The organism is Pseudomonas sp. GXM4, from assembly GCF_008923895.1.
GTDB lineage: Bacteria > Pseudomonadota > Gammaproteobacteria > Pseudomonadales > Pseudomonadaceae > Aquipseudomonas > Aquipseudomonas atacamensis.
Genome location: NZ_WBRZ01000019.1, coordinates 1 through 40,504, shown reverse-complemented (window position 1 = coordinate 40,504; position 40,504 = coordinate 1). Strand labels below are relative to the sequence as shown.

Genomic DNA, 40,504 nt, shown 5'->3' with positions numbered 1-40,504 from the left:
CAGCGCGAAACGGCGGGTGCGAGATCTTTGATCCCGTTCATGACACAAACCACCCGTACCAGCGCACTGAAATTCTTCACCCCGCCGTAACGCAGATGCACCTCGCGATCAACGTGGGATAACAGTGTGCTGACCGAACAATGATTGTCCTCGGCCATGCCGCCGAGAATATTCCAGTAGACCTGCTCCAGGCGCAGGCAGGTCGCAAAACCGTTGAGGCGAATCGATCGCGACAACGGCCGGATCAGATTCATGTCGAACTCGCTGACAAACGGGTCGACTTTAATTACGTGCCGCGAAGCCGACATCCTGTCGCTTCGCCTGTCTCCTTCTACCATAGCGTTGACACTCCTTTGCCATGACTGCTGATTTATAAGGCAACATCCTGCGCCTTCATAAAAACCCAGTGACAAAGTTAGCGCCATACGACTTGTTGACCAGCCTCGTAGGATAAGCCAACGACAACGGTAAGAGTCTGGAGAGCATGCGGACGACCTCACGCCGTCCGCAGCGGCCGGGTCATTCCTCGAGCAGCGCGCGCAGCATCCACGCAGTTTTCTCGTGCACTTGCATGCGCTGGGTCAGCAGATCGGCGGTCGGCTCGTCGCTGACCTTGTCCAGCAGCGGGAAAATGCCGCGCGCGGTACGCGTCACCGCTTCCTGGCCTTCGACCAATTGCTTGATCATGTCTTCGGCGCTCGGCACACCGACTTCTTCTTTAATAGAAGAAAGACGCGCGTAGGTCGCGTAGGCACCCGGCGCCGGGAAGCCCAACGCACGGATACGCTCGGCGATCGAATCGACGGCCAGCGCCAGCTCGTTGTACTGCTCTTCGAACATCAGGTGCAGCGTGCGGAACATCGGGCCGGTGACGTTCCAGTGAAAGTTATGGGTTTTCAGATACAGCACATAGGTGTCCGACAGCAGTCGCGACAGCCCTTCGACGATGGATTTGCGGTCTTCTTCACTGATACCGATATCAATTGCCATGCTTACCCCCTAACAGTGATTGAATTCATCCAGCAGGTTCAGCCCCACTTTAGCAAGGCACGCGCCCGCTCGCAGCTATCAATCCGTGATCTGACTGCGACAAATCGACCGTTTCTCTGCCGCTGGCCGGGCTGATTTGAGTAGCCGCAGGCTTTGCTGTTAAATAGGCAGTGTGTCGCCATGCCCTATTTTCCGGGGCGTTGCGCATAGGCTGATGCCGTGTACGTGTCCACCGCCTCTTATTTTGTCCTGAAGCGAACCGTGCGCCTTCAGCTCTTCCTTGTGAGCCGTCATAACGTGAGCCAATCAAAATGTTGAAAATCGTCCACCTGCTAATGGGCGCAGCAGCCTTGCTGCTGTCGTTCATACCCAGCCTGAAAGCCGAAGCCGTTCCTTACCTGCAACAGCCCGATGCACTTTACCTGGCCTTTTTCGGCCTGCTGAACCTGGTCATCGCTCCAGTGATTCCCTACTGGAACAAAGGCCCGCGCCAGCATCTGCAAAATCTGGTCAGCGCCCTTCTGGTACTGACTGTCGTCCTGCAAACTTTGACCCTGATCGCGCCGATGCCGGTCATCGCTGGCCAGCCGGCGGTGTTGTTCAGCCTGGTGATCGCCCTGGTTGCCGTGCTGCTGCATTTGGCTGTCAGCTTCTACAAATCGTCACCGGCCGCTGCGCCGACTACCTATGACATGAGCAATCGCGATACCGGCACCGTGAAGTGGTTCAACACTTCCAAGGGTTTCGGGTTTATCTCCCGGGATTCCGGCGATGATATTTTCGTGCACTTTCGCGCCATTCGTGGTGAAGGCCACCGTGTTCTGGTCGAAGGCCAGCGCGTCGAGTTCTCGGTGATGAACCGCGACAAGGGCCTGCAAGCCGAGGACGTGATCGCCGCTCTGCCGCGTCGCTGATCCATAGCAAAAAAAAACCGCGAACAGCCTGGCTGTCCGCGGTTTTTTTATGCCTGGCGAATGGCTCAATAATGCGGCGGCGGTGCGTCTTCTTCGAAAGCACCGAACTGCCCGACCATTTCTTCGTGACGCTTGATCAGCGCCTCCATCTGCAATTGCAGGCGCTCGATGACTCTCTGCTGGGCCACCAGCACATCGTTCAAAGCCTGAATGGTGTCATCCTGAAAGGCCAGACGACTTTCCAGATCGGTTACGCGCTCTTCAAGGCTCATGACTCAGCCCTCCACAAAGGTGAATTCTTCGGTCAGCACCAGACGCAAGCGCTCGCGAATGGCTGCTACCTGTTCCGCGCTGTACGGCTTGGCCGGGTGCCTGCCCCAGACCGGCGCCGGCCAAGCGGCGTCGTCGCGTTTACGCACAATGACATGCATGTGCAACTGACTGACAACGTTACCCAGGGTTGCCACGTTCAGCTTGTCAGCATCGAAGGAATCCTTGAGCAATTCGGCAAGGGTGGTGGTTTCCCGCCATAGCTGTTGCTGATCGGCGACATCCAACTGAAACAACTCGCTGATATCCTCGCGACGAGGTACCAGGATGAACCAAGGGTAATTGCTGTCGTTGGACAGCAACAGCCGGCACAACGGAAAGTCGCCGATGACCAGGGCGTCCTGTTGAAGTCGTGAATCCAAAGCAAACACTGTGAGCACTCCCGCTGATCCTATGACTCAGCTTAGCGGCGGCGCCGTAAAAGCAGCGCGCCAAGCGACAGAACGGCAGCATACCTGCGAATGCAGCGGGCTTCACGCTTCCCTCCGACAGTAATTCAGTAAGCGCGCCGACATAAGACATTTATCTCGCCGACGCACCAATACAGCCCCGGACATGAGCCTTGACGTGAAGATCCGCATGAAAACCCCTGATCTGTCGACCCTCGAATCGGACGGCGCCAGTTTTACTCGGGCCCGATTGTGATTTTTTTGCACCAAAACTGCACAACACGTCTACGCTCAGTGGGTCGGGCATCCGCCAAATACTCAATGCGGGGTGAACCGGTAACGTTTTTGGTTGTCCTGCGCGGCTTTGGTGCGTTGCAACACCATTGGGGGATCGTCGTCAAGCCCGTAACAAAACAGCCCCGAGACCCCGTTTTCACAAGGTTTTCACATCTGAGAGCTGCACACAGAAAAATAACCGCAGCGTTTTTGCGGTTTGTGCACGCTTGTTGCATTCGTAAAGGTATGGACTATAAGCGCACCACGGGAAGTGGTCGCCTGAAGCCAATAAAAACAGTGGCAGGGTTGCCCGATGGAGATTCAAGTGTTTTGCCAGGGACTCTTTTTTAGCGATGCAAAAAGGCCCGGAAACAGCGATAAAGTTGTCAGCCCGGTTGCATCGGTACTGTGGATTTGCGACATCCAGCGCTCCTTCTGCGACAACGCCGTAAAGAAGCTGAAAGGTTGATTTCGCAAGTATCGCCAACAATGTCGGCGTGATATAAGTTTGCGCCGACACAAAAAGAAAGAGCCGCCCAGATAATAAAACAGGTGGGACGGCAGTACTCTTCTAAAAACCAAAGGAGCAAATCACGATGCGCGTGATGAAGTGGAGCATGATCGCCCTGGCTGTTGCAGCAGGCACCTCGCAGTTCGCAATGGCGTCTTCTCAGGATGAATCGAAAGGTTTTGTTGAAGACAGCAGCTTCAGCGTCAAGACTCGCATGCTGTATATGAACCGTGATTTCAAGAACGAAAACCTGAAAAGCAGCCCGTCGGGTGAGCGCCAGGGCTATCGTGAAGAAACCGGTATTGGCATGCATGCCATTTACGAGTCCGGCTTCACCCAAGGCACCATCGGTGTAGGTGTAGATGCTTTCGGTCTTGGCTCCATCAAGCTGGACACTGGACGCGGCCGCACTGGCAACGGTCTGTTCGCTCCCGATAGCGACGGCAGAGCTGAAGACACTCAGTCGAAAAGCGGTGGAGCAGTCAAGTTCCGTCTTTCCGACACTGTCCTGAAATACGGTAACCAGTTTGTCGCCAGCCCGGTTTTTTCCACCGACGACAGCCGCTTGCTGCCTGAGACCGCTACCGGCACCATGCTGGTATCCAAAGAGATCCCGGGCCTGGAACTGAGCGCAGGTCGCTTTACCGCGCTGAGCGCGCAAAGCCAGATGGGTCGTGACTCCATCGTTGAAGGTGGCCTGAAATCCGCTGACATCGCCGGTGCTACCTATCAGTTCACCGACAGTTTTGTCGCCGGTGTTGCAGCATCCGACGTGGAAGACCACTTCAAGAAGCAATACGTCAATCTGAACTACACCCTGCCGATCAACGACGAACAGTCGCTGAACTTCGATTTCAACGGGTACAAGAGCAAGAGCCAGGGTCAAGACCTGTCCGGCGACATCGACAACCGCATCTGGTCCCTTAGCGCTGCTTACAGCATCGGCGCGCACAAATTCACCCTCGCCCACCAGCGCTCCAGCGGTGACACCGGTTACGTGTACGGCGTGGACGGCGGCGGCACGATCTTCCTCGCCAACTCCGTGCAGTACTCTGACTTCAACGGTGCAGACGAGCGTTCATGGCAGGGCCGTTATGACCTGAACATGGCTACCTTCGGCGTACCTGGTCTGAGCTTCATGACCCGTTACATCAAAGGTGACAACATCAGCACCGGCGCTGAAGAGGGCAAAGAGCACGAACTGGACTTCGAATCCAAATACGTTATGCAAAACGGTCCAGCGAAAGACTTGTCTTTCCGCCTGCGTAGCGCCTGGTATCGCTCCAACACTTCTTACAACGGTGGTGATAACAACGACCTGCGTTTGATCGTTGAATATCCACTGAGCATCCTGTAATAAGGTTGCGAAGCTGACGTACTGTAGAGCTCTGCTCTAACAAAACCGCCCGCCTGAATCAGGTGGGCGGTTTTTTTATGGATGAATAACTAACCAAAAAGACAAACATTAGCTAGCTACTTATTAGCCAGCATAGTTTCATCGCGCCGATAAAAAACCCGAGAGTGCACACACTGCTCGGGTTTTATATTAGTTGCTGACTGCCAAGCCAACTTCCAAGACGATTACTGCGTGGCAGATTCCTGCACTACGCGTATAACCCGCTGCGGAAACGGAATATCAATCCCGGCAGCCTTCAAACGATCTCGCGCCTGTTCATTGAACATGAACATCACATCCCAATAGTCCGCAGTTTTAACCCATACGCGCAGGGAAACAGTGATCGAGCTGTCACCCAATGTCGAAATCACTGCCTGTGGCTCCGGATCCTGCATGACGCGGGGATCCTTGGCCAGATCCAGCAATACCTGACGGGCCTTCTGCAGATCCGCTTCGTAATCCACGCCCACATCGAACACGACTTTGCGGGTTGGCTGACGGTTGGTGTTGGTGATGATGCCGTTCGACAGGTTGCCGTTGGGCAGGATGATGGTCTTGTTGTCGCCGGTACGCAGCACGGTGTGGAAAATCTGGATGCTGTCGACAGTACCCGCTACACCTTGGGCTTCGATCCAGTCACCGATGCGGAACGGGCGGAACAGCAGAATCAGCACGCCGCCAGCGAAGTTCGCCAGGCTGCCCTGCAAGGCCAAGCCAATCGCCAGACCCGCAGCACCGATGGCCGCGACGAACGAGGTGGTTTCGACGCCGATCATCGACGCGACGCTGACAATCAGCAACACCTTGAGAATGATGTTGGCCAGGCTGCTGATAAAGCCTTGCAGCGCCAGATCGGCATTGCGCAGAGCGAGCAGACCGCCGAGTTTTTGCGTGACCTTGTTGATCAGCCACCAGCCGATCGCCAGGGTAATCACTGCCAGCAGTACGCGGCTGCCGTATTCCATGATCATCGGGATCCACGCCTGGGACGCCTTGACCAGGTGGTCCACTTCCGCATTCAAATCCATGTTCTATCTCCTGATTTCCGGCTTCCCGGGGTGTATTCAAAACAACTGTGGGAGCGAGCCTGCTCGCGAATGCGGCGTGTCAGTCAACTTTTCGCTGAATGAAACACCGCATTCGCGAGCAGGGTCGCTCCCACATAGCCTTCAGACCAAGCTTAGTCGCGGAAGTTGTTGAACTGCAGCGGCATGCCGAATTCCTTGGCACGCAGCGCCGCGATGGCTTCCTGCAGGTCGTCGCGCTTCTTGCCAGTGACACGCACTTGCTCGCCCTGAATGGCGGCCTGGACCTTGAGCTTGGCTTCCTTGATGTGGCCGACGATCTTCTTCGCCAGCTCTTTGTCGATGCCTTCCTTGAGGATGGCGTCCTGCTTCATCAGTTTGCCCGAAGCGTAGGCGTCCTTGACCTCGAGGCACTGCACGTCGATCTTGCGCTTGGTTAGCGCCAGCTTGAGGATTTCGATCATCGCTTCGAGCTGGAAAGCGGCTTCGGCGGTGAGGCTGACGGTCAGGTCTTTTTCCTTGAACTCGAAGCTGCCTTTGCCTTTCAGGTCATAACGACGATCGAGTTCCTTCACGGCGTTCTCGACCGCGTTGGTGAGTTCGTGTTTGTCCAGTTCGGATACCACGTCGAACGACGGCATGTAATCTCTCCAATAAAAAGGCGCGCTCGATGTGCATGGAGCGCGCTTGGCTTGCGGTTAAAATCGGGCTCATTATAACGGGTCTTTTCCTACCGATACGGCGAGCCGCACATGCCTGCAAGCAATCGAGCAAAAAACTGATGTCGACCACCTGGCACGTACTTGGCGCCGGCAGCCTCGGCACACTCTGGGCGACACGTCTGGCTCGCGCCGGCTTGCCAGTGCAACTGATCCTGCGCGATGCCGCGCGCTTGCAAAGCTACGAGGCAGTGGGCGGATTGACTCTGGTAGAAAACGGACAAGCTCATACCTATGCAGTTCCCGGCGAAACCCCGGACAGCCCCGAGCCGATTCGCCGATTGCTGGTTGCGTGCAAGGCCTATGACGCCGAAGAGGCCGTCGCCCGCCTCGCTTCCCGCCTCGCGCCGGACGCCGAACTGATCCTGCTGCAGAACGGCCTAGGCAGTCAGGACGCCGTCGCTGCGCGGGCGCCGCAGGCGCGCTGCATCAGCGCCTCCAGCACCGAGGGTGCGTTCCGTGACGGCGATTGGCGCGTAGTGTTCGCCGGTCACGGGTTCAACTGGCTGGGCGATGGCGCAAATCCGCTGGCGCCGGTCTGGCTGGACGATCTGCAAGCGGCGAACATTCCCCATGAATGGAGCGCCGACATCCTTACTCGCCTGTGGCGCAAACTGGCGCTGAACTGCGCGATCAACCCGCTGACCGTATTGCACAACTGCCGTAACGGCGGGCTGAGCGAGCATCACTGCGAAGTTGCCACACTCTGCGCCGAATTGACCGAACTGCTCGAACGCTGCGGCCAACCTGCTGCGGCGGACAATCTGCAAGCGGAAGTCGAACGAGTGATCCACGCCACCGCCGCCAATTACTCTTCGATGTATCAGGACGTCGCCAACCAGCGCCGCACCGAGATCAGCTATCTGTTGGGCTACGCCTGCAAAATCGCCGAGCGCCATCAGTTGCATCTGCCGCATCTGCACCAGTTGCAGCAACGTTTGGTGGCGCATCTGCGCAAGCGTGGATTGCCCAGTGACTGAGCAGCCGCTAGGCTGACGACTTGTTCCCCTGCTGCGATAAACCTGATGCCATTGCGCCAGCGCCTTGAAAACCTGCCGGTCGGCCAGAAACTGCTGGCCGCCCTGCTGGTGTTGTTGACCACGGTTCTGCTGGTCGCCAACCTGACCTTTATCAGCGCCGCCTACTACATTTCTCAGGAAAGCATGGCGCCTCAGGCCCTGCAGACCATCGGCCGGCTGATCGCCAATCCGAGTCTGGTCAGCGATGCGCTGGAGTCGCCGCGCAGCGCCGAGCGCCTGCTCAAGGAGCTCGACAGTTATTCACCGCTGCGCGCCGCCGCCCTGTACGACGGCAAGGGCGAACGCCTGGCGCAAGTGCAGCGCGGCGAAAAACTCAGTCTCCCCGAGCGCTACCGCCACGTCGAAGCCTGGCAACTCACCGAGTTTCGCAGCAACCAACTGATCACCCTGCCACGCCCCGGTGCCGCGCCGGGGCATCTGTTGCTGGTGGCCAGCAGCGAACTGCCGATGGCGTTCTACACCGGCACTCTGACCGCCAGCCTCGGCATTTTGATCTTCAGCGTACTGCTGTGGCTGGTGATTGCCCGGCAGATCAAACGTCTGATTACCCGGCCGATTCACCAGTTGGAGGAATTGTCCCGGCAGGTCACCCGCGAAGAGAACTACGCCCTGCGCGCCGCGCGCGGCAACCACGACGAAATCGGCAGTCTGGCCGAGGCGTTCAACACCATGCTTTCGCGCATCGAAGCCCGCGAGCAGCAGCTCAAACGCGCACGCGACGACTCACAGGCCGCCTACGATCAGGCGCAGGGGCTGGCCGAGGAAACCCGCCACACCAACCGCAAACTGGAGCTGGAAGTCCAAGTGCGCAGCAAGATCGAGAAGAAACTCACCGGCTTCCAGAATTACCTCAACAGCATCATCGACTCGATGCCCTCGGCGCTGATCGCCCTCGACGAGCAGCTCTACGTCACCCAGTGGAACCAAGAGGCCAGCGCGCTCTCCGGCACGCGCCTGGACGAGGCGCTGAATCAGCCGATCTTCCTCGCCTTCGAACCGCTCAAGCCGTTTTTGCCGCAGCTCAAGGCCACCGTCGAACAGCACACCGTGGCCAAAGTCGATCGGGTCACCTGGTTCAAGGACGATGAACCCAAGCATTATGCGCTGACGTTTTATCCGCTGATGGGCGGTGCCGGGCGTGGCGTGGTGATCCGTATCGACGACATCACCCAGCGTCTGTCGCTGGAAGAAATGATGGTGCAGTCGGAGAAAATGCTCTCCGTCGGTGGACTTGCGGCCGGCATGGCCCATGAAATCAACAACCCGCTCGGCGCGATCCTGCACAATGTGCAGAACATTCGTCGGCGTCTGTCGGCGGATCTGCCGAAGAACATCGAGACCGCCGAACAACTGGGTATCGAACTGGACACGGTGAACCGCTACCTGCAAGGCCGCGAAGTCCCGCAATTGCTCGACGGCATTCAACAGGCCGGCGCCCGCGCGGCGAAAATCGTCACGCACATGCTCAGCTTCAGCCGCCGCAGCACACGGCAAATGGCGCCGTGCGATCTGCCGGCGCTGATCGATCAAGCCGTAGAAATCGCCGGCAACGACTTCGACCTGGCCATCGGCTTCGACTTCAAGGGCCAGGCGATCATCCGCCAGTTCGACCCGGCACTGGGTCCAGTGCCGGGCACCGCCAACGAGCTGGAACAGGTGCTGCTCAATCTGCTGAAAAACGCCGCGCAGGCCATTCATCAGCGCGAAGACGACAGCGAGCCGGGCCGGATCATTCTGCGCACCAGGCTCAATCCGCCGTGGGCCGAGATCCAGGTCGAAGACAACGGCATCGGCATGAGCGAGAACGTGCGCAAGCGTACCTTCGAGCCGTTTTTCACCACCAAGGAAATCGGCCAGGGCACGGGGCTTGGCCTGTCGGTGTCGTACTTCATCATCACCAACAATCACAAAGGCCAGATGGAAGTGCAGTCGGCGCCCGGCCAGGGCACTTGCTTCACTCTACGTCTGCCGCTGGTGCAGCCTGCGCCGTTGACCACCGAAACCAATTCACTACCGAGGTAACCCATGGGCTTTCGCTTGTCGAAGATCTACACCCGCACCGGCGACAAAGGCGAAACCGGCCTCGGTGACGGCCGTCGCGTCCCCAAGGATCACCCGCGCATCGAGGCGATCGGCGAGGTCGATACGCTGAACAGTCAGGTCGGCGTGTTGCTCGCCGGTTTGCTCGCCGAGCGCGAAGTGCATCCGGGACTGAATGAAATCATCGACGTATTGGCGCCGTGTCAGCACCGCCTGTTCGACCTCGGTGGCGAACTGGCGATGCCGGAATATCAGGCGTTGAACGAGGCCGAAATAGAGCGGCTGGAAGCGGCCATCGATGTGTGGAATGAAGAGCTGGGGCCGCTGGAGAATTTCATCTTGCCGGGTGGTTCGATGCTGATTGCGCAGGCACATGTCTGCCGCAGTCTGGCGCGCAGTGCCGAGCGCCGCTGTCAGCATTTGAACTCGGTTGAGCCATTGGCCGGGGTTGGGCTGGCGTATATCAATCGGTTGTCGGATTTGCTGTTTGTTGTGGCGCGGTTGATTGCGCGGCGGCAAGGGGTGGCGGAGATTTTGTGGCAGCCGGCGGCGAAACCTGAAGGAAAGTAGCGCCTGTCAGGGCGCCTTCGCGAGCAGGCTCGCTCCCACAGTGACCGTATTTCTTCAGTTGAAACGCGGTCATTGTAGGAGTGAGCCTGCTCGCGATAGGGCCAGTAGCTGCTACAGAGAATCAGGCCAGAACGCCCGAATCCCCGCCACACCCTGAGCCCCAACACCCCAGGCTTTCTCGCGTTCCGCCGGCCCTACTCCACCGAGCAGGAACACCGGTTTACTGAAACCGTCAATCAACGCCCCCGCCTGCTCCCACCCCAACGGCTGTGCATCCGGGTGCGTCAGCGTCGGCTGCACCGGCGACAGGGTGACAAAGTCGACGCCCATCTGCTCGGCCAGCGCCAGTTCTTCGGCGTTATGGCACGACGCCGCGAGCCAGCGCTCGGCTGGCAACGGACGTCCTGCCGCTGCGTATTTACGCAGTTGGGCTGCGGTGATGTGCCAGCCGGCAGACGGGAAATCACCGAGCCATTCGAAAGGCCCTTTGATCATCAACTGCGCCTTGCCGGCGCACAGGCCCACCGCGTCGACCGCCAGATCACGGTATTTCGGGTCGTAGCCGTTGGGTGCGCGCAGCTGGATCAATTTGATGCCGCCGGCGATCGCCTTCTGGATGCCGCGCAACAAGGCCGGGCCTTCCAGATCTTCCGGAGTGATCAGGTATTCGGCAGGCAAGCGCGCCGCCGCGACGATCGGCTGATTGGCCGCCGGGAACTCATAGTCGATCAATTCCCTGGCAGTGACCCAAGCCAGTGGCTGACCTTCCGCGCCGTGAGGTTCACCACTGAACATTGAGACTTCCCAGACATCCAGCAACACCTGTTTGTCCGGGTAATCGTGGCGAACCTTGATCAGCGGCCGCGCAGCATCAACGATGATGCCCAGCTCTTCGTGCAGCTCGCGAGCCAGTGCCGATTCGACAGACTCGTCAGCCTCGACCTTGCCACCGGGAAATTCCCACAAGCCGCCCTGGTGTTGAGTGTCGGCACGGCGGGCGATCAGAATTTTGCCGGCGTCGTCACGAATGACGGCAGCGGCGACGTGGACGCGTTTCACGGGTTCAATTCCTCCAGTCCAGCCTTTTGCCACGCTTTGAAGGCGGGCCATTGGTAGACGGTTTCAACATAGGCTTCGTCGACCGCCGGCAGCTTCACCTGATAGGTGCGCAAGCGCACGGCGATCGGCGCGAAAAAGGCATCGGCAAGGCTGACACGACCGAACAGGTACGGCCCCTCTTCCGTCGCTGCCACGCGGCATTCGGCCCATAGCGCGAGCATGCGTTCGATATCGACCTTTACTTCCGGCGGCACCGGGTTCAGCGGTGCGTCCTGGCTGAGGTTGAACGGCATGTGGTTACGCATGGCGAAGAAGCCGCTGTGCATTTGTGCGCAGGCCGAGCGGGCCTGGGCGCGAGCGAAGGTATCGCTCGGCCAGAGTTGCTCGGACGGAAACTGTTCGGCGAGATATTCAGCGATGGCCAGCGAATCGGCGATGGTGCCACGGGTGGTTTGCAGCAGCGGCACCTTGCCGGTCGGCGAATGCTTGAGCAGGCGCTCGCGGGTGTCGGGCTTGCCGAGCTTGATCAGCTCTTCGCTGTAGGGTGCGCCGGTCAGGTCCAGCGCCAGTGCCGCACGCAGGGACCAGGAGGAAAGCAGTTTGTCGCCGATGATCAGGTGCAGGGACATGGTGTGGCGCCTTTTCGTCAGGGAAACAATCCAGAATGTCTGGCGTCTGGTCGTCCGTCATCGCGGGCAAGCCCGCTCCTACAGGTTTTGGTGGTGTACACGGCATTTGTGAACGACCGCAATCACTGTGGGAGCGGGCTTGCCCGCGTGGAGGCGGGCAGCCCACTCCCACACCTTGAATCAAGTACGGTATTCAGCGTTGATCTTCACGTACTCATGCGACAGGTCGGTGGTCCAGATGGTTTCGCTGCAATCGCCACGGCCCAGTTCGATGCGGATGGTGATTTCTTCCTGCTGCATCACTGCCGAGCCCTGGGCTTCAGTGTAGGTCGCGGCGCGAGCGCCACGGCTGGCGATGCACACGTCGCCGAGGAACACGTCGATCTTGCTCACGTCCAGATCCGGCACGCCGGCACGACCCACGGCAGCGAGGATACGGCCCCAGTTCGGGTCAGAGGCGAACAGCGCGGTCTTGATCAGCGGCGAGTGGGCCACGGTGTAACCGACGTCCAGGCATTCCTGGTGGTTGCCGCCGCCGTTCACTTCAACGGTGACGAACTTGGTCGCGCCTTCGCCGTCACGCACGATGGCCTGGGCGACGTCCATGCACACTTCGAATACCGCCTGTTTCAGCTTGGCGAACAGCTCGCCTTCAGCGCGGGTGATCTCGGGCAGCGCGGCCTTGCCAGTGGCGATCAGCATGCAGCAATCGTTGGTCGAGGTGTCGCCGTCGATGGTGATGCGGTTGAACGACTTGTTCGCGCCGTCGAGCATCAGGTTGTGCAGCACCTCGCGGGAGACTTTGGCATCGGTGGCGATGTAACCCAGCATGGTCGCCATGTTCGGGCGAATCATGCCGGCGCCTTTGCTGATGCCGGTGACAGTGATGGTCACGCCGTCATGCTCGAACTGGCGGCTGGCGCCCTTGGGCAGCGTGTCGGTGGTCATGATGCCGGTGGCGGCGGCTTCCCAGTTGTTCTCCGACAGGTCGTCCAGCGCGGCTTGCAGCGCGCCTTCGATCTTCTCGACCGGCAGCGGCTCGCCGATCACGCCAGTGGAGTACGGCAGAATCTGGCTGGCATCGACGCCGGTCAGCTCGGCCAACTTAGCGGTGGTGCGCTCGGCAGCCGCCAAGCCAGGCTCGCCGGTGCCGGCGTTGGCATTGCCGGTGTTGGTCAACAAGTAACGCACGGAGTTCTGTACGCGTTTTTTCGCCAGGATAACCGGCGCGGCGCAGAACGCGTTCAGGGTGAACACGCCAGCCACGGTCGAACCTTCAGCACAGCGCATCACCACTACATCCTTGCGCCCCGGGCGCTTGATGCCGGCCGAGGCGATACCGAGTTCAAAACCGGCAACCGGGTGCAACGTTGGCAAAGGACCAAGACCAACAGCCATGAATGCGCTCCTTACTCAATGATGTCAGCACCGCCACGGGAAAGGACGGTGGGATAAATGGCAAAACGCCGCGACGGCAGGAGCCGGTCGCGGCGCGGGGTGTTCAGCGATTGAAACGGGTTTTACTGGATCTGCCCGTGGCAATGCTTGTATTTCTTGCCCGAACCGCAGTAGCACAGCTCGTTGCGGCCCAGCTTCTGCTCGTTGCGCACAGGGGCAGCGGCGGTGGCCAGTGCCACATCGACCTCTTCACCCAACGCTTCCGGCTGATCCAGCCCAGGCGCTTCGGCGTGTTCGAACTGCATGCGCGCCGCCAGTGCTTCGGCTTCCTGACGCAGGCGTTGCTCTTCGGCTTCCGGATCTTCGCGACGCACCTGAACGTGCGACAGCACGCGGATCGAGTCGCGCTTGATCGAATCGAGCAGCTCGGAGAACAGCGTGAACGACTCGCGCTTGTATTCCTGCTTCGGGTTCTTCTGCGCATAGCCACGCAGGTGAATGCCGTGACGCAGGTGATCCATGGTCGACAGGTGGTCTTTCCACAGGTCGTCGAGTACGCGCAGGACGATCTGCTTCTCGAACGAGCGCAGCGCCTCGGCACCGGCCTGATCTTCTTTCTCGTTGTACGCCGCCATCAGCTCGGTCATGAGCTTCTCGCGCAGGGTTTCTTCGTACAGGTGATCGTCTTCGTCGAGCCATTGCTGGATCGGCAGTTTCACGCCGAAATCGCTTTCGATCGACGCTTCCAGACCGGCCACGTCCCACTGCTCTGGCAGCGATTGCGGCGGAATGTGCGCGCTGACGGTAGCGTTGAGCACGTCCTGACGGAAGTCGGCGATGGTTTCACCGATGTTGTCGGCGGCCAGCAACGTGTTACGCATGTGGTAAATCACTTTACGCTGTTCGTTGTTGACGTCGTCGAACTCGAGCAGTTGCTTACGGATGTCGAAGTTGCGGCCTTCAACCTTGCGCTGCGCCTTCTCGATCGCGTTGGTCACCATGCGGTGCTCGATCGCTTCGCCCGGCTGCATGCCCAGGGCTTTCATGAAGTTCTTCACCCGGTCAGAGGCGAAGATGCGCATCAGGCTGTCTTCCAGCGACAGGTAGAAGCGGCTCGAACCGGCATCGCCCTGACGGCCGGCACGGCCACGCAGCTGGTTGTCGATACGGCGCGATTCGTGACGCTCGGAAGCAATTACCTGCAAGCCGCCGGACTCCAGCACTTGCTGGTGACGCTTCTGCCAGTCGGCCTTGATCTGGGCGATCTGCTCGGGAGTCGGGTTTTCCAGCGAAGCGACTTCCACTTCCCAGTTGCCGCCCAACAGGATGTCGGTACCACGACCGGCCATGTTGGTGGCGATGGTCAGCGCACCCGGACGACCGGCCTGAGCAATGATTTCAGCTTCTTTTTCGTGGAACTTGGCGTTGAGAACCTTGTGTTCGATGCCTTCTTTGACGAGCAATTCGGACATGTGCTCGGAGGTCTCGATGGTCGCGGTACCCACCAGCACCGGGCGACCGGCAGCCATGCTTTCCTTGATGTCGGCCACGATCGCCGCGTATTTCTCTTCGGCGGTGAGGAACACCAGGTCGTTGTAGTCTTTACGCGCCAACGGTTTGTTCGGCGGAATGACCATGACTTCCAGACCATAGATCTGGTGGAATTCGAACGCTTCGGTGTCGGCGGTACCGGTCATGCCGGACAGCTTGGTGTACAGACGGAAGTAGTTCTGGAAGGTGGTCGAGGCCAGGGTCTGGCTCTCGGCCTGGATGTTCAGACCTTCCTTGGCTTCGATAGCCTGGTGCAAGCCTTCGGACAGACGACGACCCGGCATGGTCCGACCGGTGTGTTCGTCGACCAGTACGACCTGACCGTCCTGCACGATGTATTCGATGTTGCGGTTGAACAGCTTGTGCGCACGCAGACCGGCGTAGACATGAGTCAGCAGGCCAAGGTTGTGCGCCGAGTACAGGCTCTCGCCTTCGGCCAGCAGGCCGACGCGGGTGAGCATTTCTTCGATGAACTGGTGACCGGCTTCGTTGAGTTCGACCTGACGGGTCTTTTCGTCAACGGTGTAGTGACCGGCCTTGGTGACCTGGCCTTCAACTTCCTCGACGTGCAGTTCCAGCTGCGGGATCAGTTTGTTGATCTCCATGTACAGCTTGGAGCTGTCTTCGGCCTGACCGGAAATGATCAGCGGAGTACGCGCTTCGTCGATGAGGATGGAGTCGACTTCGTCGATCACGGCAAAGTTGAGTTCGCGCTGGAATTTTTCATCCATGCTGAACGCCATGTTGTCGCGCAGGTAGTCGAAACCGAATTCGTTGTTGGTGCCGTAGGTGATGTCGGCGGCGTAGGCGGCGCGCTTCTCTTCCGGCGGCTGGAACGGCGTCACGACGCCGACAGTCAGGCCGAGGAATTCATACAGCGGACGCATCCAGTTGGCGTCACGGCGGGCCAGGTAATCGTTCACGGTCACAACGTGCACGCCCTTGCCGGACAGTGCGTTGAGGTAAACACCCAGGGTGGCCACGAGGGTCTTGCCCTCACCGGTGCGCATTTCGGCAATCTTGCCTTCGTGCAGAGTCATGCCGCCGACGAGTTGTACGTCGAAGTGGCGCATGCCCATCACGCGCTTGCCAGCCTCGCGGGCGACGGCGAAGGCTTCCGGCAACAGCTTGTCGAGGGTTTCCCCTTTGGCGATACGGGCCTTGAACTCGGCGGTCTTGGCGCGCAATTGATCGTCCGAAAGGGCCACCATTTGCTCTTCGAAGGCATTGACGAGCTGCACCGTCTTGAGCATGCGTTTGACTTCACGCTCGTTCTTGCTTCCAAAAAGTTTCTTTAACAAAGGCGCAAACATATCGGCAGGATCTTCCACACTAAAGGGATGGAGGGCGGCCCCGTGAGTCGCCCGTGCAGCCCTCATGGCCGCATGCGAACGAGCATTCTACCCGGAAACGGTGGTGAGGAAAGTGGCGATGTTCCACGATGCTGGCACTGCGCTTTGACGGGGCTCACTTAAAATAGGGGCGATTTGCTCAACTTCAACCCGTCGGGGGAAAGAAGTCAGGCGTTGATTTAATGAGCAAATCAGGGACAAAAGCAATGGCCCAGAGGTTCCGCAGCTTTCTGCTACCATGGCGAAAAAGTTCCTTCAGGTGTTCGATCATGGCGTTTCGCCCTCTCACGGCCAGAGCACCCGCCGTTCTGTTACGCGAAGCCAAACCGCTGAAAGCCATCCTCGGCCATGCCCAGCGCCTGGAGCATTTGCAGCGCCTGCTCGAAAGCCAGCTGCAACCGGCTGCCCGCGAGCATTGCCGGGTGGCCAAGTGGCGCGAAGGCGAGCTGTCGCTGGTGGTCACTGACGGCCATTGGGCAACGCGCCTGCGCTATCAGCAGAAACGTCTGCAACGACAACTGCAGTTGTTCGAAGAGTTCGCCAACCTGACGCGGATCAAATTCAGCGTGCGCCCGCCGATCGTCCAGCATCGGGCGGTTGGACACACCATGGATTTGTCCAGCAGTGCGGCGGAGACGATTCAGTCGACGGCCGACGGGATCAGCGATCCGGGATTGCGCGCGGCGCTGGAGCGGTTGGCGGCGCATGCCAAAGGTAAAGCCTGAAGCAAAAGCAAAAGATCGCAGCCTGCGGCAACTCCTACAGAATGAATGCATTTCAACTGTAGGAGCTGCCGAAGGCTGCGATCTTTGCTTTTTAGCGGCGCTTGCTGCCTCCGAGCAGAGAGCCCATCAACCCCCGCACCAACTGCTTGCCAAGATTATTGGCCGCCTGGCGCATCGCCGATTTCAACGCCTGGCCTGCCGCCGTGCCGAGGAATTCTCCCGCGCGGTCAGCCAGGCTCGGCTCTTCGGCCGCCGCTTTGCCCGCTGGTGTTTCAGCCTCGGGCGCCAGCCCTTTGCGTCCCATCAGGATTTCATAGGCCGACTCGCGGTCGATCGGCTTGTCATAACGGCCCTTGAACGGTGAGCCGGCGATTAGCACGGTGCGCTCGGTTTCGGTCAGCGGGCCGATCCGCGACTGCGGCGGTGCCACCAACACACGCTGGACCATTTCCGGCGTGCCCTTCTCGGTCAGCGTGCCGACCAGCGCCTCACCAATACCTAACTCAGTCAGCACAGACAGACTGTCGAACGCCGGATTCGGCCGAAAGCCATCCGCAACCGCACGCAGGGATTTCTGCTCTTTGGCGGTGAACGCACGCAGGCCGTGTTGAATGCGCAAGCCCAACTGCGCCAGCACGTCATCCGGCAGATCCGCCGGCGACTGGGTGACGAAATACACGCCAACACCCTTGGAGCGAATCAAACGCACCACTTGCTCCAGGCGTTCCTGCAAAGCCTTGGGCGTGTCGCCGAACAACAAGTGCGCCTCATCGAAGAACAGCGCCAGCAGCGGCTTGTCAGCATCGCCGCGCTCGGGCAGTTGCTCGAACAACTCGGCCAGCAGCCACAGCAGGAACGTTGCGTAAACCTTCGGCGCCTCGTGCACCAGACGGCTGGCGTCGAGCAGATGGATGCGTCCCCGGCCATCGGCGCCCGGTTGCAGGATGTCTTCAAGTTGCAGCGCCGGCTCGCCGAACAGGGCTTCGGCGCCCTGCTGTTCCAGCGTCGCCAAACGGCGCAGCAGCGCCTGGCTGGAACCGGTGGTCATCAGCGCGGCGTCTTCGCCGAGCAACTGTGGATTGTCCTTGAGGTGATTGAGCAGCGCTTTCAGATCCTTGAGATCCAGCAGCAACAACCCTTCGCGATCCGCCACCTTGAAGGCCGCGTACAGCGCCGACTGCTGACTGTCGGTCAGCTCGAGCAGGCTGCCGATCAGTAGCGGACCCATTTCGCTCAGCGTGGTGCGCAGCGGATGTCCGGATTCACCGTGGATGTCCCACAGCGTGACGGGATAAGCCTGCGGCGTGTGACCGAGCCAGGGCATGCCGGCGATGCGCTCGGCCACTTTGCCCTGCGGGTTGCCGGCAGCACCGAGACCGCAGAGGTCGCCCTTGATGTCGGCGGCGAACACCGCCACACCGGCATCGCTGAACGCTTCGGCCAGACGCTGCAGTGTCACGGTTTTACCGGTGCCGGTGGCGCCAGCGATCAGCCCGTGGCGGTTGGCCAGGCGCATGGCCTGAGCGATGGGTTGCGCGGCCGGATCAGCGCCGATAACGAGTTGCGAAGAGTCAGGCATTTTCTCACCCAATGGTTAATCTTTGATGACACATGGCCGATACATAAATTGGATAGACCCATCAGAAAATCGGGTCGGACATTTCCCTAAGGAGAGCCGGAAATATCAATTTTTCAACCTTGCCCATAGTGCGCGTCTCTATAAAAGCACGCCCAGGACATTAAGACCTTAGCGGAACCCCAAGCCATGAACAAAAACCTGCGCTTCAGCCATAAGATTTTGCTTGCCGCCGCTCTCATCGTCATTGCCGCTTTCGCCTCGTTCACGTTGTACAACGACTGGCTGCAACGCAATGCGATCCGCGATGATCTGAACAACTACCTCAATGAAATGGGCGAGGTCACCGCCGGCAACATCCAGACCTGGCTCAGCGGGCGCATCCTGCTGATCGAGAACGCCGCGCAGAACATCGCCATCAACCCGGAACCTGCCACGGTCGCCAGCCTGCTGGAACAGAAAAGCCTGACCTCGACGTTCATGGCCACCTATCTGGGCGATGCCACTGGCCACTTCACCATCCGCCCGGACGTGAAGATGCCGGACGGTTTCGATCCGCGCGTACGCCCTTGGTATAAAGGTGCCGAAAGCAGCAGCACCTCGACCCTGACCGAACCCTACATCGATGCGGCCACCGGCCAGTTGATCATTTCCATCGCCACCGCGTCGAAAAAGGCCGGGCAGAGCGTTGGCGTGGTCGGTGGTGACCTCAGCCTGCAATCGCTGGTCGACACCCTCGCCGCACGGGATTTCGACGGCATGGGCTATGCGTTTCTGATCAGTGCCGACGGCAAGATCCTCGTTCATCCGGACAAGGCTTTGGTGATGAAATCGCTCAAAGAAGCCTACCCCCAGGACACGCCGCGCATCAGCAGCGATTTCAGCGAAGTGAGCGTCGACGGCAAAACCCGCATCGTCACCTTCGCCCCGATCAAAGGCCTGCCGTCGGTGAACTGGTACATCGGCCTGTCGATCGACAAGGATCAGGCCTACTCGATGCTCAGCGAATTCCGTACCTCAGCGGTAATCGCAACCTTCATTGCCGTGGCAATCATCATCGCCCTGCTCGGCATGCTCATCCGCCTGCTGATCCAGCCGCTGCACGTGATGACCCGCGCCATGGAAGACATCGCCGACGGCGAAGGCGACCTGACCAAACGCCTGAACATCGTCAATAACGATGAATTCGGCATCCTCGGCACCGCGTTCAACCGCTTCGTCGAGCGTATTCACGGCTCGATCCGCGAAGTGTCCTCGGCCACCGGTCAGGTCAACGAAGTCGCGCTGCGCGTGGTCGCTGCGTCGAACTCGTCGATGTACAACTCCGACCAGCAAGCCTCGCGCACCAGCAGTGTTGCCGCCGCGATCAATCAGCTCGGCGCCGCCGCCCAGGAAATTGCCCGCAACGCCGCCCAAGCGTCGAATCAGGCCAGCGACGCCCGGGGTCTGGCCGAGGATGGCCAGCAAGTGGTGGAGCGCAGCATCAAGGCGATGAACCAGCTGTCGAGCATGCTCAGCGCGTCGAGCACCAACATCGAGTCGCTGAACAGCAAGACCGTCAACATCGGCCAGATTCTCGAAGTGATCACCAGTATTTCCCAGCAGACCAACCTGTTGGCGCTGAACGCGGCGATCGAAGCGGCGCGCGCCGGTGAGGCCGGTCGTGGTTTCGCCGTGGTGGCGGACGAAGTGCGCAACCTGGCGCACCGCACGCAGGAATCGGCACAGCAGGTGCAGACCATGATCGAGGAGCTGCAAGTCGGCGCCCGGGAATCGGTGAGCACCATGAGCGACAGCCAGCGCCACAGCCAGGACAGCGTCGAGATCGCCAACCTCGCCGGCGAACGCCTGAACAGCGTGACCCTGCGCATTGGCGAGATCGACGGGATGAACCAGTCGGTGGCGACGGCGACCGAGGAGCAGACTGCGGTGGTTGAGTCGATCAACGTCGATATCACCGAGATCAACACGCTGAACCAGGAGGGTGTAGAGAACCTGCAAGCGACCTTGCGCGCGTGCTCGGATCTGGAGCAGCAGGCTTCGCGTCTCAAGCAACTGGTGGGCAGCTTCAGGATTTAAGATCAAAAGCCTACCCCCTCACCCCAACCCTCTCCCCCAAGGGGGCGAGGGGAAAGGGAGCCGATCTTCAAGCTTTTCAATGCGAGCGTTCGGCTCGATATCGCAGGACATCGCAACAATCCCAAACACTCCGATCAGTCCCCTCTCCCTCCGGGAGAGGGCTAGGGTGAGGGGCGCGCAATCCCGACCGAACATCTATTCTGGATAAAGGTCAATCAAGGGAGAACGACACAGCGGAGGGTTGCTCACCGTGCATATCGCCGACATCACCATGTTCTACGCCCCGGCCAGCGGAGGCGTGCGGACTTATCTGGATGCCAAACACCGTCGCCTTGGCGAGCGCAACGCCATTCGCCACAGCCTGCTGATCCCCGGCGCGAGACTGGGTGAACATGACGGCATTTTCACGGTTCCGGCGCCCGCCCTGCCCTTCGGCAAAGGTTATCGCTTCCCCCTGCGCCTGGCGCCTTGGCGAAACGTCCTGCAGGATTTGCAGCCGGATCTGATCGAAGTCGGCGATCCCTACCTCACCGCATGGGCGGCGCTGGATGCGCGGCGGCAGCTGGATGTGCCGGTGATCGGCTTTTATCACTCGGATCTGCCGCTGCTGGCGGGCAATCGCATGGGCCATTGGGTCACACCGAATGTCGAGGCTTATGTCACGCGTCTCTACGGCAATTTCGACCGCGTTCTCGCGCCGAGCCAGGTCATGGCCGACAAGCTCATCGGGCTTGGCGTGCGCAATGTCCATGTGCAACCGCTGGGCGTGGATCTGCACACTTTCCATCCCGACGCCCGCGATCCTGGCCTGCGGGCTGAGCTGGGCATTGCCGAAGACACGCGCCTGCTGATCTTTGCCGGGCGCGGTTCCAAGGAGAAAAACCTGCCGGTGCTGCTCAAGTGCATGCAACGGCTTGGTCCGCGTTACCACTTGCTGCTGGTCGGCTCGTCGATGCCCGCAGCGGTGCCGGACAACGTCAGCGTCATCGACGAATTCTGCCCGGCGCCGAAAGTCGCGCGGCTGATGGCCAGCGCCGATGCGCTGCTGCATGCCGGCGACCAGGAAACCTTCGGGCTGGTCATCCTTGAGGCCATGGCCTGCGGCATTCCCGTGGTGGCGGTGGCGGCCGGGGCGTTTGAAGAAATCGTCAACGATTCCTGCGGCCTGCTCTGTGCGCCGAACAATCCCCAGGCCATGGCTAATGCTGTGCGTGAGCTGTTCAGTCGCGGCTGCGATCGGCTCGGTCAGCAGGCGCGTCAGCACGTCGAACGGCATTACGCCTGGGACACCGTGGTCGACAGTCTGCTCAGCCACTATCACGCGGTGCTCGGCCATACGCTGCCACGGGTGGCCAATGGTTGAACGCATGAAAGCCGTATGTCTGGTGTTGCATGATGTGGCGCCCTCGACGTGGGCGGATTACCAGCCCTTCGTCGAGGCTGTCGATGCCTTGGGTGATGTGCCGATGACGTGGCTGGTTGTGCCGGATTTCCATCGCCACGATGCCCTTGATGCCAACCCTGAGTTTCGCCGAGTGCTCGATGCCAGGGTCGCCCGAGGCGATGAACTGGCGCTGCACGGCTACTACCACGACGATCAGGAACCTCTGGCGAACAACCCGCGCGACTGGTTCATGCGCCGGGTCTACACCCATGAAGGCGAGTTCTATCGCTTGTCTCGCGAAGCAGCCTTGGCCCGCCTGCATGCGGGTCTGGAGATGTTTCAGCGCTACGACTGGCCGGTGCAGGGTTTCGTCGCCCCGGCCTGGCTGATGAGCGACGGCACCCGCCAGGCCTTGCGCGAATTGCCGCTCAGCTACACCAGCAGTCCGCAGCATCTTTATCGCTTGCCCGACTTTAGCGCCATCGCTGCACCGGGGCTGGTGTGGAGCGCGCGCAGTGCCTGGCGGCGCGGCTTGTCGAAAATCCTCAGCGAGCAGCGTGAACAGCGCTGGCGCGAGGCATCGGTGATTCGCCTGGGGCTGCATCCGGTGGACATGCGTCACCGCTTTTCTCGCGATTACTGGTTGCACACGCTGCAACGCCTGCTGGCGGAGGGACGCGTGCCGCTGACCAAGATCGAGTGGCTCGCCCGACAGCGCGGTCAGCTGGAACGCGCAGCATGAAGCGCAGCCTGTTGTTGCTGATCGGCCTGCTGGCGGCGGTGCTGATTCCGGTGCTGCTCGGCGGCGGCGAAACCTGGTCGCGCTTGCGCAGCTTCCCGCTGAACTGGCTGTTGATCATGTTCGGCATGATTCTGCTGTGCTGGGGCATCAATACGTTGCGCCTGCGTTTGTTGCTCGGCGACCAACGTGAAAAGGTCGCGCCATTGAAAAGCCTCGGCGTGGTGATGGCGGCCGAGTTCGCGTACTGCGCCACGCCGGGTGGCAGCGGCGGGCCGCTGACGATCATGGCTCTGCTCGCCCGTTGCGGCGTGCGTCCGGCGCGGGGCAGCGCGGTGTTTGCCATGGATCAGCTCAGCGATCTGCTGTTCTTTCTCTGCGCGCTGAGCGGGATTCTGATTTACGCGCTGTTCCAGCACCTCAGCGATCGCCTCGAGTGGCTGCTGACCGTCAGCGCCGTTTCGCTGTTTGGCGGTTTGTTCAGTTGCGTGTTGATCGCCCGTTATCACCGTGCCCTGATCCGCTTGAGCGGGCGGCTGTTGGCGGGGATGAACATCACGGCACGCACTCGCCGTCGCTGGGCGCGCAAGTTGCTGCACTTCCTCGCGGCATTTACCGATACCTTGAAACTGCCCTGGCAAACGCTGGTTCAGGTGTTCGCCCTGACCTGCGTGCACTGGCTGCTGCGCTACAGTGTGCTGTATCTGGCCTTGCGCGGGCTCGGCGCGGATTTGCAGTGGGCATGGAGTTTTCTGGTGCAGATGCTCTCGCTCGGCGCCGGCCAGTTCAGCCTGTTACCCGGCGGCGCGGGAGCCGCAGAATTGACCTCGGCCGCGCTGCTCGCACCGATGGTGGGCAAGTCCACCGCAGCGGCGGCGATCCTGATCTGGCGCGTGGTGACGTATTACTTCTATCTGTTGGTGGGCGGGCCGGTGTTCGTGTTGATGCTGGGCAAGCCGTTGCTGAAGAAGTTGATGAACGTCAGGCAGGCTTCTTAGGTTCGTCCTGCTCTTGCTGGAGTTGCTCCCAAAGCTCGGCGGCGCCGGGGAATTCGGTGCCGTCGTCCGGGCTCATGTCCTCCGGGTCGTAACGACTCAGGCAACCTTCACCAAGGGTGGCGGGCGCTTTTGAAGTGGCTTTGTCCAGTGGATCGCTCATGGCTTTTCCTCGGGCTCAAATGACAAGGGCCTGAGCGATTCAACGCCCAGGCCCCTGGTTTTTCAAGCGTGGCGTGCTCGATCAGAACACAACCGTCTTGTTGCCGTGCACCAGCACGCGGTCTTCCAGGTGATAACGCAGACCGCGGGCCAGCACCATCTTCTCGACGTCACGGCCGAAACGCACCATGTCTTCGATGCTGTCGCTGTGGCTGACACGCACCACGTCCTGCTCGATGATCGGACCGGCATCCAGTTCTTCAGTCACGTAGTGGCAGGTCGCGCCGATCAGTTTCACACCACGCAGGGATGCCTGGTGATACGGCTTGGCGCCGACGAACGATGGAAGGAAGCTGTGGTGGATGTTGATGACCTTGTGCGCGTATTCGCGGCACATGTCCGGCGGCAGGATCTGCATGTAGCGCGCCAGCACCACCACTTCGGCATCGTGCTGTTTGACCAGGCGCGACACTTCGTCGAACGCCGGCTGCTTGTCCTGCGGATTGACCGGCACATGGTAGTACGGGATGCCGTGCCACTCGACCATGCTGCGCAAATCGTCATGGTTGGAGATCACGCAGGCGATGTCGCAATCCAGTTCATCGCTGTGCCAGCGGTGCAGCAGGTCGGCCAGGCAGTGGGATTCGCGGCTGGCCATCAGCACTACGCGTTTTTTTTGCTCGGTGTCGGTGATGCGCCAGTCCATCGAGAACTCTTCGGCGATCGGCGCGAACTTCTCGCGCAACTCTTCAATACCGAACGGCAGGGAATCGGCACGGATTTCGTGACGCATGAAGAACCAGCCCACTTGATTGTCAGAGTGGTGGCTCGCTTCGGTGATCCAGCCATTATGAGAGGCCAGAAAATTACTGACTTTGGCAACGATGCCAACGCGGTCCGGGCAAGAGATCACCAGCCGAAAAGTGCGCATGAGGGGGAAACTCCAGAACTTCACAAAGGCCGCCATTCTAGCGACTGCGCAGGAAAACTGCAGTACGCATACGCGCCGGGTGGGACAAAGCATGGTGAAACGGCTTTCTGACGCAGGTCTTCCGTCAAGACCGTGACGCTTTAGAAGGGCTTTTGTCAGACAACTGTAAATATCTGTGCTGACTGCATCACATTATTTAACGGAACATTCAAAGCGCGGCTAATTCCTGTAAATCATTTAAATAAAAAGCCGATCTAAATGTTTACTTGATGAAACAGCCTGACTATTATTGCGGCACTGTCCCCTGTCATTCAGCATTCTACGAAAGGTAGTACTCATGTCCTTGATCAACGAATATCGCGCCACCGAAGAAGCCATCAAAGAGCTGCAAGCCCGTCTGAAGAACCTGTCCGAAGACGACAAACTGCAAGCCGAACTGGAATTCGAAGGCAAACTGCGCACGCTGATGGGTGAATACTCCAAGTCGCTGCGTGACATCATCGCGCTGCTGGATCCAGAAGCCAAATCCAAGGCTCCACGCGGCGGCGCAGTGAAAACTACCGGCACCAAGCGTGCACGCAAAGTTAAGCAATATAAAAACCCGCACAACGGTGAAGTCATCGAAACCAAAGGTGGCAACCACAAAACTCTTAAAGAGTGGAAAGCCAAGTGGGGCGGCGACGTGGTTGAAGGCTGGGCGACCCTGCTGGGCTAAGCCGCAACGCCTTCGCAGAGCGATCCGCGAACAAAAGAACGCCAGCCAGCGCTGGCGTTTTTTTATGCCCGTGATTTATTGTCCGCGCATGTTCGATTTCACAGATTCAAACGTTTGCGTAATGCCTGGACATAATTCTGCCAATCATTGAGCACCTCTCGCTGCATCGGTGACGCACTAAGCGACCATTGCTCGGCGGCCTCGATAAATGACTGCACGGTATTCGGCGCACCTGCCTCGGGTTGCGTCAGGCGCTGCTGACAAAATAATTTCCAGCGCTCTTGCTCGGCCACATCCAAGGTGTCCGGAAAGTTGCGTGCTCGATATCGAAAAAGTAATTCAGGCAAACGTTCATCATCGAAAGGCCACTGCTCTTGCGCCAATTGCGCAGGGTCGGCCGTTCGAACTTGTTCGCATAAACGACGATCACGATCACCGATAAATCCATCGTACAACTGCTGCTCGGGATCTTCGCTGGGAGTGAAATCTTCGCTGGCATAAATCGCCACGACTTTATCTTTCCAGACTTGTTGTGCGTCAGTTAGTCGCACTGTCCGCTCCTGATAAAGCGCCATGTCCAGCCCAAGGCGCTGCTGGTCTTGTGCGCGCAATACCGCCAGCGGCGCTACAACCGGGCAACGATTGATATGAATAAGCTTGAGCGGTACCGGTAACTCACCTTCGGCCAACTCATCGCGACGGGTATAAAGACGCTGACGCAAGGCTTGCGCATCGAGGTTCAGCAACCCCTGCGGATCTAGATGCAGATCACAGACGATCAGGGCGTTGCGATTCTTCGGGTGCCAGGCCAGCGGCAGCACCACGCCGACATAACTGCGCGCCGCCGAGAAACGCCCGGACACATGCACCAGTGGCTGCAACAGGCGGATCTGATCCATCACCTTCTGTTTGCTGCGCAACTGGAACAGCCACTCGTAGAGCTTGGGTTGTTTCTCGCGAATCAGCCGCGCCAACGCGATGGTAGCGCGCACATCCGACAGGGCTTCGTGAGCGTGCCCGTGATCGATATTGTTGGCCGCCGTGAGGCGTTCGAGCTTGAGGGTCACGCGGCCTTCATCATCGGTCGGCCAGACCAGACCGTCCGGGCGCAATGCGTAAGCGGCGCGCACTACGTCGATCAGATCCCAGCGACTGTTGCCACCCTGCCATTCACGGGCATAGGGGTCGAAGAAATTGCGATACAGGCTGTAGCGAGTCATCTCATCGTCGAAACGCAAGGTGTTGTAACCGGCGCCACAGGTGCCCGGTGCGGCCAGTTGCGCATGCACGCGAGTCATGAAATCGGCTTCGCTCAGGCCTTTTTCAGCGAGCTGGCCGGGAGTGATGCCAGTGATCGCGCATGCCGCCGGGTGCGGCAGGATATCTTCGCTGGGCTGGCAATAGAGGTTGACTGGCTCGTCGATCTCGTTGAGCGCATGGTCGGTGCGAATCCCGGCCACCTGCAGCGGTCGGTCGTTGCGCGGATTGATGCCAGTGGTTTCGTAGTCGTACCAGAAGATTGAAGTCACGGGCGAATCCTGAACAGAAGATCGGCGAAGTCTAGGCGTTTCAGGGCTGCCACGGCCAGCCTGGTCGCCCTCGAACAGCAATTTCTCCAGATTCCTACAACTGGAATGCATTGCCCTTGTGGGTGCGAGCCTGCCCGCGAAGGCTTTCTGCCAGTTGCCCACAGGCTGACTGACCCACCACATTCGCGAGCAGGCTCGCTCCCACACCCGAGAGGCTGCTAGCATCAAGCGCACTTGCACCCCGAACAGGCGAACATCAGGTAGCCCATGCTCGAGCCCACAGCACCGCGAAGGAAAGCACCGCTGGATACGCGCCATCAGGTCGAAACGCCGGAAGGCATCAACCTGCCGTTGCGCCCCGCCGGGTTGATGGTGCGCGCGGTGGCGTTTGCCATCGATCTGGGCATTCGCGGCTTGATCCTCGGTGTGCTGTTTATCGCACTGGCGTTTCTCGGCAAGCTCGGCATGGGCCTCGGTTCCTTGCTGCTGTTTGCCATCAGCTGGTGGTACATGGTGCTGTTCGAGGTGCTGCGTCAGGGCCGCTCGCCGGGTAAGCAATGGCTGGGTTTGCGCGTGGTACACGATGACGGCACGCCGATCGGTTGGTCGGCTTCGCTATTGCGCAACCTGCTGCGCTTTGTCGATCTACTGCCCTTCGGCTATTTCCTCGGTGCGCTCAGTTGCCTGCAACACCCGACCTTCAAACGCCTCGGCGACATTGCCGCTGGCACCTTGGTGGTTTACAGCGAACGGCCGCTGAGCCGCCCGCAACTGCCTGACGCTGAACCTCGCCGCTGCCCCGTTCCACTGACCTTGAGCGAACAACGCGCGGTACTCGGTTTCGCCGAGCGTCAGGCCGAGCTCTCTCCCGCACGGGTCAACGAGCTGGCGGCATTGCTGGCGCAGCCGCTGCACATCTCTGCGCCCAAAGCCGTGTCTGAACTCAACGGCATCGCGCGCGGCCTGTTGGGGCCGACCCCATGAAGCAGAGCCTGTTCGAAAGTCGCCACAAGGCCGAATGGGAGCGTTTCGCCGTGGCGCTTGAACGCCTCGAACACGGCAAGGATACGGCGCAAGTCAGCGATTTCCCCAAGGCCTATCGGCGTCTCTGCCAACATCTGGCTCTGGCCCAGGCGCGTGGCTACAGCAGTTTTCTGATCGATTCATTACAGCAGCAAGTGCTGCGCGGCCATCAACAGCTCTATCGGCATCGCAGTCGCCTCGGGGCGCTCATCATCAGCTTTATTCTCGCGGACTTCCCGCGACTGGTGCGCGAACAGTGGCGCTTCGTTGCGGCCGCCAGCCTGTTGTTCTTCGGCAGCCTGATCGGTTTCGGCGTGCTGGTTTATCTGAACCCGGAACTGATCTACAACCTGATTCCGGCCGAACAGGTGCGCGAGATGCAGGGCATGTACGACCCCGTTGCCGGCCACCTCGGACGCTCGGCCGAACGGGCGGCCAGCGAAGACTGGGTGATGTTCGGCTATTACGTCATGCACAACACAGGCATCGCCTTTCAGACATTCGCCAGCGGTTTGCTGATGGGCGTGGGCAGCGGATTCTTCCTGCTTTACAACGGCATGATCATCGGCGCGGTGGCCGGGCATCTCAGCGAGATCGGTTTCGGCCAGACCTTCTGGTCGTTCGTGATTGGTCACGGCGCGTTCGAACTGAGCGCCATCGCCCTCGCCGGAGCGGCGGGCCTGAAGCTGGGCTGGGCGCTGATCGCCCCCGGACGCCTGACATGGGGCGAGGCGCTGCGCCTGGCCGCGCGCAAAAGCGTGTTGCTGGTGTGTGGGGCCATGCTGTTCCTGTTGATCGCAGCCTTTATCGAGGCTTATTGGTCGTCGAAAACCAGCGTAACGCCGCTGACCAAATACGCCGTCGGCGCCGCGCTATGGTTGGCCGTCGCGGTTTATCTGTCGTTGGCCGGAAGGATTCGTCATGCGCCTGAGTGACGCCAGCGTAGTGATCCGCCCGCGCACGACCTGGGAAGCCATGGACCTGGGCGTGTTGATGAGCCAGCAGCATCGGCGGTTGTTGATGACCAGTTGGGCGATCGTCACCCTGCCGCTGTTCGCCCTGCTCAGCCTGTTGCTGTGGGATTCGCCATCACTGGCGGTGTTCATTTTCTGGTGGCTGAAACCGGCCTACGAACGCCTGCCGCTGTACATCCTCTCCAAAGCACTGTTCGGTGAAACCCCGACGCTCAGACAAGCCTTGCGCGAGTGGCCGCGCCTGCTCAGGCCGCAACTGTTGGCCAGTCTGACCTGGCGACGGCTGAGTCTGAGTCGCAGCTTTGTGCTGCCGGTGACGCAACTCGAAGGTCTCGACGGCGAGGCCAGACAACAACGTCTGCAGGTGCTGCTGCAACGCAACGGCGGCGCCGCGCAATGGCTGACGATTATCGGCGTGCATCTGGAAACCGCGCTGTGGATCGGCTTGATGCTGCTGTTCTACATGCTCTTGCCGCAGCAGATCGAGACCGACTGGGACTGGCAATCGCTGCTGCTAGCCGCCGATCAGGATTGGCGCTGGCTGGAGCACCTGACCAACGTTTTTTATGCGCTGATCCTGGTGGCCTGGGGACCGGTGTATGTCGCCTGCGGTTTCAGCCTGTACCTGAACCGCCGCACACAACTGGAAGCCTGGGACATCGAGCTGGTCTTCCGCCGTTTGCGCCAGCGCTTGAACAACGGCGTGCTCGGCGTGTTGCTGGCGGCGTGTCTGCTGCTGCCGAACCTGCAACCGGTGTGGGCCAGCGATGCGCCGGATGCTCCACGGTTGCTCAATCAGCCGCTGACCAGTCAGGCATCGCGCGACAGCATTCAGTCGCTGCTCGAACAACCGCCGTTCAAGAACAAGGAAAGCGTCACCCGTTATCGCTTTGGCGACGACCCGGCAAGTCCGGCCAAAGACGCGCAAGCGGGTGAGGCACCGCAGTGGCTGAAAACCCTGCTCGGCTGGCTCGACGGTCGGCACCTCGATACCCTCGCCGGCGTGATTGAGGTGCTGTTGTGGGGCGCGCTGATTGCCGCGCTGGGCTGGCTGATCTGGCGTTATCGCGAATTCCTCCGGGCTTTCGTCAGCCGCCGCCCGAACCTGCCAGCGCGCAGCAAACCGCCGGCGTCGCCACAAGTCTTCGGCCTCGATCTGAGCCGTGAAACTCTGCCGGATGACATTGCGAGCAGCGCCGAACAATTGTGGCTGAGCGAACCTCGCGCCGCGCTGGGCCTGCTCTATCGCGGCCTGCTCAGCCGTCTGCTGCATGATTTCAACCTGACGCTGAGAGCCGCCGACACCGAGAGCCAGATCCTCAACCGCATCGAGCAATTGCAACGCCCGGACCTGCTCGCCTACAGCCGCAACCTCACTGTTCACTGGCAGAACATGGCCTACGGGCACCGACTTCCAGCCGCGCACCTGCAAGCAGAGCTGTGTAACGGCTGGCGTGAATTGTTCAGCAAAGGATCCGGGCATTGAACCGGCGTATAGGTTGGACTTTGGCTGCGCTGGCGCTTTTGCTGCTTGGCGGCATGAGTCTGTTCCTCTACCTCAAAGCCCGTCCTTATCAGGAAGTCATCGATCACGGCCCCTCGCCTGCTGCGCAAGCCAATTCTTATCTGGCGGCAGAAATGTTCCTGCGCGAGCGCGGCCTCGCGGTCAATCACGCCGAGACCCTGGCGGTGCTGCCGCAGATCGATCCGCATAGCCACACTTTGCTTTTGTTTGGCGAGCGCGCGCGGATGACGCCGCGTGAAGTCGATCAGGTGTTGAACTGGACTCGCGCCGGCGGACGCTTGGTATTTGTCGCTGAATCGCTGTGGGATGCGCAAACCGGGCAAAGCAATGATCTGCTGCTCGACAAGGTGCAACTGCACCAATCGCTGAGCAAGGACTTGAAAGATCCTCCCGAGGGCGGGGAAAAGGACCGCTTCCCGAAACTGACCAAACTGTATCTGGAAGACGAAGACGCGCCGGCCTACGCCGGTTTCGACACCGACTTCCACCTCGACGACCCGAACAATGTCGCGCAAGCCTGGGCCAACAGCGCCAAAGCCACGCACATGATGCAACGGGTGTACGGCCTCGGCACGATCACCGTGGTCACCGATGCCGAGCTGTGGAAAACCGGCGCTATCGGCAAATACGACAACGCCTGGCTACTCTGGTACCTGAGCGCCGACACCGACGTCACGCTGATTTACGACACGACGCACGATGGTTTGTGGACCTTGCTCTGGCGCTACTTCCCGCAGGCCATAGTCGCCCTGCTCGGCTTGATCGGCCTGTGGTTGTGGCAGGCCGGCGTGCGTCACGGCCCGGTGCAAATGCCGGCGCCAGCGGGTCGCCGCCAACTGCTGGAGCATCTGCGTGCCAGTGCCGACTTCCTGCTGCGCCACAACGGCCAGCAGGCGCTCCTGCAAGCCTTGCAACAAGACATCCTGCGCCGCGCCCGCCGCCGCCATCCCGGTTTCGATCAATTGAATGTGGCCGAGCAATGGCTGGCGTTATCGCGCCTGACCCGGCAACCCACCCGCGCCATCAGCCAGGCCCTGAGCCCACGACCGAAGCAGCGTTTGTCCAGCGCCGAATTCAGCCGTCAGGTCGCTCATCTGCAAACCTTGAGGAACGCGTTATGACTGAACAGATCGAGCCCGGCAGCGTGACGCACGCTGCCCAGCAACGCCAGCGCGCCAGCCAGTTGGCGCAGGCAGTGCGCAACGAATTGAACAAGGCGCTGATCGGCCAGGATGCGGTGGTCGACGATGTCCTGACCGCGCTGATCGCCGGCGGCCACGTGCTGCTCGAAGGCGTGCCCGGTCTGGGCAAGACCTTGCTGGTGCGGGCACTGGCGCGATGCTTCGGCGGCGAGTTCGCGCGCATCCAGTTCACCCCGGACCTGATGCCCAGCGACGTTACCGGCCATGCCGTGTATGACCTGCAGACCGAGCAGTTCAAGCTGCGCAAAGGCCCGCTGTTCACCAACCTGCTGCTGGCCGACGAGATCAACCGCGCCCCGGCAAAAACCCAGGCGGCATTGCTCGAAGCCATGCAGGAGCGCCAGGTGACGCTCGAGGGTCGCGCCTTGCCCATCGCGCAACCGTTCATGGTGTTGGCAACGCAGAACCCGATCGAACAGGAAGGCACCTATCCGCTGCCGGAAGCCGAACTCGACCGCTTCATGCTCAAGGTGCGCATGGATTACCCCGACGCCGATCAGGAGCTGAACATGGTCCGTCAGGTCTGTCGTTCGACCCGCGCCGACATGCTCGATGTGCAACCGCTGCGCACGGTGTTGCAAGCCAAGGATGTTCAAGCCCTGCAGCGCATCGCCAGTGACTTGCCGCTGGACGATCAGGTCCTCGATTACGCCGTGCGCCTGGCGCGCAGCACGCGCACCTGGCCGGGGCTGACCCTCGGCGCCGGGCCACGCGCCTCGATTGCACTGGTTCGTTGTGCCCGTGCCCGGGCGTTGTTGCGCGGCGGCGAGTTTGTAATCCCGGATGACATCAAAGGCTGCGCGCTGGCGGTGTTGCGTCATCGCGTGCGCATCGCGCCGGAGCTGGATATCGAAGGCCTGCAGGTCGATCAGGTGCTCACGCAATTGCTCGATCAAGTGCCGGCGCCGCGCCTGTGAAACCCTCGCGTCTGCTGCTGATCTGGCTGGCGCTGCTGCTGGGCGTCAGTACCGTGCTCGGCGCCTTTCAGGCACTTGGCAGAGAGCTCCCGTCGAGCCTGATTTCGATCAACTGGGGTTTGCTCCTGGCCCTGTTGGCCTTGGCGGTTATCGACGCAGTGCGCCTCAGACGCCTGCCCTCGCCGCGCATCAAACGGCAGATGCCCGGCAGCCTGGCGCTCGGGCGCTGGGGAGAGGTGAAGCTGCAAATCGCCCATGAGTTTGCCGAGCCACTGGCCATTGGACTCTTCGACCACGTTCCCGACGGCCTCGCGTTTGAACATCTGCCGATGCTTGTCGAGCTTCAACCCGGCCATGTCAGCCAGATCAGCTACCGTCTGCGCCCTTTCGAACGCGGGCATTTCAGCTTCGAACAGTGCGAAGTCAACCTGCCCAGCCCCTTGGGATTATGGTCCGGCAAACGCCTGCTCAGCGTCGGCGACGAGACCCGTGTCTACCCGGACTTCGCCCGGCTTTACGGCGGTGAGTTGCGCGCCGTCGACAACTGGCTCAGCCAGCTCGGCATACGTCAGCGGCAACGTCGCGGGCAGGGTCAGGAATTTCATCAGCTGCGCGAATTTCGCGAGGGCGACAGCCTGCGCCAGATCGACTGGAAAGCCACCGCCCGCCAGCGCATGCCGATTGCCCGCGAGTACGAAGATGAACGCGATCAACAGGTCATCTTCCTGCTCGATTGCGGCCGGCAGATGCGCAGTCACGATGGTGAGCTGTCGCACTTCGATCACGCGCTCAATGCCTGCCTGCTGCTCAGTTATGTGGCGTTGCGCCAAGGGGATGCGGTGGGCATGAGTACCTTTGCCGTTGATGAGCCGCGCCATGTCGCGCCAGTCAAAGGCAGCGGCCAACTGAACGTTTTGCTCAACGCTGTTTATGACCTTCGGAGCACCCAGCGCCCTGCTGATTACCAGGCTGCCGCCAACCAGTTGTTGGCCCGCCAAAAGCGCCGGGCGCTGGTAGTGCTGGTGACCAACTTGCGCGATGACGATGATCAAGTGCTGGGCGCGGTCAAACGGTTGAGCGCGCAACATCGGGTGCTGGTGGCGAGCCTGCGTGAACAGGCGTTGGATACATTGCGCCAGAGCACGGTACAAACGTTGCCCGAGGCACTCGCCTACTGCGGCACCATCGATTTTCTCAATGACCGCTCGCAACTCTATGAGCGGCTGACTGCCCATGGCGTTGCAGTGATGGATGTTCGGCCCGCCGAGCTGGGGGCCGGACTGGTGACAAGCTACATGAGCTGGAAAAAGACCGCTGCGATCTGACAGATTCGATCAGTTGGTGACTGCAACATACACAGCGTCGCTGTCCGAAGTGCCGTCGCTGTTTTCTACTTTGACGACCAGCGAAATCTGATCCGTGAGGTTCATCGGCCGCCAGTGAGCCTGGTATCGCCCGTTGTGATCGGTAAACGACTCAGTGAACGGTGCTCCATTAGTGGAAACAAGGATTTTCCGTCTGGGCATGGGCTCTCGCCCCTCCTTGGCCACAATCAGCGCGGTCATGGAGACGTAGGTCTGCAAGGGAACCGGATTAGGCGACGCAACAACGGATTCCACCGCTGCTGGACGCTCAGTAACGGTCAACCAGAGCGTTTTTACCACCCAGCCAGCCAAACCACCCTTTACCGACGCCCGCAACGCAGCCTCGCCTGCTCCTTCCAGGACAATGCGCGCCGTTGCCTTGCCTTCGGCATCCGTCAGGGTTGTCGGCAGCGAGGTGCGGTCGTACTCCCACATTACTTCGACATTGGCCAAGGGTTGCGCGGTACTCGCTGACACTACCAGGACTTGCGCGGTCATCTGTTGCCCCGGATACCCGCTCGGATCATCGCTGACCAGTTCCTTGATCTCCCGGGGCTCGTGCAGCAAAAACGGTAAGGAAATCGACTCCGAATACAGCGCATCGCCCACCGTGGCGGTCAGTTGCGCCGCACCCGGTGTTGTCGGCACGAACCGTATCCGCGCTTCACCGTAGAAGTTGGTAGTAGTGGTCACCTCACCAAGGTCCGGACTGCGCCAGACAACCTTCATCCCCACCATTGGCCTGTCGCTGATGGCCGAAACAATGACGACCTGCTCCGACACCGCCTCGCCCCAGAGCAGTGACTGACTGCTTCGCGAACGCTCGGCGATCTTTACCACCTGTTCGCCTTGCCCCAGCGACATCGCAATGACCGGAGACAACTTGGCCAACCGCGCCGAGGAAAAGCGCAGGCCGAAACTCCCGTCCTTGAGGTCGCCCGCGTTGAACCGATAGGTCATTCCAGCGCTCGAGAAAAGCCTGGGGTCACCCAGACGTGGCTCCTCGAAGCGCATGCCCAATTCCGCCGGCCCGGTGCCGGTCATGCCCAGTGTCAGATACTGGTCATGCAGCGCACTGCCAGGCGGAGCACTCACGCTCAATTGATGCTGCCCCTTGCGCCGGGGGAATTCAGCGCTTTGACCCAGTGGCTGAAACGGTCGGGAGTCGAAACTGTATTCGAATCCGTCCCACGGATCCCCTTCAAGCGCTAGAACCTGCATGGAGCGGAGCTCTTCAAAACGGTCATAAGGGCTGATAACCGCCGCTGTCACCACATGCTCACCTGCCGTGGTTGGCGCAAAGGGAAAACCACTCCAGCCATCGGCAGCCGTCCCGTGCACTTCGGTGCTGCCGTCGGCTGTCCATTGAACAGGCACTTGCTCCAGAGGGAGGTCGGGACGATAAGGGGAGCGTACCTTCAGCCACATCCACGCAGGATCCTGCCCAATGACCGGATCCACCGCAGATGCACGGGCGTCTTCGATCGTGATTTTATTGTGGCCCAGGGTCATCGTATTGATGTCGCTCAAGCCAAAGAAACTGATAATGAACTGAAGTTTGAAAACCCCGGGTTTGGTACTTTTTGAACAGTCCAGCGTCCAGGTAAACCCGCTGTCGTCCACAACATTTTCGCTTTTGGGGGGTGGGCTCAACTCGATTCCGAGCTCTGCCGCCGGGCTTCCAGTCCATATCAGATCCATGGGGATACCCACTAAAGGACTCAGCGCATTGGTGCGGAAGATATAGCGATGTATAGCGCCAATACACGGAAAGAGCGGCTGCCCCCTGAGATCGGTCATCTGATCCAGGACCACGGTCATTTCTTCATGGAGGTCAGGTGATAACAGTCGGCAAGAAAAATCCTTGTTCGTGAGAGTGTCGGTGAGCAAACTTACCTCGAAAATACTGCTGGTACTTTCGATACGATCAGAGCTGAACAACCAACTCAGATCTTCCCCTTCGCGCAATATTCTCGGCATATCAAGGTCGCTCACCGCAAGCCCGATCTCTGGCTTTGCGTTGCGCCAACCGAGCGTAATTGCCTCGCCAATCAGCGGGCTGTTCTCAAATGCACGGACCGTCAGGATGTGCGTCTTGCCTCGCTTGCAAGCGATTCCGTCACTGGAAATTTGAAAGCCATCAAACGTGATCCTGACCTTGTCCTTCCACTCGTCTCGTGCAAACGCCGTGACCGAAAACGTGTGTCCATCTGCCGGCCCGCCTTCGTAGGCTCTCACACTGGCGGTAATCGTCTCGTTGCTCAAAGCCTTCAACGGCCAGTAATACAGGCTGGCCCAGCCACCGCTGCCAGTACGAGACTTGACAATACCCTCGGGGGTTTGCCAGTCGACGAACGCATCAATTACTGGCTCACCGGCACCTTTGTCAGTGACATGCACCACCTGCACCCGCATCAAGGTCTTTTCGGAGTTCTCGACAACCGGCGAAATATTCGGGCCGCGCGTATCAGCGATCCTGACCTTGTTGCGCGCCAGCGACATGGGTTTACGCGGCGATGGCAGTAACAGCTTCGAGCAGACCAATGCCAGTTCGAAGCGACCATCCAGCCAGTCTTCGCAGGCCAGCGTCCAGAGACTATCGTCGCCATTGAAAGCGACCGGTTGCTGGAGTGGCGGGTTGACCGTTACCTTCAACTCTTCATGCCCGACGCCGCTCCAGTGCAGCGATAGATCAGTCGCCAGCAAAGGGCTGTCGGCGGGCAAGCGCACGATGAAGGGGTAATCAGTGCCGCGATTGGGATAACCGGTCGCGCCCCACAGGGTTACCTGCTCTTCGACAACGCAACGCAAGTCGCGCCAGGGGTCGGTCGCCAGCACCGTGACTGGAAATTCGTGAGTCACCTCGCCATTGCCGTAATAAGCGCTGTCGACCGACGCTGTGATGACAAAATCGCCGGCTTGCTCAGGGACGAAATCGAAGTAAGCCAGGCCCTGTTCATCAGTGACTGCGGTGCCCTGCACGCCCTGCCCGATACTCGTCCACCTGACCTCTCGACCATCAAGCGAACGGCCGGTGTAGAACGAAAGGACCTGCACGCCCAACCGGACGCTTTGTGCATACTCGAGGACGGGGTAATACGCCGCGGTCTGCACTTCGCGAAGCGCCAATCGATGATGCCCCAGCGACACGTCAATCGCATAAGGCTCGGTGTTGTACTGGTTCACCAGATTTATTGTGAAGTCATGACTTTTCTCTTCTCCCATATCCGGGCAGTCGAGCGACCACTGCGACAGCAGCGGTTGATCGACTCCCCAGTCAGGGGTTGCCTTGACTGCTTCCAATGGGTTGCCCTGAATGATCAGTGCGATATCCGTACCCAGCCAGACGCTGCCGTCTACAGGGGTAAAAGACAGACGATGCGCAATGTACAAAGAGCCGTCCGGGTCATCGTCAAGGGAAGCGCCCAGGCAAAGGTGTAACGTCTGGCCTGGTGGCAGAACTTCGTCATCCAGTCGCACCGTCTGCAGTTGCAACGGTTCAAGCTTCAGTTGCAGGTCGATTCGAGTGATGCAGATTGTCGAACTACGGTCGCCCGCGTTGCGCGGGACACCGCTGACCTCGAAGCTCAATTCGTCATCTTCGACGAACGCCAATTGATCCAGTGATCTTTGATACACCCGCGGCTTGAATTCCAGCGGCTGCTCCGCCCCCAGTCCGGCGTCTTCGTGCACCTGTTTCCGGCCTTCTTCTGCCGTGAGTTCGATGCTCATTAACACATCGCCGCTCTTGCGGATGTGCAACCAGCCCGATTCGCCCGACCATGAAACTCCGGGCCGCAGTTCGCATAGAAACGTCAGTTCGTAACCCGCGCGGGCGCCGGGGGTCTTGGGTGCCTTGATTACCTGTGTAGCCGAAGCCCCGACACCGACCTCCATGAAATTGACTAACTCGTCAGCATAGAATTCTCTCGCCAGGCCAATCATCCCGCTGGGGCGCCACTCTTTGAGCCGATCGTTGAAGTCACCATTGAGCACCAGATTCTGATTGTTTTGCACGACGGGCTCACTCATGGTCGCCTGCTCCTTCGACTGGCATCTTCAAACTGGCGTTTTCAGCCTTGGTAACCAGGTCTGTGACTTTTTGGGTGAACGTCGGCTCGCCGGCTTTGGCGGTGTAGCGCACGCGGATAATGATATCGGTCAAGGATTTGAGCATTGCAGCTTGTGGCTGTTTTAGCGGTCGAGGAAAACTCAGTCGCCAGTGGGAAACCGCACCCGTGCATTCAAACGGGTTGAGTAAACCTTCATCAGGTTTCTGGTGGGTCAGGCCACTGTCGGAAAGCCCTACCGATAAAACGATCTGCTGAGCGCTGCGCAGGTTGAACACCAGATCGCCAGGTACACCTGAGGTCGGCGTATGCAGGTACTGCACAGACTGTGTGGTGGGCCGGGTCGCCGTCACGCTACTGATCTGCAGCAAGGTTGCCCGGACATCCTCGTAAGGACCGGTCAGGACAGGCAGATCCACCTCCACTGAACTGATCTGCCTGCAGAAATGGCCGGGGTAATCCCGGTCGAACAGCAACTGGGTCAGTCTGAACTCCAATACACCTGTTGCCATCAATTGCTGGTGTGCATCTGCCCAACTGGTCACGCCCTCTTGAGGCTCGATGCCGTCGTCGCACAACTGCCGCAAGGAAACTGTTTTGACCAGCTCCAGCCGCCGCTCGTAGCTTTGCAAGCGCCTGCGTTCCTGATCCAGCAGATACATGTGCAACTGTTCGCCAGAGCCCAGACCATAACGGTGATCGAGCCAGGCCTGAGGCAAAGGGACCGGTGCATCATAATCGCCGGTTTCAGCAGCCAGCGAAGCCTGCGCACTGAGGCACAGACTGACGACCGCGTCGTACGCCTGGTAGTGCAGGGCTTTTAGCTGGCCAAGCATCCAGCCGAACAACTCGGCATTGCTCGCGCGTTTTTTTAGGAAGTTGAACATGGTCAACGCTTGACTGTTGGCCCGAAGCGTCTGTTCAAGGCTGGATCTTGCTGCGTTGACCGCATGGCTTTGCGCTTCGATCTGCGCATCGATTGCACCCACCTCCGCCAGCGCCTGATCGCGTTGCAGCGCCCACTCACTGCGGCGACGACGATAACCTTCGGTGGTGGCCTGTCGGTCGGCGTCGATTTGCAACAGTGATGAAGAAACCTCCAGGCCGAAAGCCACTGCATCGAAAGCGTGTTCGGGTTTGAAGCCACCGTTGGAAGTACCATAAATTTTTGGCAACGCCGCGATGACACCCCCTGCCACTCTGACGACTTTGGCCTGCAGCGCTGATGTTTTCGACTGGTGCAGACTGGCCATGACCTGATACTCGATCGGCGAAACGTTTTCGCTGTAACGCATTGCATAGGCATCGGCCCGGTCCTGCGCCATTGCCCGACTCTGCTTCAGCGCTGTGACATTCGCCTCCAACTGGGCGATGGATTGTTCCTGCACCGTTTCGGCATAGCGACCCAGCTCCAGCAAATGGTTCTGCTGTGATTCTTCCTGCTCGGCACGGTCGCGTTGTTCGAGCAGACGCAGCACCAGACTGCCGAAATCTCGCAGGCTCTGTACTCCGCGCAACGCGACTTCGAACGTGACCCGCCAGCGATACGCATTGACCACCAGCCGCCCGCCCATCGGTCTTGGCCCGGCTGCGCTACCAGCGACCAGATCGCGGAGCAATTGCCTGGGATCCGTCATCGGGCTGAACAGCAACACGTCCAGCGGTTTGCCATCGATCGTGAGATTGTTGCGCAGGTTATCAAGGCGTTGCTGCGGCTTTGCAAACAGGTCGAGCAGCGATTGGTTGATCGGAATTCTAAAAGGTTCGCAGGCCAACAAACCCAGCATCGGCGGGATGTCGGAAGCGATCGGGTAATCCGCCAGATTGAAATCCAACGTTGTTTCAAGCGCTTCAAGCAGGGGTCGCGATTCGCACTGCGCCAAGAGGTTTTCAACGGTGTCGGTCTGCCAACGACTCGCTGTGTCGGCGGTGGGCGCCTTGCCCATCAGAAACCCGGCCTGGACATAGCAAAGCTTGGCGGCCACCAGACTGTCACGGGTCAATTGGCGGTAATACCAATCGCCCCACGCCATCAGGTTTTCTACATAGTCGGTGAACATCAGGATCTGAAAATGTGCGGGTGCGGCATAGCCAATGGCATCCGGATCGAGGGGATTCTGAATTTCCCACCCTGGATTGCCCGGCGCTGTTGCGATATCCAGAGGCCGGCAACGCCAATACGCCGGTTTCGGGTTCGCGATCGGAACCGGCGGATTGGCCGGATCTGCGGTGGCCTGTGGATCGAATACGTAATGCAGCCAGCTCTGCGCTTCCTGAAAGCGTTCTTCGTCGCGCAACCGAGTGGCGATCAAATGCGGCAGGTGGAAAAACAGCTCCCAGAAGTTCAGACCATTGGCACCGGCGAAGGCACCAGTGGGTGGTGCAACGAACTCTGCGCCGATCGG

The 40,504-nt window shown here is 59.9% G+C and carries 33 protein-coding genes and 1 pseudogene; 17 read left to right on the top strand and 17 right to left on the bottom strand.

Annotated features, from left to right (window positions below; genetic code table 11):
- A partial coding sequence (locus tag F8N49_RS05195) for a ribbon-helix-helix domain-containing protein (RefSeq protein WP_038861040.1) occupies window positions 1-338 on the bottom strand: 338 nt, incomplete at its 3' end.
- A gap of 181 nt (window positions 339-519) precedes the next feature.
- On the bottom strand, window positions 520-990 hold the full coding sequence (locus F8N49_RS05190) for a Dps family protein (RefSeq protein ID WP_016773497.1): 471 nt from the start codon (window positions 988-990) through the stop codon (window positions 520-522).
- Window positions 991-1,301: 311 nt separating this feature from the next.
- Between F8N49_RS05190 and F8N49_RS28450 the strand changes: the two genes are divergently transcribed.
- Window positions 1,302-1,904: a cold-shock protein gene (locus tag F8N49_RS28450; RefSeq protein ID WP_016773496.1), complete on the top strand. Its 603-nt coding sequence runs from the start codon at window positions 1,302-1,304 to the stop codon at window positions 1,902-1,904.
- 65 nt (window positions 1,905-1,969) lie between these two features.
- On the opposite strand, the gene F8N49_RS05180 is transcribed toward F8N49_RS28450, so the two are convergent.
- The 3 genes from F8N49_RS05180 to F8N49_RS27870 form a co-directional block, all read right to left on the bottom strand.
- Entirely contained in the window at window positions 1,970-2,176 is a 207-nt protein-coding gene (locus F8N49_RS05180; RefSeq protein WP_016773495.1) for a SlyX family protein, read from the bottom strand.
- A gap of 3 nt (window positions 2,177-2,179) precedes the next feature.
- Window positions 2,180-2,605, bottom strand: a complete 426-nt coding sequence (locus F8N49_RS05175) for an HIT domain-containing protein (protein ID WP_016773494.1) — start codon at window positions 2,603-2,605, stop codon at window positions 2,180-2,182.
- A gap of 451 nt (window positions 2,606-3,056) precedes the next feature.
- The gene (locus tag F8N49_RS27870; protein WP_178116914.1) at window positions 3,057-3,419 is read right to left on the bottom strand and encodes a hypothetical protein; all 363 of its coding nucleotides are present in this window, start codon (window positions 3,417-3,419) and stop codon (window positions 3,057-3,059) included.
- 76 nt (window positions 3,420-3,495) lie between these two features.
- Between F8N49_RS27870 and F8N49_RS05170 the strand changes: the two genes are divergently transcribed.
- A complete protein-coding gene (locus tag F8N49_RS05170) occupies window positions 3,496-4,767 on the top strand; it encodes an OprD family porin (RefSeq protein ID WP_071173364.1) in 1,272 nt (423 codons plus the stop codon).
- Window positions 4,768-4,991: 224 nt separating this feature from the next.
- Here F8N49_RS05170 and F8N49_RS05165 read toward each other — a convergent pair whose 3' ends face one another.
- Together F8N49_RS05165 and F8N49_RS05160 are read right to left on the bottom strand one after the other, a co-directional pair.
- Window positions 4,992-5,834 carry a mechanosensitive ion channel family protein gene (locus F8N49_RS05165; RefSeq protein ID WP_016773492.1) on the bottom strand — a complete coding sequence of 281 codons (843 nt, stop codon included), beginning with the start codon at window positions 5,832-5,834 and terminating at the stop codon, window positions 4,992-4,994.
- Between the two features lie 152 nt (window positions 5,835-5,986).
- On the bottom strand, window positions 5,987-6,472 hold the full coding sequence (locus F8N49_RS05160; RefSeq protein ID WP_016773491.1) for a YajQ family cyclic di-GMP-binding protein: 486 nt from the start codon (window positions 6,470-6,472) through the stop codon (window positions 5,987-5,989).
- A 140-nt stretch (window positions 6,473-6,612) separates the two neighbouring features.
- Here F8N49_RS05160 and F8N49_RS05155 point away from each other — a divergent pair, with 140 nt between their 5' ends.
- The 3 genes from F8N49_RS05155 to F8N49_RS05145 are packed head-to-tail and all read left to right on the top strand — an operon-like array spanning window position 6,613 to window position 10,200.
- Window positions 6,613-7,530: a putative 2-dehydropantoate 2-reductase gene (locus tag F8N49_RS05155; RefSeq protein ID WP_151550948.1), complete on the top strand. Its 918-nt coding sequence runs from the start codon at window positions 6,613-6,615 to the stop codon at window positions 7,528-7,530.
- 45 nt (window positions 7,531-7,575) lie between these two features.
- Window positions 7,576-9,612, top strand: a complete 2,037-nt coding sequence (locus tag F8N49_RS05150) for a HAMP domain-containing sensor histidine kinase (RefSeq protein ID WP_076563949.1) — start codon at window positions 7,576-7,578, stop codon at window positions 9,610-9,612.
- 3 nt (window positions 9,613-9,615) lie between these two features.
- Window positions 9,616-10,200: a cob(I)yrinic acid a,c-diamide adenosyltransferase gene (locus tag F8N49_RS05145; RefSeq protein WP_151550947.1), complete on the top strand. Its 585-nt coding sequence runs from the start codon at window positions 9,616-9,618 to the stop codon at window positions 10,198-10,200.
- A 111-nt stretch (window positions 10,201-10,311) separates the two neighbouring features.
- Here F8N49_RS05145 and F8N49_RS05140 read toward each other — a convergent pair whose 3' ends face one another.
- From F8N49_RS05140 to secA, 4 genes are all read right to left on the bottom strand, one after another.
- The gene (locus F8N49_RS05140; protein ID WP_151550946.1) at window positions 10,312-11,259 is read right to left on the bottom strand and encodes a Nudix family hydrolase; all 948 of its coding nucleotides are present in this window, start codon (window positions 11,257-11,259) and stop codon (window positions 10,312-10,314) included.
- Window positions 11,256-11,888 (bottom strand): glutathione S-transferase family protein, encoded by a 633-nt coding sequence (locus tag F8N49_RS05135; protein WP_071173367.1) that lies wholly within the window; start codon window positions 11,886-11,888, stop codon window positions 11,256-11,258. The genes F8N49_RS05140 and F8N49_RS05135 overlap by 4 nt, the downstream gene beginning before the upstream one ends.
- 180 nt (window positions 11,889-12,068) lie before the next feature.
- Window positions 12,069-13,286, bottom strand: coding sequence for a bifunctional glutamate N-acetyltransferase/amino-acid acetyltransferase ArgJ (gene argJ / locus F8N49_RS05130; protein WP_071173368.1), 1,218 nt, complete (start codon window positions 13,284-13,286; stop codon window positions 12,069-12,071).
- A gap of 122 nt (window positions 13,287-13,408) precedes the next feature.
- On the bottom strand, window positions 13,409-16,150 hold the full coding sequence (gene secA / locus F8N49_RS05125) for a preprotein translocase subunit SecA (protein ID WP_038861039.1): 2,742 nt from the start codon (window positions 16,148-16,150) through the stop codon (window positions 13,409-13,411).
- A 308-nt stretch (window positions 16,151-16,458) separates the two neighbouring features.
- Here secA and F8N49_RS05120 point away from each other — a divergent pair, with 308 nt between their 5' ends.
- Window positions 16,459-16,914, top strand: a complete 456-nt coding sequence (locus F8N49_RS05120) for a DUF721 domain-containing protein (RefSeq protein WP_071173369.1) — start codon at window positions 16,459-16,461, stop codon at window positions 16,912-16,914.
- A gap of 91 nt (window positions 16,915-17,005) precedes the next feature.
- Here the strand turns inward: F8N49_RS05120 and F8N49_RS05115 are convergent, their stop codons facing one another.
- On the bottom strand, window positions 17,006-18,493 hold the full coding sequence (locus F8N49_RS05115) for a helicase HerA-like domain-containing protein (RefSeq protein ID WP_041480025.1): 1,488 nt from the start codon (window positions 18,491-18,493) through the stop codon (window positions 17,006-17,008).
- 186 nt (window positions 18,494-18,679) lie between these two features.
- On the opposite strand from F8N49_RS05115, the gene F8N49_RS05110 reads away from it, so the two are divergent.
- From F8N49_RS05110 to F8N49_RS05095, 4 genes are all read left to right on the top strand, one after another.
- The gene (locus F8N49_RS05110) at window positions 18,680-20,569 is read left to right on the top strand and encodes a methyl-accepting chemotaxis protein (RefSeq protein WP_151550945.1); all 1,890 of its coding nucleotides are present in this window, start codon (window positions 18,680-18,682) and stop codon (window positions 20,567-20,569) included.
- A 271-nt stretch (window positions 20,570-20,840) separates the two neighbouring features.
- Window positions 20,841-21,932 carry a glycosyltransferase family 1 protein gene (locus tag F8N49_RS05105; protein WP_177318493.1) on the top strand — a complete coding sequence of 364 codons (1,092 nt, stop codon included), beginning with the start codon at window positions 20,841-20,843 and terminating at the stop codon, window positions 21,930-21,932.
- Window positions 21,925-22,695 (top strand): DUF2334 domain-containing protein, encoded by a 771-nt coding sequence (locus F8N49_RS05100; RefSeq protein ID WP_151550944.1) that lies wholly within the window; start codon window positions 21,925-21,927, stop codon window positions 22,693-22,695. Before F8N49_RS05105 ends, F8N49_RS05100 begins: the two co-directional genes overlap by 8 nt.
- Window positions 22,692-23,690 carry a lysylphosphatidylglycerol synthase transmembrane domain-containing protein gene (locus F8N49_RS05095; protein WP_110646277.1) on the top strand — a complete coding sequence of 333 codons (999 nt, stop codon included), beginning with the start codon at window positions 22,692-22,694 and terminating at the stop codon, window positions 23,688-23,690. Before F8N49_RS05100 ends, F8N49_RS05095 begins: the two co-directional genes overlap by 4 nt.
- Here the strand turns inward: F8N49_RS05095 and F8N49_RS27865 are convergent.
- Window positions 23,674-23,850 carry a hypothetical protein gene (locus tag F8N49_RS27865; RefSeq protein ID WP_163018872.1) on the bottom strand — a complete coding sequence of 59 codons (177 nt, stop codon included), beginning with the start codon at window positions 23,848-23,850 and terminating at the stop codon, window positions 23,674-23,676. The genes F8N49_RS05095 and F8N49_RS27865 overlap by 17 nt on opposite strands.
- A gap of 81 nt (window positions 23,851-23,931) precedes the next feature.
- Complete coding sequence (purU, locus tag F8N49_RS05090; RefSeq protein WP_073471971.1) at window positions 23,932-24,780, bottom strand: formyltetrahydrofolate deformylase; 849 nt, start codon at window positions 24,778-24,780, stop codon at window positions 23,932-23,934.
- A 337-nt stretch (window positions 24,781-25,117) separates the two neighbouring features.
- On the opposite strand from purU, the gene mvaT reads away from it, so the two are divergent.
- Window positions 25,118-25,495 (top strand): histone-like nucleoid-structuring protein MvaT, encoded by a 378-nt coding sequence (gene mvaT / locus F8N49_RS05085; protein ID WP_016773476.1) that lies wholly within the window; start codon window positions 25,118-25,120, stop codon window positions 25,493-25,495.
- Between the two features lie 98 nt (window positions 25,496-25,593).
- Here the strand turns inward: mvaT and sbcB are convergent, their stop codons facing one another.
- Complete coding sequence (gene sbcB / locus F8N49_RS05080) at window positions 25,594-27,024, bottom strand: exodeoxyribonuclease I (RefSeq protein WP_151550943.1); 1,431 nt, start codon at window positions 27,022-27,024, stop codon at window positions 25,594-25,596.
- A gap of 267 nt (window positions 27,025-27,291) precedes the next feature.
- On the opposite strand from sbcB, the gene F8N49_RS05075 reads away from it, so the two are divergent.
- Genes F8N49_RS05075 through F8N49_RS05050 form a run of 6 tightly spaced genes read left to right on the top strand, consistent with a single transcriptional unit; the run spans window position 27,292 to window position 33,990 of the window.
- A complete protein-coding gene (locus F8N49_RS05075; RefSeq protein WP_151550942.1) occupies window positions 27,292-28,008 on the top strand; it encodes an RDD family protein in 717 nt (238 codons plus the stop codon).
- Window positions 28,005-28,982, top strand: coding sequence for a stage II sporulation protein M (locus F8N49_RS05070; RefSeq protein ID WP_122746764.1), 978 nt, complete (start codon window positions 28,005-28,007; stop codon window positions 28,980-28,982). The genes F8N49_RS05075 and F8N49_RS05070 overlap by 4 nt, the downstream gene beginning before the upstream one ends.
- Window positions 28,969-30,507 carry a DUF4129 domain-containing protein gene (locus F8N49_RS05065; protein ID WP_151550941.1) on the top strand — a complete coding sequence of 513 codons (1,539 nt, stop codon included), beginning with the start codon at window positions 28,969-28,971 and terminating at the stop codon, window positions 30,505-30,507. The genes F8N49_RS05070 and F8N49_RS05065 overlap by 14 nt, the downstream gene beginning before the upstream one ends.
- Window positions 30,508-30,560: 53 nt before the next feature.
- On the top strand, window positions 30,561-31,667 hold the full coding sequence (locus F8N49_RS05060) for a DUF4350 domain-containing protein (RefSeq protein WP_178116917.1): 1,107 nt from the start codon (window positions 30,561-30,563) through the stop codon (window positions 31,665-31,667).
- Complete coding sequence (locus F8N49_RS05055) at window positions 31,664-32,665, top strand: MoxR family ATPase (RefSeq protein WP_110646271.1); 1,002 nt, start codon at window positions 31,664-31,666, stop codon at window positions 32,663-32,665. Before F8N49_RS05060 ends, F8N49_RS05055 begins: the two co-directional genes overlap by 4 nt.
- A complete protein-coding gene (locus F8N49_RS05050; RefSeq protein ID WP_122746760.1) occupies window positions 32,662-33,990 on the top strand; it encodes a DUF58 domain-containing protein in 1,329 nt (442 codons plus the stop codon). The genes F8N49_RS05055 and F8N49_RS05050 overlap by 4 nt, the downstream gene beginning before the upstream one ends.
- Before the next feature lie 9 nt (window positions 33,991-33,999).
- Here F8N49_RS05050 and F8N49_RS05045 read toward each other — a convergent pair whose 3' ends face one another.
- Window positions 34,000-38,061 (bottom strand): Ig-like domain-containing protein, encoded by a 4,062-nt coding sequence (locus F8N49_RS05045; protein ID WP_151550939.1) that lies wholly within the window; start codon window positions 38,059-38,061, stop codon window positions 34,000-34,002.
- Window positions 38,054-40,504, bottom strand: a pseudogene (locus F8N49_RS05040) (insecticidal toxin complex protein TcaB2); the annotation flags it as partial. The pseudogene F8N49_RS05040 and the gene F8N49_RS05045, both read right to left, overlap by 8 nt.

Coding starts and splice junctions, on each gene's coding strand:
- F8N49_RS05190 (WP_016773497.1), bottom strand. CDS start 990: ATGGCAATTGATATCGGTATCAGTGAAGAAGACCGCAAATCCATCGTC.
- F8N49_RS28450 (WP_016773496.1), top strand. CDS start 1,302: ATGTTGAAAATCGTCCACCTGCTAATGGGCGCAGCAGCCTTGCTGCTG.
- F8N49_RS05180 (WP_016773495.1), bottom strand. CDS start 2,176: ATGAGCCTTGAAGAGCGCGTAACCGATCTGGAAAGTCGTCTGGCCTTT.
- F8N49_RS05170 (WP_071173364.1), top strand. CDS start 3,496: ATGCGCGTGATGAAGTGGAGCATGATCGCCCTGGCTGTTGCAGCAGGC.
- F8N49_RS05165 (WP_016773492.1), bottom strand. CDS start 5,834: ATGGATTTGAATGCGGAAGTGGACCACCTGGTCAAGGCGTCCCAGGCG.
- F8N49_RS05160 (WP_016773491.1), bottom strand. CDS start 6,472: ATGCCGTCGTTCGACGTGGTATCCGAACTGGACAAACACGAACTCACC.
- F8N49_RS05155 (WP_151550948.1), top strand. CDS start 6,613: ATGTCGACCACCTGGCACGTACTTGGCGCCGGCAGCCTCGGCACACTC.
- F8N49_RS05150 (WP_076563949.1), top strand. CDS start 7,576: ATGCCATTGCGCCAGCGCCTTGAAAACCTGCCGGTCGGCCAGAAACTG.
- F8N49_RS05145 (WP_151550947.1), top strand. CDS start 9,616: ATGGGCTTTCGCTTGTCGAAGATCTACACCCGCACCGGCGACAAAGGC.
- F8N49_RS05135 (WP_071173367.1), bottom strand. CDS start 11,888: ATGTCCCTGCACCTGATCATCGGCGACAAACTGCTTTCCTCCTGGTCC.
- argJ (WP_071173368.1), bottom strand. CDS start 13,286: ATGGCTGTTGGTCTTGGTCCTTTGCCAACGTTGCACCCGGTTGCCGGT.
- secA (WP_038861039.1), bottom strand. CDS start 16,150: ATGTTTGCGCCTTTGTTAAAGAAACTTTTTGGAAGCAAGAACGAGCGT.
- F8N49_RS05120 (WP_071173369.1), top strand. CDS start 16,459: ATGGCGTTTCGCCCTCTCACGGCCAGAGCACCCGCCGTTCTGTTACGC.
- F8N49_RS05115 (WP_041480025.1), bottom strand. CDS start 18,493: ATGCCTGACTCTTCGCAACTCGTTATCGGCGCTGATCCGGCCGCGCAA.
- F8N49_RS05110 (WP_151550945.1), top strand. CDS start 18,680: ATGAACAAAAACCTGCGCTTCAGCCATAAGATTTTGCTTGCCGCCGCT.
- F8N49_RS05105 (WP_177318493.1), top strand. CDS start 20,841: ATGTTCTACGCCCCGGCCAGCGGAGGCGTGCGGACTTATCTGGATGCC.
- F8N49_RS05100 (WP_151550944.1), top strand. CDS start 21,925: ATGGTTGAACGCATGAAAGCCGTATGTCTGGTGTTGCATGATGTGGCG.
- F8N49_RS05095 (WP_110646277.1), top strand. CDS start 22,692: ATGAAGCGCAGCCTGTTGTTGCTGATCGGCCTGCTGGCGGCGGTGCTG.
- F8N49_RS27865 (WP_163018872.1), bottom strand. CDS start 23,850: ATGAGCGATCCACTGGACAAAGCCACTTCAAAAGCGCCCGCCACCCTT.
- purU (WP_073471971.1), bottom strand. CDS start 24,780: ATGCGCACTTTTCGGCTGGTGATCTCTTGCCCGGACCGCGTTGGCATC.
- mvaT (WP_016773476.1), top strand. CDS start 25,118: ATGTCCTTGATCAACGAATATCGCGCCACCGAAGAAGCCATCAAAGAG.
- F8N49_RS05075 (WP_151550942.1), top strand. CDS start 27,292: ATGCTCGAGCCCACAGCACCGCGAAGGAAAGCACCGCTGGATACGCGC.
- F8N49_RS05070 (WP_122746764.1), top strand. CDS start 28,005: ATGAAGCAGAGCCTGTTCGAAAGTCGCCACAAGGCCGAATGGGAGCGT.
- F8N49_RS05065 (WP_151550941.1), top strand. CDS start 28,969: ATGCGCCTGAGTGACGCCAGCGTAGTGATCCGCCCGCGCACGACCTGG.
- F8N49_RS05060 (WP_178116917.1), top strand. CDS start 30,561: ATGAGTCTGTTCCTCTACCTCAAAGCCCGTCCTTATCAGGAAGTCATC.
- F8N49_RS05055 (WP_110646271.1), top strand. CDS start 31,664: ATGACTGAACAGATCGAGCCCGGCAGCGTGACGCACGCTGCCCAGCAA.
- F8N49_RS05045 (WP_151550939.1), bottom strand. CDS start 38,061: ATGAGTGAGCCCGTCGTGCAAAACAATCAGAATCTGGTGCTCAATGGT.